54 protein-coding genes, 5 tRNA genes, 1 other RNA gene and 1 pseudogene (1 of these 61 only partly in view) are annotated in these 55,758 nt (G+C 61.3%); 25 read left to right on the top strand and 36 right to left on the bottom strand.

Annotated features, from left to right (window positions below; genetic code table 11):
• Nucleotides 1-1,940: the 5' portion of an isoleucine--tRNA ligase gene (ileS, locus tag ACIQH5_RS00305; RefSeq protein WP_400399301.1), read on the bottom strand. Its footprint begins 1,357 nt before the window's first position; the window shows 1,940 of its 3,297 coding nt (coding positions 1-1,940); its start codon is at nt 1,938-1,940; the stop codon falls past the left edge of the window.
• 327 nt (nt 1,941-2,267) lie between these two features.
• Here ileS and ACIQH5_RS00300 point away from each other — a divergent pair, with 327 nt between their 5' ends.
• Nucleotides 2,268-3,311: an endonuclease/exonuclease/phosphatase family protein gene (locus ACIQH5_RS00300; protein WP_400399299.1), complete on the top strand. Its 1,044-nt coding sequence runs from the start codon at nt 2,268-2,270 to the stop codon at nt 3,309-3,311.
• A gap of 61 nt (nt 3,312-3,372) precedes the next feature.
• On the opposite strand, the gene ACIQH5_RS00295 is transcribed toward ACIQH5_RS00300, so the two are convergent.
• Complete coding sequence (locus ACIQH5_RS00295; RefSeq protein WP_400399297.1) at nt 3,373-4,164, bottom strand: SDR family oxidoreductase; 792 nt, start codon at nt 4,162-4,164, stop codon at nt 3,373-3,375.
• A 72-nt stretch (nt 4,165-4,236) separates the two neighbouring features.
• Between ACIQH5_RS00295 and valS the strand changes: the two genes are divergently transcribed.
• Both valS and ACIQH5_RS00285 read left to right on the top strand, forming a co-directional pair.
• The gene (gene valS, locus ACIQH5_RS00290; RefSeq protein ID WP_400399295.1) at nt 4,237-6,858 is read left to right on the top strand and encodes a valine--tRNA ligase; all 2,622 of its coding nucleotides are present in this window, start codon (nt 4,237-4,239) and stop codon (nt 6,856-6,858) included.
• A gap of 358 nt (nt 6,859-7,216) precedes the next feature.
• Nucleotides 7,217-8,092, top strand: coding sequence for an Fpg/Nei family DNA glycosylase (locus tag ACIQH5_RS00285; RefSeq protein ID WP_400399293.1), 876 nt, complete (start codon nt 7,217-7,219; stop codon nt 8,090-8,092).
• 10 nt (nt 8,093-8,102) lie between these two features.
• On the opposite strand, the gene ACIQH5_RS00280 is transcribed toward ACIQH5_RS00285, so the two are convergent.
• The 6 genes from ACIQH5_RS00280 to ACIQH5_RS00255 form a co-directional block, all read right to left on the bottom strand.
• Nucleotides 8,103-8,765: a DsbA family protein gene (locus ACIQH5_RS00280; protein WP_400399291.1), complete on the bottom strand. Its 663-nt coding sequence runs from the start codon at nt 8,763-8,765 to the stop codon at nt 8,103-8,105.
• Nucleotides 8,766-8,811: 46 nt separating this feature from the next.
• Nucleotides 8,812-10,101 carry an ATP-dependent Clp protease ATP-binding subunit ClpX gene (gene clpX / locus ACIQH5_RS00275; protein ID WP_062069254.1) on the bottom strand — a complete coding sequence of 430 codons (1,290 nt, stop codon included), beginning with the start codon at nt 10,099-10,101 and terminating at the stop codon, nt 8,812-8,814.
• Between the two features lie 182 nt (nt 10,102-10,283).
• Nucleotides 10,284-10,943 carry an ATP-dependent Clp protease proteolytic subunit gene (locus ACIQH5_RS00270; protein WP_024816918.1) on the bottom strand — a complete coding sequence of 220 codons (660 nt, stop codon included), beginning with the start codon at nt 10,941-10,943 and terminating at the stop codon, nt 10,284-10,286.
• A 39-nt stretch (nt 10,944-10,982) separates the two neighbouring features.
• Nucleotides 10,983-11,594: an ATP-dependent Clp protease proteolytic subunit gene (locus ACIQH5_RS00265; RefSeq protein ID WP_017200592.1), complete on the bottom strand. Its 612-nt coding sequence runs from the start codon at nt 11,592-11,594 to the stop codon at nt 10,983-10,985.
• A 220-nt stretch (nt 11,595-11,814) separates the two neighbouring features.
• On the bottom strand, nt 11,815-13,197 hold the full coding sequence (tig, locus tag ACIQH5_RS00260) for a trigger factor (protein ID WP_400399288.1): 1,383 nt from the start codon (nt 13,195-13,197) through the stop codon (nt 11,815-11,817).
• A gap of 69 nt (nt 13,198-13,266) precedes the next feature.
• Nucleotides 13,267-13,341: transfer RNA gene (locus tag ACIQH5_RS00255), tRNA-Pro, on the bottom strand.
• Between the two features lie 129 nt (nt 13,342-13,470).
• Here ACIQH5_RS00255 and ACIQH5_RS00250 point away from each other — a divergent pair.
• Nucleotides 13,471-13,541: transfer RNA gene (locus tag ACIQH5_RS00250), tRNA-Gly, on the top strand.
• An 81-nt stretch (nt 13,542-13,622) separates the two neighbouring features.
• On the opposite strand, the gene ACIQH5_RS00245 is transcribed toward ACIQH5_RS00250, so the two are convergent.
• Genes ACIQH5_RS00245 through ACIQH5_RS00235 form a run of 3 tightly spaced genes read right to left on the bottom strand, consistent with a single transcriptional unit; the run spans nt 13,623 to nt 16,076 of the window.
• Nucleotides 13,623-14,510 (bottom strand): Fpg/Nei family DNA glycosylase, encoded by an 888-nt coding sequence (locus tag ACIQH5_RS00245; protein WP_400399286.1) that lies wholly within the window; start codon nt 14,508-14,510, stop codon nt 13,623-13,625.
• A complete protein-coding gene (locus ACIQH5_RS00240) occupies nt 14,510-15,028 on the bottom strand; it encodes a ribose-5-phosphate isomerase (RefSeq protein WP_400399284.1) in 519 nt (172 codons plus the stop codon). The genes ACIQH5_RS00245 and ACIQH5_RS00240 overlap by 1 nt, the downstream gene beginning before the upstream one ends.
• Before the next feature lie 43 nt (nt 15,029-15,071).
• Complete coding sequence (locus ACIQH5_RS00235) at nt 15,072-16,076, bottom strand: hypothetical protein (RefSeq protein WP_400399282.1); 1,005 nt, start codon at nt 16,074-16,076, stop codon at nt 15,072-15,074.
• A 93-nt stretch (nt 16,077-16,169) separates the two neighbouring features.
• Here ACIQH5_RS00235 and pepN point away from each other — a divergent pair, with 93 nt between their 5' ends.
• Both pepN and ACIQH5_RS00225 read left to right on the top strand, forming a co-directional pair.
• On the top strand, nt 16,170-18,770 hold the full coding sequence (pepN, locus tag ACIQH5_RS00230) for an aminopeptidase N (RefSeq protein ID WP_400400219.1): 2,601 nt from the start codon (nt 16,170-16,172) through the stop codon (nt 18,768-18,770).
• Between the two features lie 58 nt (nt 18,771-18,828).
• Nucleotides 18,829-19,308: an OsmC family protein gene (locus tag ACIQH5_RS00225; protein WP_400399280.1), complete on the top strand. Its 480-nt coding sequence runs from the start codon at nt 18,829-18,831 to the stop codon at nt 19,306-19,308.
• Here the strand turns inward: ACIQH5_RS00225 and ACIQH5_RS00220 are convergent.
• Nucleotides 19,305-20,303, bottom strand: a complete 999-nt coding sequence (locus ACIQH5_RS00220; RefSeq protein WP_400399278.1) for an NAD-dependent epimerase/dehydratase family protein — start codon at nt 20,301-20,303, stop codon at nt 19,305-19,307. The genes ACIQH5_RS00225 and ACIQH5_RS00220 overlap by 4 nt on opposite strands.
• 87 nt (nt 20,304-20,390) lie before the next feature.
• On the opposite strand from ACIQH5_RS00220, the gene ACIQH5_RS00215 reads away from it, so the two are divergent.
• Nucleotides 20,391-21,089, top strand: a complete 699-nt coding sequence (locus ACIQH5_RS00215; protein WP_400399276.1) for a mechanosensitive ion channel family protein — start codon at nt 20,391-20,393, stop codon at nt 21,087-21,089.
• Nucleotides 21,082-21,558 carry a globin gene (locus tag ACIQH5_RS00210; protein ID WP_062069209.1) on the top strand — a complete coding sequence of 159 codons (477 nt, stop codon included), beginning with the start codon at nt 21,082-21,084 and terminating at the stop codon, nt 21,556-21,558. The genes ACIQH5_RS00215 and ACIQH5_RS00210 overlap by 8 nt, the downstream gene beginning before the upstream one ends.
• A gap of 3 nt (nt 21,559-21,561) precedes the next feature.
• Here the strand turns inward: ACIQH5_RS00210 and ACIQH5_RS00205 are convergent, their stop codons facing one another.
• Nucleotides 21,562-22,233 carry a hypothetical protein gene (locus ACIQH5_RS00205; protein WP_400399274.1) on the bottom strand — a complete coding sequence of 224 codons (672 nt, stop codon included), beginning with the start codon at nt 22,231-22,233 and terminating at the stop codon, nt 21,562-21,564.
• A gap of 63 nt (nt 22,234-22,296) precedes the next feature.
• Between ACIQH5_RS00205 and ACIQH5_RS00200 the strand changes: the two genes are divergently transcribed.
• On the top strand, nt 22,297-23,202 hold the full coding sequence (locus ACIQH5_RS00200) for an acyl-CoA thioesterase (RefSeq protein WP_400399272.1): 906 nt from the start codon (nt 22,297-22,299) through the stop codon (nt 23,200-23,202).
• Between the two features lie 80 nt (nt 23,203-23,282).
• Here the strand turns inward: ACIQH5_RS00200 and ettA are convergent, their stop codons facing one another.
• A complete protein-coding gene (ettA, locus tag ACIQH5_RS00195) occupies nt 23,283-24,965 on the bottom strand; it encodes an energy-dependent translational throttle protein EttA (protein WP_105693031.1) in 1,683 nt (560 codons plus the stop codon).
• Between the two features lie 56 nt (nt 24,966-25,021).
• Nucleotides 25,022-25,531 (bottom strand): DUF6993 domain-containing protein, encoded by a 510-nt coding sequence (locus ACIQH5_RS00190; RefSeq protein WP_400399270.1) that lies wholly within the window; start codon nt 25,529-25,531, stop codon nt 25,022-25,024.
• Nucleotides 25,532-25,666: 135 nt separating this feature from the next.
• Here ACIQH5_RS00190 and ACIQH5_RS00185 point away from each other — a divergent pair, with 135 nt between their 5' ends.
• A complete protein-coding gene (locus ACIQH5_RS00185) occupies nt 25,667-26,122 on the top strand; it encodes an SRPBCC domain-containing protein (RefSeq protein WP_400399268.1) in 456 nt (151 codons plus the stop codon).
• Between the two features lie 44 nt (nt 26,123-26,166).
• On the opposite strand, the gene ACIQH5_RS00180 is transcribed toward ACIQH5_RS00185, so the two are convergent.
• A tRNA-Arg gene (locus ACIQH5_RS00180) sits at nt 26,167-26,239 on the bottom strand.
• A gap of 220 nt (nt 26,240-26,459) precedes the next feature.
• Between ACIQH5_RS00180 and ACIQH5_RS00175 the strand changes: the two genes are divergently transcribed.
• Nucleotides 26,460-27,014 carry a single-stranded DNA-binding protein gene (locus ACIQH5_RS00175; protein ID WP_400399266.1) on the top strand — a complete coding sequence of 185 codons (555 nt, stop codon included), beginning with the start codon at nt 26,460-26,462 and terminating at the stop codon, nt 27,012-27,014.
• Nucleotides 27,015-27,077: 63 nt separating this feature from the next.
• Nucleotides 27,078-27,674, top strand: a complete 597-nt coding sequence (locus ACIQH5_RS00170) for a GNAT family N-acetyltransferase (RefSeq protein ID WP_400399264.1) — start codon at nt 27,078-27,080, stop codon at nt 27,672-27,674.
• Nucleotides 27,675-27,691: 17 nt separating this feature from the next.
• On the opposite strand, the gene map is transcribed toward ACIQH5_RS00170, so the two are convergent.
• Nucleotides 27,692-28,459 (bottom strand): type I methionyl aminopeptidase, encoded by a 768-nt coding sequence (gene map / locus ACIQH5_RS00165; protein ID WP_400399262.1) that lies wholly within the window; start codon nt 28,457-28,459, stop codon nt 27,692-27,694.
• 99 nt (nt 28,460-28,558) lie between these two features.
• Here map and ACIQH5_RS00160 point away from each other — a divergent pair, with 99 nt between their 5' ends.
• Nucleotides 28,559-29,245, top strand: a complete 687-nt coding sequence (locus ACIQH5_RS00160) for a DNA alkylation repair protein (RefSeq protein WP_400399260.1) — start codon at nt 28,559-28,561, stop codon at nt 29,243-29,245.
• 31 nt (nt 29,246-29,276) lie between these two features.
• On the opposite strand, the gene mptB is transcribed toward ACIQH5_RS00160, so the two are convergent.
• Nucleotides 29,277-30,833 (bottom strand): polyprenol phosphomannose-dependent alpha 1,6 mannosyltransferase MptB, encoded by a 1,557-nt coding sequence (gene mptB / locus ACIQH5_RS00155; RefSeq protein WP_400400218.1) that lies wholly within the window; start codon nt 30,831-30,833, stop codon nt 29,277-29,279.
• A 147-nt stretch (nt 30,834-30,980) separates the two neighbouring features.
• On the opposite strand from mptB, the gene orn reads away from it, so the two are divergent.
• The 4 genes from orn to ACIQH5_RS00135 all read left to right on the top strand — a co-directional run bounded on the left by orn (nt 30,981) and on the right by ACIQH5_RS00135 (nt 33,365).
• Complete coding sequence (gene orn, locus ACIQH5_RS00150; RefSeq protein ID WP_400399258.1) at nt 30,981-31,616, top strand: oligoribonuclease; 636 nt, start codon at nt 30,981-30,983, stop codon at nt 31,614-31,616.
• A 132-nt stretch (nt 31,617-31,748) separates the two neighbouring features.
• Nucleotides 31,749-31,824, top strand: a tRNA-His gene (locus ACIQH5_RS00145).
• Between the two features lie 119 nt (nt 31,825-31,943).
• A complete protein-coding gene (def, locus tag ACIQH5_RS00140) occupies nt 31,944-32,516 on the top strand; it encodes a peptide deformylase (protein WP_024817041.1) in 573 nt (190 codons plus the stop codon).
• A gap of 3 nt (nt 32,517-32,519) precedes the next feature.
• The gene (locus ACIQH5_RS00135; RefSeq protein ID WP_400399256.1) at nt 32,520-33,365 is read left to right on the top strand and encodes an acyltransferase domain-containing protein; all 846 of its coding nucleotides are present in this window, start codon (nt 32,520-32,522) and stop codon (nt 33,363-33,365) included.
• On the opposite strand, the gene ACIQH5_RS00130 is transcribed toward ACIQH5_RS00135, so the two are convergent.
• The 4 genes from ACIQH5_RS00130 to rnpB form a co-directional block, all read right to left on the bottom strand.
• Nucleotides 33,350-34,150: an HNH endonuclease family protein gene (locus tag ACIQH5_RS00130; RefSeq protein ID WP_400399254.1), complete on the bottom strand. Its 801-nt coding sequence runs from the start codon at nt 34,148-34,150 to the stop codon at nt 33,350-33,352. The genes ACIQH5_RS00135 and ACIQH5_RS00130 overlap by 16 nt on opposite strands.
• Before the next feature lie 159 nt (nt 34,151-34,309).
• Nucleotides 34,310-34,519: a hypothetical protein gene (locus tag ACIQH5_RS00125; RefSeq protein WP_400399252.1), complete on the bottom strand. Its 210-nt coding sequence runs from the start codon at nt 34,517-34,519 to the stop codon at nt 34,310-34,312.
• A gap of 73 nt (nt 34,520-34,592) precedes the next feature.
• The gene (locus ACIQH5_RS00120) at nt 34,593-36,080 is read right to left on the bottom strand and encodes a glyceraldehyde-3-phosphate dehydrogenase (RefSeq protein ID WP_400399250.1); all 1,488 of its coding nucleotides are present in this window, start codon (nt 36,078-36,080) and stop codon (nt 34,593-34,595) included.
• A gap of 264 nt (nt 36,081-36,344) precedes the next feature.
• Nucleotides 36,345-36,737, bottom strand: an RNA gene (rnpB, locus tag ACIQH5_RS00115) — RNase P RNA component class A.
• Between the two features lie 58 nt (nt 36,738-36,795).
• Between rnpB and ACIQH5_RS00110 the strand changes: the two genes are divergently transcribed.
• Complete coding sequence (locus ACIQH5_RS00110; protein WP_400399248.1) at nt 36,796-37,560, top strand: YaaA family protein; 765 nt, start codon at nt 36,796-36,798, stop codon at nt 37,558-37,560.
• A 30-nt stretch (nt 37,561-37,590) separates the two neighbouring features.
• Here ACIQH5_RS00110 and ACIQH5_RS00105 read toward each other — a convergent pair whose 3' ends face one another.
• Together ACIQH5_RS00105 and ACIQH5_RS00100 are read right to left on the bottom strand one after the other, a co-directional pair.
• Nucleotides 37,591-38,328 (bottom strand): zinc ribbon domain-containing protein, encoded by a 738-nt coding sequence (locus ACIQH5_RS00105; protein ID WP_400399247.1) that lies wholly within the window; start codon nt 38,326-38,328, stop codon nt 37,591-37,593.
• 88 nt (nt 38,329-38,416) lie between these two features.
• Nucleotides 38,417-39,328 (bottom strand): Nif3-like dinuclear metal center hexameric protein, encoded by a 912-nt coding sequence (locus ACIQH5_RS00100; protein ID WP_105693044.1) that lies wholly within the window; start codon nt 39,326-39,328, stop codon nt 38,417-38,419.
• Between the two features lie 145 nt (nt 39,329-39,473).
• Here ACIQH5_RS00100 and msrA point away from each other — a divergent pair, with 145 nt between their 5' ends.
• The 3 genes from msrA to epsC all read left to right on the top strand — a co-directional run bounded on the left by msrA (nt 39,474) and on the right by epsC (nt 41,626).
• Complete coding sequence (gene msrA / locus ACIQH5_RS00095) at nt 39,474-39,998, top strand: peptide-methionine (S)-S-oxide reductase MsrA (RefSeq protein WP_400399244.1); 525 nt, start codon at nt 39,474-39,476, stop codon at nt 39,996-39,998.
• 66 nt (nt 39,999-40,064) lie between these two features.
• A complete protein-coding gene (gene cysK / locus ACIQH5_RS00090; protein WP_024817121.1) occupies nt 40,065-41,000 on the top strand; it encodes a cysteine synthase A in 936 nt (311 codons plus the stop codon).
• Nucleotides 41,001-41,041: 41 nt separating this feature from the next.
• Nucleotides 41,042-41,626, top strand: a complete 585-nt coding sequence (gene epsC, locus ACIQH5_RS00085) for a serine O-acetyltransferase EpsC (protein WP_062069163.1) — start codon at nt 41,042-41,044, stop codon at nt 41,624-41,626.
• Here the strand turns inward: epsC and ACIQH5_RS00080 are convergent.
• Both ACIQH5_RS00080 and gndA read right to left on the bottom strand, forming a co-directional pair.
• The gene (locus tag ACIQH5_RS00080) at nt 41,623-42,462 is read right to left on the bottom strand and encodes an oxidoreductase (RefSeq protein ID WP_400399241.1); all 840 of its coding nucleotides are present in this window, start codon (nt 42,460-42,462) and stop codon (nt 41,623-41,625) included. The genes epsC and ACIQH5_RS00080 overlap by 4 nt on opposite strands.
• A gap of 109 nt (nt 42,463-42,571) precedes the next feature.
• Nucleotides 42,572-44,008, bottom strand: coding sequence for an NADP-dependent phosphogluconate dehydrogenase (gene gndA / locus ACIQH5_RS00075; protein ID WP_062069158.1), 1,437 nt, complete (start codon nt 44,006-44,008; stop codon nt 42,572-42,574).
• A 233-nt stretch (nt 44,009-44,241) separates the two neighbouring features.
• On the opposite strand from gndA, the gene ACIQH5_RS00070 reads away from it, so the two are divergent.
• Nucleotides 44,242-44,970 (top strand): FadR/GntR family transcriptional regulator, encoded by a 729-nt coding sequence (locus ACIQH5_RS00070; protein ID WP_043471334.1) that lies wholly within the window; start codon nt 44,242-44,244, stop codon nt 44,968-44,970.
• A gap of 4 nt (nt 44,971-44,974) precedes the next feature.
• Here ACIQH5_RS00070 and ACIQH5_RS00065 read toward each other — a convergent pair whose 3' ends face one another.
• From ACIQH5_RS00065 to ACIQH5_RS00055, 3 genes are read right to left on the bottom strand one after another with little or no spacing between them, the layout of a single operon-like run.
• Nucleotides 44,975-46,024 (bottom strand): L-idonate 5-dehydrogenase, encoded by a 1,050-nt coding sequence (locus tag ACIQH5_RS00065; RefSeq protein ID WP_400399239.1) that lies wholly within the window; start codon nt 46,022-46,024, stop codon nt 44,975-44,977.
• Nucleotides 46,024-46,794 (bottom strand): SDR family oxidoreductase, encoded by a 771-nt coding sequence (locus ACIQH5_RS00060; RefSeq protein ID WP_400399237.1) that lies wholly within the window; start codon nt 46,792-46,794, stop codon nt 46,024-46,026. The genes ACIQH5_RS00065 and ACIQH5_RS00060 overlap by 1 nt, the downstream gene beginning before the upstream one ends.
• A gap of 35 nt (nt 46,795-46,829) precedes the next feature.
• Nucleotides 46,830-47,738 (bottom strand): NAD(P)-dependent oxidoreductase, encoded by a 909-nt coding sequence (locus tag ACIQH5_RS00055; protein ID WP_400399235.1) that lies wholly within the window; start codon nt 47,736-47,738, stop codon nt 46,830-46,832.
• Nucleotides 47,739-47,808: 70 nt separating this feature from the next.
• Here ACIQH5_RS00055 and ACIQH5_RS00050 point away from each other — a divergent pair, with 70 nt between their 5' ends.
• Together ACIQH5_RS00050 and ACIQH5_RS00045 are read left to right on the top strand one after the other, a co-directional pair.
• Nucleotides 47,809-48,876: a D-2-hydroxyacid dehydrogenase gene (locus ACIQH5_RS00050; protein WP_400399233.1), complete on the top strand. Its 1,068-nt coding sequence runs from the start codon at nt 47,809-47,811 to the stop codon at nt 48,874-48,876.
• Nucleotides 48,877-48,981: 105 nt separating this feature from the next.
• A complete protein-coding gene (locus tag ACIQH5_RS00045) occupies nt 48,982-49,485 on the top strand; it encodes a hypothetical protein (protein WP_400399232.1) in 504 nt (167 codons plus the stop codon).
• 95 nt (nt 49,486-49,580) lie between these two features.
• On the opposite strand, the gene ACIQH5_RS00040 is transcribed toward ACIQH5_RS00045, so the two are convergent.
• The 7 genes from ACIQH5_RS00040 to ACIQH5_RS00010 all read right to left on the bottom strand — a co-directional run bounded on the left by ACIQH5_RS00040 (nt 49,581) and on the right by ACIQH5_RS00010 (nt 54,530).
• A complete protein-coding gene (locus ACIQH5_RS00040) occupies nt 49,581-50,939 on the bottom strand; it encodes an MFS transporter (RefSeq protein WP_400399230.1) in 1,359 nt (452 codons plus the stop codon).
• A 140-nt stretch (nt 50,940-51,079) separates the two neighbouring features.
• On the bottom strand, nt 51,080-51,874 hold the full coding sequence (locus ACIQH5_RS00035; protein ID WP_400399228.1) for an IclR family transcriptional regulator: 795 nt from the start codon (nt 51,872-51,874) through the stop codon (nt 51,080-51,082).
• Between the two features lie 221 nt (nt 51,875-52,095).
• Nucleotides 52,096-52,386 carry a hypothetical protein gene (locus tag ACIQH5_RS00030; RefSeq protein WP_400399226.1) on the bottom strand — a complete coding sequence of 97 codons (291 nt, stop codon included), beginning with the start codon at nt 52,384-52,386 and terminating at the stop codon, nt 52,096-52,098.
• A 129-nt stretch (nt 52,387-52,515) separates the two neighbouring features.
• A tRNA-Val gene (locus ACIQH5_RS00025) sits at nt 52,516-52,591 on the bottom strand.
• Between the two features lie 66 nt (nt 52,592-52,657).
• Nucleotides 52,658-53,614 (bottom strand): NAD-dependent protein deacetylase, encoded by a 957-nt coding sequence (locus tag ACIQH5_RS00020; protein ID WP_400399224.1) that lies wholly within the window; start codon nt 53,612-53,614, stop codon nt 52,658-52,660.
• 2 nt (nt 53,615-53,616) lie between these two features.
• Complete coding sequence (locus ACIQH5_RS00015) at nt 53,617-54,114, bottom strand: peroxiredoxin (protein ID WP_400399222.1); 498 nt, start codon at nt 54,112-54,114, stop codon at nt 53,617-53,619.
• Nucleotides 54,111-54,530, bottom strand: a complete 420-nt coding sequence (locus ACIQH5_RS00010; protein WP_026005795.1) for a DUF3052 domain-containing protein — start codon at nt 54,528-54,530, stop codon at nt 54,111-54,113. The genes ACIQH5_RS00015 and ACIQH5_RS00010 overlap by 4 nt, the downstream gene beginning before the upstream one ends.
• Before the next feature lie 380 nt (nt 54,531-54,910).
• Between ACIQH5_RS00010 and ACIQH5_RS00005 the strand changes: the two are divergent.
• A pseudogene (locus ACIQH5_RS00005) lies at nt 54,911-55,758 on the top strand (pyruvate dehydrogenase (acetyl-transferring), homodimeric type); the annotation flags it as partial.

The following is a 55,758-nucleotide window of genomic DNA, read 5'->3' as shown; positions in this document are numbered from 1 at the left end:
ATCACGTTGCGGAACGCCGGCCTGTCGAACAATGCGGTGGACAGGATGTGGAGCATGTAGAACCAGCCACGGGTCTGGCCGATGTACTCCACGATGAAGTCCGCGGGGTTGTGGGTGTCGAACCACTCCTCGTTCTGGAACGGGTAGTGGACCTGTCCGTAGGGCATGGAACCGGAGTCGAACCAGACATCCAACACGTCTTCCACACGGCGCATGGTGGATTTGCCTGTGGGGTCGTCCGGGTTGGGACGCGTCAGCTCATCGATGAACGGGCGGTGCAGGTCCACCTGTCCTTCGTTGTTGACGGGCAGACGGCCGAAGTCGGCTTCCATCTCGGCCAGCGAACCGTAAACGTCCGTGCGCGGGTACTCGGGGTCGTCCGACTGCCACACCGGGATGGGCGAACCCCAGTAGCGGTTACGGCTGATGGACCAGTCGCGGGCGTTGTCCAGCCACTTGCCGAACTGGCCGTCCTTGACGTTGCCCGGGATCCAGTTGATCTCCTGGTTCAGCTCGGACATGCGGTCTTTGAACTTGGTGACCTCCACGTACCAAGAGGACACCGCACGGTAGATCAGAGGGTTCCGGCAGCGCCAGCAGTGCGGGTAGCTGTGCTCGTAGCTGGCCTGGCGGACCAAGCGGCCATCAGCGCGGAGCACCTGGGTGATGGGCTTGTTGGCGTCGAAGACCTGCAGGCCCACGATCGGGGCCAGTTCACCGTGGGCAAACAAGGGCAGGAACTTGGCGCCCTCATCCACGGAGAGGACCACGGGGATGCCGGCTTCTTCACAGACCTTCTGGTCATCCTCACCGTAAGCCGGAGCTTGGTGAACGATTCCGGTGCCGTCGGTGGTGGTGACGTAATCGGCCACCAGGAATCGCCAGGCATTTTCCGTGCCGTATTTCTCGGCATCGGCAAAGTCATTCCACAGCGGTTCGTACTCCAAGCCAGCCAGCTCGGCACCCGTGTGGGTGGACACCACAGCGGCAGCTGCGGCAGCGGCGTCGTCGTACCCCAAATCCTTGGCGTAAGACCCCACCAGGTCAGCTGCGAGCAGAAAGCTGCCCGTTACCGGCGCCTCAGCGGACGCAGCCTTGACGCCGTTGGGTCCTGCGGGCAGGACGGCATAGGAGATCTCAGGCCCGACGGCGAGCGCCAGGTTGGTGGGCAACGTCCACGGCGTGGTGGTCCAGGCGAGTGCCTGCACGCCTTCCAGCGTCGTAGAGAGTGCCGAGTTTCCCGCCTTGATGGGGAACGTAACCGTGACGGTCTGGTCCTGGCGGTTCTTGTAGACGTCGTCGTCCATGCGGAGTTCATGGTTGGACAGCGGCGTTTCGTCTTTCCAGCAATACGGAAGGACACGGTAGCCGTTGTAGGTCAGGCCCTTCTCATGCAGCTGCTTGAAGGCCCAGAGCACCGATTCCATGTACTCGACGTTGAGGGTCTTGTAGTCGTTCTCGAAGTCAACCCAGCGGGCCTGGCGGGTGACGTAGGCCTTCCACTCGTTGGCGTACTTCATCACGGATGCGCGGCAGGCGTCATTGAATTTGTCGATGCCCATGGCTTCGATCTGGGTCTTGTCCGTCATCCCCAGCTGCTTCATGGCTTCGAGTTCCGCCGGCAGTCCATGAGTGTCCCAGCCGAAGCGTCGCTCCACCCGCTTGCCGCGTTGGGTCTGGTAGCGGCCTACGAGGTCCTTGGCGTAGCCGGTCAACAGGTGGCCGTAGTGCGGGAGGCCGTTGGCGAAGGGAGGGCCATCGTAGAAGACGAACTCGTTGCTGCCGTCCTTGCCCGCATCGCGTTGGTCGATGCTGGCTTGGAAGGTGCCGTCTTCATCCCAGTATTTGAGGATGCGCTCTTCGATTTCCGGGAACTTCACGGAAGCGGACACGCCGTGCGTGCCGGAAGAAGACGCTGAGGCCTTGGGGTAGTGGGTCATCTCATATCCTGTGATAGCTGGTTGACTGTCAGGATGCGAGGACGGCTTCTGTGCTGCCTGTCGGCTGCGCAGGTACCGCGGTACCACCTCACTTACCGGGATACGGGATCCCAGCCTCTCATTACTGCTGTGACGGGCTTACCCGTCCGGTTCTAATGGGCGCCTGCCACCTTGCTGATGGTTGGTGCTGTTCTTCCGGAAGCTCACCGGTGATGGCCGGGTCAAAGCTGGTCCTACAAGTCTAGCGGCAGTGGGACTCCTGCTCTACCCGGACGTTCATCCCCTGGTGGGAGCCCGGCAACCTCAGCGGTGAATAGACTCGACCCCATGACGCACCACTCCGCCACTCTTTCGAGCACCAGCCCGGCTCGACGCCGCCCTTCCGTGGCATGGTCTGTGCTGGCTTTGCTGAGTGCGCTGCCTGTGGCGGGGGTATCAATGTTCCGGGGAATCCCCGTGGAATGGCCCCTCATGGTGGTGCAACTGTTGTCCTTCACACCTTGGCTGGTGGTGCCCGCGGCGTTGGCTTTGGTCCTTGCCGTGCTGGGGCGCCGCCTGTGGATCATCATCACGGCCGCTGCCTTGCTGGCCGTTCAACTGTTCTGGCTTTTTCCGCTGGACGCCGGAAAGGAGCAAGAGCTGCCTGCAGGGACTGCATCCGTCCCCGTGAAAGTGATGAGCCTGAACTCTGAATACGGGGAAGCGGACGCCGACGCGGTGGTGACGTTGGTCCGGGCACACGGAATTCAGCTCTTGACCATTCAGGAACATACACAGGGACTTGAGGATCGACTGGAGTCTGCGGGCATCGGTCAGTTGTTGCCCCACCGGCTCAGCGAGCCCAACGACGACGCGTCCGGTGGCGCCGTGTATTCGGTGTTCCCGCTGGAGGCCTTGGGACTTCTGCCTGACACCCCTTTCCGGATGGATGTGACGCGGGTACTCATCACGGATGCGGGGGCCGCTTCAACGGCCACCTTGAACCTCACCAATGTCCATGCCCTCCCGCCCGTTGATGAGCGGATCGGTCAGTGGCGCAGTGACTTGGACAAAGTGGCCCGCCAAGCATCCCGCCCAGGGAGTCAGTTGCTGATGGGCGACTACAACGCCACGTACGATCACTCCGAGTTCAGGGAAGTGCTGGATAAGGCCTTGGCAGGTCAGGAAGGCAGGAAGCTCGTGGACGTTGGGACTGCCTCCGGCGGAAGGTTCTCCCCCACATGGCCAATGGAGGGTCTGCCGCTGCCCGGGATCGTGATCGACCACATGGTGACATCACCACTGATCAGCAGCAGCGACTACTCGGTCCACCGGATCCCCGGCAGCGACCATGCGGCCATCATGGCCCGGCTGGTTGTTCCCGCCGGATAACGCGTCGGCAAGCCGCTAAACCGTGGCTGGCCCGTAACGGTTTAGCCGCTTGGCAACAGCTTTAGCCTTCTTTGCGGACCAGCTTGTGATTGGCGGCCTGCGCGACCGGGCGAACAACAATCTGGTCGAGGTTGACGTGATGCGGCAATGACACGGCGTACTTGACCACATCTGCCACGTCCCCGGCCGTCAGGGGCTTCTCAACACCGGCGTAGACCTTAGCGGCTGCCTCCTTGTCACCCAAGCGGTTCAGGGCGAATTCCTCGGTATAAACCAAGCCCGGAGCCACCTCGATGACCCGGACGTTGTTGCCCACCTCTTCCAGGCGCAGGGCATTGGTCATAGCGTGCTGGGCAAACTTTGCTGCGTTGTAGCCAGCACCTCCCTCGTAGGCAGACAGTCCGGCCGTCGACGTGAGGTTCAGGACGGTACCTTCGCCGTTCTCCCGGAGCATGGGCAGGAAGGCACGGGTGATCTTCATGGTGCCCAGGACGTTCACCTGGTACATCCAGTCCCAGTCTTCCGTGTCGGCGTTCGCGATGGTGTCTGCGCCCCGAGCACCGCCGGCGATGTTGATGAGGGTGTCAGCACCTCCGGCTTTGGTGACGGCCGCGAGCAAGGCGGCAACGTCGTCGTCGTTGGTGATGTCCGCGGGGAACGGCACAGCGCCGGTTTCGGCGCCCAGGGCCCCCAGCCTGTCAGCCCGGCGCGCTACGGCGAAGACTTTCCAACCGGTGGAGACCAAAGCCTTGACGGTGGCCTCGCCGATGCCCGTACTGGCCCCGGTAACAACGGCCGTCTTGTTCTGTCCTGAATTCTGTCCTGAAGGGGTGCTGTGCGCTGCCAAAGTCATGCCACCACCATATCCGGGGTGCCTGTTCCTACCGCGGCAGGCTGTAACCCCAGGCCATGAAACAATTGATCCATGGCTGAATCAACGCAGGGTACAGACACGCCCGCCACCGCCCCCATTAACGTTCCCGACAAGCCGGCCCTTGAAGGCCTTGAGGCTGCCTTGACGCGGCGCTGGCTTGAAGAAGGAACCTACAAGTTCAACCCGGACACCACCCGGGAGCAGGTCTACTCGATCGACACTCCCCCGCCCACGGCATCCGGCTCGCTCCACGTGGGCCACATGTTCTCCTTCACCCAGACGGACGTCCAGGCGCGCTACATGCGCATGACCGGCAAGAACGTCTTCTACCCCATGGGTTGGGACGACAACGGTCTGCCTACCGAGCGCCGCGTCCAGAACTACTACGGCGTCCGTTGCGATCCCGCCATCCCTTACAAGGCTGACTACACGCCCCCGGCACAGCCGGCCAAGAACCAACGCGATTTCGACGTCGTATCGCGCCAGAACTTCATCGAACTGTGCGAGGAACTCGCCGTTGAGGACGAGAAAGTCTTCGAGAACCTGTTCCAGACCCTCGGCCTTTCGGTGGACTGGGATCTGACGTACCGCACCATTGACGACACCTCCCGTGCCGTGTCCCAGCGCGCCTTCCTGGCCAACCTGTCCGCCGGTGACGCCTACATGGCCGAAGCCCCCACACTGTGGGATGTGACGTTCCGCACCGCGGTGGCACAGGCCGAGCTTGAGGACCGCGAAGTTGCAGGCGCTTACTACCGCTACCCGTTCTTCACCGAAGACGGCGAAAAGATCTTCATCGAAACCACCCGCCCGGAACTGCTCGCGGCGTGCGCGGCTCTGGTGGCAAACCCCGACGACGAGCGATACCAGCCGCTGTTCGGCAAGACCGTCACGTCTCCCCTGTTCGATGTGGAGCTCGAGGTCAAGGCCCACCCGCTCGCCAAGGCGGACAAGGGCTCGGGCATCGCCATGGTGTGTACGTTCGGTGACCTGACCGACGTCACGTGGTGGCGTGAACTCCAGCTGCCTACCCGCGCCATCATGGGCCGCGACGGCCGCATCATTGCCGAAGCCCCCGAGTGGATCACCACCGAGGCCGGCAAGGAAGCCTACGCAGCGATCGCCGGCAAGACTGCTTTCTCCGCCAAGGAAGCCGTGGTTGAACTGCTCAAGGCAGCCGAGCTGCTGGACGGCGAACCGAAGAAGATCACCCACCCGGTGAACTTCTTCGAAAAGGGCGACAAGCCCCTTGAGGTTGTCACGTCCCGTCAGTGGTACATCCGCAACGGTGGCCGCGACGAGGAACGCCGTGAACGCCTCATCGGCCGAGGCCAGGAAATCACTTTCCACCCGGCCTTCATGCGTTCCCGCTACGAAAACTGGATCGCGGGACTCAACGGTGACTGGCTCGTATCCCGCCAGCGCTTCTTCGGTGTGCCGATTCCCGTCTGGTATCCCTTGGATGCCCAGGGCAACCCGGACTACGACAACCCGATTCTTCCGTCGGACGAGATGCTGCCGGTGGACCCTGCCGCGGACGCTGCTCCCGGCTTTGAGGAGTCGCAGCGCGATCAGGCCAACGGCTTCACCGGCGACGCCGACGTGTTGGACACGTGGGCAACGTCCTCCCTGACCCCGCAGATTGTGGGTGGCTGGAGCCGCGACGAGGACCTGTTCTCCAAGGTTTACCCCTTCGATCTCCGCCCACAGGGTCACGACATCATCCGCACCTGGCTGTTCTCCTCGGCCGTGCGCGCGGATGCCCTGCAGAAGAGCGCCCCGTGGAAGCACGCGGCGATCTCCGGCTGGATCCTTGACCCGGACCGCAAGAAGATGTCCAAATCCAAGGGCAACGTTGTGGTGCCCACGGATGTGCTGAACGAGTACGGCTCCGACGCCGTCCGCTATTGGGCAGCTTCGGCCAAGCTCGGTGCCGACACGGCTTACGAAATCGCCCAGATGAAAATCGGCCGCCGCCTGGCCATCAAGCTGCTGAACGCTTCGAAGTTCGTACTGAACCTCGGCGCTACTGAGAACTCGGTGGTCTCCAGCGACCTCTCGGTGCTGACCAACCCGTTGGACCGTGCGCTGCTCGCACAACTGTCCGACGTCGTTGCCCAGTCCACCAAGGCATTCGAGAACTACGACTGCGCCCGTGCACTCCAGATCACCGAGTCCTTCTTCTGGCAGTTCACGGACGACTACGTGGAGCTCATCAAGGACCGTGCCTACGGTGCCGCCGGCGACACGGAGCAGGCATCCGTCCTGGCCGCCTTGGCCACGACGCTTGACTCCCTGCTGCGCCTGTTTGCACCGTTCCTGCCCTTCGCAACTGAAGAGGTCTGGGGCTGGTGGCGCTCAGGATCAGTTCACCGTGCAGAGTGGCCGGCAGCCTTGGAGATCACCGATGGCGATACCACCATGCTCGGCACTGTGGGTGTGGCCCTCAGCGGTATCCGCAAGGCCAAGTCCGAAGCCAAGGTCAAGCAACGGACCGAGGTTCTCTCAGCTGCAATCACAGCATCCGAGGTACTGGTAGCCCAGCTGAAGGCCGGCCTCGGTGACTTGAAGGCAGCCGCGAACGCGCAGGAAATCACGCTCCAATCCGGCGAGGGTGAATTGACTGTCAGCAACGTTGTCCTGGCTCCCGCCGAGGAAACGCCTGCGTCCTAGCACCTAGCCAAGGCCCGTTAGTTTATGGGCCGCCCGTTTTTGGGCAAAGGGGAAGCCCCATCAGCGTTTTGCCGTTGGTGGGGCTTCGACTTTTCGGCTGTCTGGTGATGTCTTGACAGTCTGGCGGAATCCTTGGAATTTCAGGTCTTCCTACCTCATCACTGGTAGGTTACTTCCAACTTTGCCGAAGGCTGCGTTGGTTGCAATCACTGAATCTTTGGTTTCCGTGTCCCTCTTCTTTCGAAGTGGGTAAGAACCATTGTTGTCCCGTTAACCACCATGCACAAGGCCTTCGAAAGAACTACAAACCTGTAGTTCTCCCTGCCGTTGATGAGCCAGCTGTGGCAGAGTATTGACCATGCCGGAACTCCCCGAAGTGCACGGCCTGTGCATGTACTTGGACACCCAACTCCATGGAGCCGTGCTGACCGAGGTCCGCATCAACTCCTTCTCTGCACTCAAGACGGCGGATCCACCCTTTACGAGCCTTGAAGGCCGGACCATCCTTGGTGCACAGCGCATCGGTAAGTTCGTGTGCCTCGACGCTGACGGCCTGTTCTTTGTGTTTCACCTGGCAAAGGCCGGCTGGGTCAGATACACCGAACACCCCTCCTCTGCCGGATTGCGCATGGGCAAAAGCAACATCTCGGCACGGCTCCTGCTCCACCGGCCCGCCGACGACGCCCACATCGGCGTGGACCTGACCGAAGCAGGAACCAAGAAGAGCCTCGCCATCTACGTGGTGAAGGATCCACAAGATGTTCCAGGAATAGCCACCCTCGGACCGGAGCCCCTCAGCCCCGATTTTGACGTTGATGCGCTGGCGGGCATTGTGGGGTCAAGCTCACAGCAGATCAAGGGTCTGCTCCGAAGCCAAAGCGTAATCGCCGGAATCGGCAACGCTTACAGCGATGAGATTCTCCACGCGGCCAAGATCTCCCCCTTTGCCACGGCCAAGTCATTGGACGAGGCAACAGTCGCCCGGCTCTATGAAGCCATGCAGGAGGTCCTGGTGGGTGCCGTCAACGCAGCAGCCGGCAAACCGTCAAGCGAACTCAAAGACACCAAGCGCAGCAACTTCAGGGTGCACGCCAGGACCGGTCAGCCCTGCCCGGTGTGTGGAGATACCGTCCGTGAGGTGTCCTTTGCGGACACCTCGCTTCAGTACTGCGCCACATGCCAGACCCACGGGAAGATCCTCGCCGACCGGCGTACTTCACGCTTCCTGAAATAGAGGTCAGCCTCTAGTTGAACTCGGGGCTCTCAGTACGGCTGCGCTTCAGCTCGAAGAAGTGGGGATAGCCAGCCAAAGTCACCGTGGCGTCCCAGATCTTCCCTGCCTCTTCACCCCGGGGAATACGCGTGAGGACCGGGCCGAAGAACGCCGTTCCGTTGACCGCTACCACGGGAGTTCCCACGTCCTGGCCCACCAATGAAATACCGGCCTCGTGGCTGGCCCGCAACTGAGCATCGTATTCGTCTGACTTTGCGAAGCGTGCCAGATCAGCGGGAAGGCCTGTCTCGGCCAGGGCCTTCTGAATCACCGAAGCGCGATCCTTGTTGCCCTCGTGGTGGATCTGCTCACCCATGGCGTCATACAGAGGCTTCACGTAGCTGCTGCCATGGAGTTCCTGTGCTGCAATAATCACTCGCACGGGTCCCCAGCTGTCATCCATCATGGCCCGGTAGTTCTCGGGGAGATCCCGGCCCTCATTGAGCACTGAGAGGCTCATGACGTGCCATGTGGTCTCAATGCCCCGAACCTGCTCCACTTCGCCGATCCACCGCGACGTGATCCATGCGAACGGGCAGACGGGGTCGAACCAGAAATCAGCCTTGTTGACGTTCTCTTCGGACACAATCTGTTCAGGCACAGGTAACTCCTCTGAAGGGTGTGAAAGCGACATGACAGTGGTCTCAGGGAGACCACGCCTTGTTTAGGCCAACAGGAGGCTAGGCCGACTTATTCCGACGCTTGGCCACAACGTCATGGGCGATCATGGTGGGCTGTGCCGTCTTGGCCACGACGTCAGCCGTGATTACCACGGTTGCGATGTCGTCCCTGCTGGGGAGATCAAACATGACTGGCAGCAACACATCTTCCATGATGGCCCTGAGGCCACGTGCACCGGTTCCACGCTCGAGGGCCTGGTCCGCTATGGCGTCCAAGGCGTCGTCTTCGAACTGCAGCTCCACGCCATCGAGCTGGAACATCTTCTGGTATTGCTTCACCAACGCGTTCTTTGGCGTTGAAAGGATCTGGATTAATGCCGGCCGGTCCAAGCTGGAGACTGTGGTGATCACCGGGAGCCGTCCAATGAATTCCGGAATGAGGCCAAACTTGAGCAGGTCCTCCGGCATGACTTCACCGTAAGTATCCACGTTGTCCCGCGCCTCATTGAGCGGCGCACCGAAACCGATACCTTTACGCCCGGATCGCGAACCGATGATGTCTTCCAGCCCGGCGAAGGCACCGGCCACAATGAACAGAACGTTGGTGGTGTCGATCTGGATGAATTCCTGATGCGGGTGCTTCCTGCCGCCCTGGGGTGGAACTGAGGCGACAGTGCCTTCAAGGATCTTCAGTAGAGCCTGCTGCACGCCTTCACCGGATACGTCGCGGGTGATGGACGGGTTCTCGCTCTTACGGGAGATTTTATCGATCTCGTCGATGTAGATGATGCCTTGCTCGGCCTTCTTGACATCATAATCAGCGGCCTGGATGAGCTTGAGCAGGATGTTCTCGACGTCCTCGCCAACATAACCGGCTTCCGTCAGAGCAGTGGCGTCGGCTACGGCGAACGGCACATTAAGCCTGCGGGCAAGGGTCTGGGCGAGGTAAGTCTTTCCACAGCCTGTAGGGCCGATCAGAAGGATGTTGGACTTGGCGATCTCCACATCCTCGTGATGCGATCCCTCACCGAGGCTGCCGGCCTTGGGTGCGTGACCGGCCTGAATGCGCTTGTAGTGGTTATAGACAGCTACCGCCAACGAACGTTTGGCCGGTTCCTGTCCGATCACGTATTCCTGCAGGAAGTCGAAGATCTCACGGGGCTTGGGCAGTTCAAAACTACCGAGATCGGAAACTTCAGCGAGTTCTTCCTCGATGATCTCGTTGCAAAGCTCGATGCACTCATCGCAGATGTAGACACCGGGCCCGGCAATCAGCTTCCGTACCTGCTTTTGGCTCTTTCCGCAGAAAGAACACTTCAGCAGATCCGTGCTCTCGCCAATCCGAGCCATGTGTGAATCCCTTCGTTGCATGCGGGTGATGCGGCTCCGCGCCGTACTCTAGTGTGCGGCTGCGCCGCGGATGGCACCACCGTGACAACATCCACTCTAGGTCACAATGGGCTGCTTGGGTGGAAACAGAACGCCGGTGCGGTCCATATTTCGTGAACCGCACCGGCGTTCAAATCCGTGCACTACCGGGTGATTGCCTGGGGCTTGATCTTCCGGGAATCCAGAACCTGGTCAATCAGACCGTAGCTCAGGGCATCCGCAGCGGTGAGAATCTTGTCTCGCTCGATGTCGTTGTTGACCTGCTCCGACGTACGGCCCGAGTGGTGCGCCAACGTGTCTTCAAGCCAGGTGCGCATACGCATGACTTCCGCCGCCTGAATTTCGAGGTCGGAAGCCTGTCCGCCCTGACCACCGGAAAGCGCCGGCTGGTGGATCAAAACACGGGCGTTGGGCAGAGCCAGCCGCTTACCGGGGGTACCGGCAGCAAGCAGGACCGCAGCCGCGCTGGCCGCCTGTCCCAGGCACACCGTCTGGATCTCCGGACGGATGTACTGCATGGTGTCGTAGATGGCCGTCATGGCAGTGAACGAGCCACCCGGCGAGTTGATGTACAGGGTGATGTCGCGGTCCGGATCAGTCGATTCAAGGACCAGCAGCTGGGCCATGATGTCGTCAGCGGAAGCATCGTCAACCTGGACGCCGAGGAAGATGATGCGGTCCTCGAACAGTTTGGTGTACGGGTCCTGGCGCTTGAAGCCGTAAGGCGTGCGCTCCTCGAACTGGGGCAGGACGTAACGGCTGGACGGGAGATTACCGGCAGACCATCCGAAGTTGTAGTTCATGTTCTTTACTCCTGGGGTTTCAGTGGTTCTTTGTGCCGGTTAGTTTTCGGAGTTCGACTGGTTGGCCGTTCCGCCGCCACCGGCAACAGAACCGGCGTGGGCCGAGATCTTGTCGAAGAAGCCGTACTCCAGGGCCTCAGCCGCCGTGAACCATTTGTCGCGATCGTTGTCCTTGAGGATGGTCTCAACGGACTGCCCGGTCTGCTCTGCAGTCAGTTCAGCCATGACCTTCTTCATGTGCAGGATCAGTTCAGCCTGGATCTTGATGTCCGAGGCCGTACCACCGATGCCGCCCGACGGCTGGTGCATCAGGATGCGCGCGTTGGGCGTGGCGTAGCGCTTACCCTTGGTGCCGGAGGACAGGAGGAACTGGCCCATGGACGCTGCCAGGCCGGTTGCCACGGTGACGACGTCGTTCGGGATGAACTGCATCGTGTCGTAGATGGCCATGCCGGCCGTCACCGAACCACCCGGGGAGTTGATGTAAAGGTAGATGTCCTTCTCCGGGTCTTCAGCCGAGAGGAGGAGGAGCTGAGAGCAGATGGCGTTGGCGTTCTCGTCACGGACTTCAGAGCCGAGCCAGATAATGCGCTCTTTCAGCAGGCGGTTGTAGATGTAGTTGTCCTGGGCTGCGGGATCGACAGTTGCCATCCGGGGAGCCTCTGATTGCTGTGACATAAGTACTTACCTCTCGCTGGTGCCAGTGACCTCACTGAACTTCACTACTTGGACACTAACCGTTTTCACGGGCGATTTGTTCGCCGAAATCGCACTGTTCGCTGACGGCGCACGTCTGCGTTCAGCACCTGTGTTCAGCCTTAAAGCAAACCGGCCCCGGATCATGTGATCCGGGGCCGGTTAGAGTCGTTGACTAGAACTTCACTGCTGCGGGGTCATCGCTGGCGGCAACCTCAGCTTCTTCGGTTGCTTCAACCGCTGCGGCTTCTTCAGCTGCTGCTTCGCCTGCGGGGCGAACGAAGTCGGTGAGGTCAACCTTGTTGCCTTCGGAGTCCACTACCTCGGCCTGGCCCAGCACAACTGCCAGGGCCTTGCGACGGCGAACCTCGGAAACCATCATGGGAACCTGGCCGCTCTGATCAATGATCTGGGCGAACTGGTTGGGGTCCATGCCGTACTGGCTTGCCGTGGTGACGATGTAGTCGATCAGCTCGTTCTGGCTGACGTCCACTTCTTCCTTGTCAGCAATGGCGTCGAGGATGACCTCGTTCTGGAAGGCACGCTCGGTGTTGGCCTTGACCTCGGCGCGGTGCTCCTCGGTGTCGTGGTCACCTTCACCGTGTGCGTTCTCCGGGTTGAAGTGAGCTTCAATCTGCTCTTCAACGACGGAGTCCGGAACGGGGACCTCAACGAGCTCAACGAGCTTGTCCAGGACCTTGTCGCGCGCTTCGACGCCCTGCTCCACTACCTTGGAGTCGGCAGCCTGCTTCGCGAGGTCCTCACGGAGTTCGGCAAGGGTGTCGAACTCGGAGGCGAGCTGAGCGAAGTCGTCATTTGCCTCGGGGAGCTCGCGCTCCTTGACGGCCTTGACAACAACCTTCACCTGAGCGGCTTCGCCGGCGTGGTCGCCGCCGACCAGCGTGGTCTCGAAGATTGCTTCCTCGTCGGCGGAGAGGCCGGTGACGGCTTCGTCGAGGCCTTCGAGCATGGTGCCGGCACCAACCTGGTAAGAAAGGCCGGAAGCGGAATCGATGTCTTCGCCGTCAATCGTGGCGGTGATGTCGATGGTCAGGAAGTCGTCGTTCTTGGCAGGACGCTCAACGGACTTCAGCGTGCCGAAGCGGCCGCGCAGTTCGTCCAGGGCCTTGTCGACGTCAGCTTCGGAGGACTCGGCAGCAGCTACCTCAACCTTGATGCCGGCGTAGTCCGGCAGCTCGATCTCGGGGCGGACATCGATCTCCACCTGGAACTTGAGCTCGCCATCGGTTGCGGACGGGTCCGGAACTTCGGTGATTTCAACTTCGGGACGGCTCAGGGGGCGAACGCCCGTTTCCTGAACAGCAGCCTGGTACCAGCCGTTGAGGCCATCATTGATGGCGGTCTCCAGAACGTAGCCACGGCCAACGCGCTGGTCGATCAGCTTGGAGGGAACTTTGCCCTTGCGGAATCCGGGAACCTGGATCTGCGAAGCAACGGTCTTGTACGCGGCATCGATGCTCGGCTTCAGTTCCTCAAAGGGAACCTCAACGTTGAGCTTGACCCGCGTTGCGGTGAGGTTCTCGACAGCGCTCTTCACAGTCTAAGTACTCCTGATTTTGTGGGTATGGGGTTCTGTCGTGTCCCAGAAGCGGACACAAACACAGAGTCGGGGTGACAGGATTTGAACCTGCGACTTCCTGCTCCCAAAGCAGGCGCTCTAGCCAAGCTGAGCTACACCCCGAACGCACAGGACAGTCTACGGGCAAGCGAGCCAGGAATGCACATTTGACACTGCCGCCGGAATTAGGTTTAGTTGTACCCGGCTTCAACAGCCACCGGGAAGATGTCCAGAACAGCGGATATCCATCCTGGGGACGTAGCTTAATGGTAAAGCCTCAGTCTTCCAAACTGATTACGCGGGTTCGATTCCCGTCGTCCCCTCTCAGAAAAAGAGCCCCGATCCTCTGATCGGGGCTCTTTTTGTTTGCCGGAACCGCGTTGGATTTGCTTGCCGGAACTGCGTTAGACCTGGCAGCCGGGACACCAATAGAGCTTGCGTGCACCTATTTCCGTCATCCCCACCAGCGTCCCGCAGGCCCGGCAGGGCATGCCGTCGCGCTTGTAGACAAAGTGGGCATCGGCGTCGGGCGCTGTTCTGCCGTCCCCTGTCCAAAGCGTCGGGGGCGTCGTAACAATCCGTCCGTCGCGAACGCCGTCGGACATGGTGTCCACCGTGTCATCCCACAGACGGGCGGCGGTCTCGGTGTCGATGCTGCTTCCGGGCGTCCATGGGTCTACTGCCTGCCGGAACAAGACTTCGGCTCGGTAGATGTTCCCCACGCCGGCCAACACCGACTGGTCCATCATCAGCAACGCTACCGCCGTCTTACGGCGGCGCAGGCGTCGAATGAATTCGTCCCGGTCGCCGGGCCGGTTATGCAGCGGATCCGGGCCGAGGCGTGCCAGCACGGCCGCAGCCTCAGCAGCGGTAATGGCTGCGCAGGTTGTGGCACCCCGGAGATCGGCCCAACCGTGGTCAGATACCAATCGGACGCGCACCGCGCCGATCGGCGGGGGCGGGCCAGCGTACTCGCCGTCCTCGGAAGCCGACCCGCTTTCCCGTTCGCCGATTCGACGCGGCGCACCGATGCTGGAGGCACCGGTGAAGGAACTGTCGCCGCCAAAGCTCCACGCTCCGTACAGGCCCAGGTGGACGTGGAGGAACAACTCGTGATCAAACCTGAGGAAGAACTGCTTCCCGTGGGCCATGGCATCCACCATGGTGTGCCCGGTCAGCAGCTCTGCGCCGGAAGCAAAGCGTCCCTGCGGGCTGGAGACGTCCAGGCGCCGGCCGCCAAAAACATCCTGGAATTGGCGGGCCAGCCTATGGACCGAATGCCCCTCCGGCACTACTCGACGATCTCGCCGGTGGTTTCGTACACGGCGATCTTCCCGATACGGCGAACGTGCCGCTCGTCGTTGCTGAACGGCTCCTGCAGGAAGGCTTCGATCAGCTCCGTGGCTTCCTCAACGCTGTGCTGACGGCCTCCTACAGCCACCACATTGGCGTCGTTGTGCTCCCGGGCCAGCTTGGCCGTGGAGAGGTTCCAAGCAAGCGCAGCCCGGACGCCTTTGACCTTGTTGGCGGCGATTTGCTCGCCATTGCCCGAGCCGCCCAGAACGATGCCGAGTGCGTGCACGCCGGCTTCCTGGTCTGCCACCACAGCAACGCCGGCGTTGATGCAGAAGGATGGGTAGTCGTCCAGGGCGTCGTACTCCTTGGGCCCGTGATCCACCACTTCGTAGCCTTTGGCAGTGAGGTGGCTGACCAAGTGGGCACTCAGTTCCATGCCGGCGTGATCCGTAGCGATGTGGACGCGGGGTGTAGTCACAGGAAGTCCGTTCTTTCTGGCGCGCGGGTGTGGCATGTGGCCTGACGCGGCGATGAGGGATGCGCTACCTAGGGTACCGCTACCCGGGTTGTTGGGCCTGCCCGTCGCCTTGGGCGCGATGCGCCGCCCGGTTGAGAACCCCGGCTAGTTTGTCGGCTGAAGACTGGGTGCCGGCGCTGAGCGCCACCCGGCCCCCATTAAGTTTCCTTACGACGACGGCCGGGCCACTTCCAACGAGCATCGCGGTGGCGTCATCGTGGTGCCGCCAGCCCCACCCGCCATAATCTGCGGCCTTCACAACCGCTGGAGCGGCAGCGGCGATGTCGACGGCGGGCACGGTCAGGACCCGCACAATGCCACCGGCGAATACTTGAAGCCCTCCCCTATCGGCCCGTACCCTCGCAAAGAGGAAACCTGCGCCAACCAACGCGGCCACTGCAACCAGTGCGCCGAGCCATGGGACAGCGATTGCAATCAGTGCGGCGGGGAACAGCGCCGAGACGACGATCATGATGAAAACGGAACTCCGGGCGTGCACCCAAAGCCGAAGCGTGTCGCGGGCGAGATCGGGATCTTCAAGAAGCCGCAGCTCTTCTTGGAGCGCCACGTCATCCTCCCTGGTCCAGCGCGGGTCCGGTTTGAAAGCGAACATCATCACAACGCCCAAAGCCAAGGCGGCGCCGCTGCCCATGGCCAGCACGATCCCGTCAACGTGGGACTCGCGCGCGTCCGCCAGGCCTGATTGGCCCACCAGTCCTGCCGCCACCACAGTGGTGATGAAGAGGCTCACCGTCAGGCCGAGGCCCATCATGACGCGTCGCATGATCACAGGCCTGGTGATGGACACCGCTTGGAGGAAAACGGCCCAGCCACAGAAGACGATCAGGGCAGCCCCGCCGCCCACATAGGCGCCGAAAGGCGCGAACGAGCTTCCGCCGTCGGCGTTCCACATCACGGCAACAGGGCTGGGGAGGTTGTTCCGCAGCATCTGGGCGCACACCACAAACCCGACGGCGAGCAGCAGCGGAAAGACCACCGCAAACCTCAGCGCGCGGAAATCGAGGGTTTCCCGGAAGGATGCCATGATCCAACGCTACTCCGTGGAGCGACACTGTGGTTCCAGCTCCTTGCCTTACCGGCGCGGAGTGAAAGAATGGCTTCACACCAGCGTCCGGCCATGACCGGCCGGCCCTTCAAAAATCTTCGGAGGCACCACTTGCCAGGCCTGAACCTCACGCGCGACGAAGCCTCGAAACGCGCCGAACTGCTCAACGTCGAGTCGTACAACGTCACTTTGGACCTGACCCAGGGTACGGAGACTTTCGGCTCCACCACCGTGGTCAGGTTTTCCGCGGAGCCGGCTTCCTCCACGTTCATCGATGCCATCACCGCAGCAGTCCACAGCGTGACGCTCAATGGCGTTGAACTGGACCCGGCGGAGGTCTCGGACGGTGTCCGCATTCAGCTACCTGATCTCGCAGCGGATAACGAGCTCGTGGTGGTGGCGGATGCTCCGTACATGAACACCGGCGAAGGGCTCCACCGCTTCGTTGACCCCGTTGACGGCGAGGTTTACCTCTACACTCAGTTCGAAGTTCCTGACTCCCGGCGCATGTTCGCCGTCTTTGAGCAGCCCGATCTGAAGGCAAGCTTCACGTTCACGGTCACGGCGCCGTCGCACTGGGACGTCATCTCCAACTCCCCCACCCCGGTTCCCGTTGAAGCCCCTGCTGCCGAGGATGGCACTGCGCGCTCCGTGTGGAACTTCGCCCCTACACCGCGCCTTTCCTCCTACGTCACAGCCTTGATTGCCGGACCGTACCAGTCAGTCCGCTCCGAGGTCACAAGCTCCGACGGCCGGGTCATTCCCCTGGGAGTCTTTGCCCGGAAATCACTCATGCAATACCTGGACGCCGACAACATCTTCGAATTGACCCGCCAAGGCTTCGAGTTTTTCGAGGCACAGTTCGGGTTCCCGTACCCCTTCGAGAAATACGATCAACTCTTCGTCCCCGAGTTCAACGCCGGAGCCATGGAAAACGCCGGTGCTGTGACCATCCTGGAAGGCTACGTCTTCCGAGGGAAGGTCACCGGCGCCCAAATCGAACGTCGCGCCATCACGGTCCTGCATGAACTGGCGCACATGTGGTTCGGGGACCTGGTGACCATGCGTTGGTGGAACGACCTCTGGCTCAACGAATCCTTCGCCGAATACATGTCGCACCTGGCCGCCGTGGAAAACACTGAATTCGACAAGGCTTGGACAACTTTCGCTTCGGTGGAAAAGTCCTGGGCCTACAAGCAGGACCAGCTGCCCACCACGCACCCGATCTTCGCCGAAATCAACAACCTCGAAGACGTGGAGGTGAACTTCGACGGCATCACCTACGCCAAAGGCGCCTCGGTGCTGCGGCAGTTGGTGGCCTGGGTGGGTCCGGAACAGTTCATGGCCGGCGTCCGCACGTACTTCGCCAAGCATGCCTGGAAGAACACCGAACTGGCCCACCTCATGGTGGAGCTCGAGGCCGCCAGTGGCCGGGACCTGGACGCATGGGGCAAACTGTGGCTCGAAACGGCCGGCGTGAACACCCTCGCTCCCGAGCTGACCGTTGACGCCGATGGCACCATCACCGGCTTCGCGATCCTCCAGACTGCCATCGAGGAACAGCCCACCCTCCGCCCGCACCGACTCGCCGTCGGCTTCTACTCACTCTCCGGCGACGGCAAGCTGGAGCGGACCCATCGCGAGGAACTCGACGTCGATGGCCCCCGCACCGAAGTACCCGCGTTGGTGGGCAAGGCCCGGCCGGACTTGATCCTTCTCAACGACGACGACCTCGCCTACGCCAAGGTCCGCCTGGACGAACACTCCCTCGCCACCGCCAAAGCCCATCTGAAAGACTTCGCAGCCAGCCTGCCGCGTACCTTGGTCTGGGGTTCGGCATGGGATGCAGCCCGCGACGGCGAAACTCCCGCCCGCGGCTACGTGGACCTGATCCTTGCGAACATCGCCTCTGAAACAGACTCCTCCGTCATCCTGGTCCAGCTACGTCAGCTCGCCACCACCCTGAGCTACTACGTGGCAGCTGAGCACAAGTTGGAAACGACCATCGCTGCCGCAGACAAGCTGTGGGACCTGGCATCCGCCGCTGTGGCGGGATCGGATGCCCAGCTGCAGTTCGCCAAGTCCTACGCCCAGCTGGCACGCAGCGGAGCGCAGTTCGACCGCCTTCAGGCCCTCCTGGACGGCGCGGAGACACTCGAAGGCCTCAGCATTGATCAGGACATGCGGTGGGAGTTGCTCACCGCACTGGTTGCCGGTGGACGACAGGACCAGGCCCGCATCGATGAGGAGCTTGCACTCGACAACACCTCCAACGGCCACAATGCGGCGGCACTGGCCAAAGCAGCCATTCCCACCCCTGAAGCCAAGGCAGCAGCCTGGGACTCAATCGTGGTCAAGGGAGAACTGTCCAACGCTCTGCAGGCCTCGGCAGTGGCAGGTTTCATGCGTGTCACTGACGCTGCCTTGTTGGAGCCTTTCTCGGAACTGTACTTCGCGGCCGTGCCCGGAATCGTCGAGGAACGCACGCATGCCCTGGCCCAGCAGATTGTGGTGGGTCTCTACCCGGCGCAGCTCACAACGCAGGCCACGGTGGACCGCACCGACACGTTCCTGGCTGGACTTCCCAAAGAAAGCGCAGCCCTGCGCCGCATGATGTTGGAAAACCGCGACGGCGTAGCCCGGGCACTGCGGGCAAGGGCTGCGGACGTCTAAAACCCGCCTCTTATGAGGCCCGTGCGGACAGCCGGCACTCCATGGCTAAACTGTCCGCATGGGCCTCCACGAACACCATTACGCGCTCACCGTCCGCTGGACCGGCAACCTCGGTGAAGGCACTGCCGGGTACCGGGCGTATTCCCGGGATCATGACATTGAGATCAGTGGCCTTCCCACACTCAAGGGTTCAGCAGATCCCACCTTCCATGGAGACCGGACCCGCTACAACCCGGAACAGCTGCTGCTCGCAGCCCTCTCGCAATGCCACATGCTGTCTTTCCTTCATGTGGCCGTCAAGCACGGTGTGGTGGTGACCGGCTATGAGGACAACGCTGAAGGGCTCATGAAGCTCAACCGGGACGGCAGCGGGCAGTTCGAAAGTGTCACGCTGAAGCCGCACGTCACCATTGCCGATCCCGCCCACGCGGAATTGGTCCCGCAGCTGCATCATGAGGCCAACAAAGTTTGCTTCATCGCCCGTAGCGTCAACTTCCCGGTCCTCCACGAACCAATGACGACGGCGGCCGAAGCCTAGCGCTGTTCGCGCCGCCACAGTGCCACGAGTTTTCGTTCGGTGTCCCGGCTCAGGCCGGCTTTGCGGTCTCTCTCCAGGCCTCGCTCACGTTCATCCTGGAGTGTGGCCGCCAAGGTCTCCTGCCAGGGACGCAGGGTCATACCGCGCTCACGTGCGGCCCGGTTGGTCCGCGCTTGAAAGCCGTCATGGCCCTTCGGCAGCCAGAGGGGCAGTGAATCCGGCCCTGCCCAATAGTCCACGCCGTGTTCCACCAACCATTCCTCAGTGGGCCGGATAACAACCGCTTCCGGATTACCCGCAGCCCTCTGCGACTCGGTGAGATAATCCTCGAACCGCACCACGTCTCCCAGGGCGTTGTAGGTCCCCGTCAGCCCGTGTTCGGCGGACTGCAGGGTCCATGCCGCGAGATCCCGGACATCAATGATCTGTGTCGGGTCGTCCGGGATATCCGGAACCAGGACAGGGTCAGTGTTCGCTGCAAACCGAGCCGGCCAATAGCCGTATCTGTCGGTACCGTCCCCCGGCCCGCCTATCAGTCCGGCACGGACGATGTGTGCCTTCTCCCCTACGGCGGCGAGCGTCATGTGCTCGATAGCCGACTTGGACTCTCCATAGGTTTCCGGGGTGCCTGCCTGGCCTGCCGGCAGGGGTTCGAGCAATGCAGCACTCTCATCGGCACCAGGAACCGAATGGTCGGCATACACCGAGCAGCTGGAAACGAACGTCCAATGCCCTGTTCCTGCACCCAACGCTTCGAGGGCCTCACGGGCCTGGACCGGATCGCGGGACACCTCTACCACCGAGTCCCAGTGTCCCTTGAGGTCCGCGAAGGCTGCGGCACCCAGGGCGCGGTCGCCCCTGACCCACGTGACGCCGTCGGGCGGGCTCGCTGCAGTACCCCGCGCCAAACAGGTGACATCATGTCCGGCAGCAACGGCCTGCCGTGCGATTTCTGCTGACAGGAAGGCAGTACCGCCCAGAACCAGGATGCGCATACCGTCACGCTACGGCGCTAGGGTTGTACGTGGACAGAGTGTTCCGCGCCCGGCGAACACGGGCCGACGACAAGGAGATATTCCACCTTGACCTCCATCCCCTTAGCGGAAACCATCAACATCGAACCCGAGAAAATCGACCTCATGTCAATCCTCATCACAGTGGGCGTGGGCCTGGCTGTGTGGGTCGTGGCACGCTTCATCATTCTTCGCATCACCCGACGAGTATCCGCAGGAAGCTCCTTCTTCAAAAAACCGCACTTCAAGTGGGTGCAACCTGCCATCCGCGCGCTGGATCACGAACGTCGCTCGCAGCGCGCCGAGACCATTGGCTCGTTGCTCACCAGCTTGGTGAGCGTCGTGGTGGTGGTCATCGTGATCATCTACGTGCTCAAGTACATGAACGTGGACGTCGCACCGCTGCTGACCAGCGTCGGAATCCTCGGTGTCGCCATTGGTTTCGGCGCCCAGCAATTGATCCGCGACTTCCTCGCAGGAATCTTCATCACCATCGAAGACCAGTACGGAATCGGTGACGTGATCGTCACCAGCGAAGTGATTGGTACCGTTGAGTCCGTGGGCCTGCGTATTACCCGGGTCCGCGCGGAAGATGGAGCCATCTGGTACCTGCGGAACGGCGAAATCCTCAGGGTCGGCAACCGCTCCCAAGGAGAATACGTGCCACTGGAAACGCCGGATGCCAGTGATCAACCCGGTGCTGCAGCCGCGCCGGTGACAGCAGGCGCACCGCGCGTCACCAAAGCCGAGGAGAAGTCCAATGAGTAGCACCACAGACGGGCAACCCCCGGCACCCCAATCGGGTCCCCGGCGCCAGCTGATGCAGAACGATCCGTTCAGCCAGCCCGCCTATACGGACAGCTTCTACGCAGCAGTCGGCGGACATGAGACGTTCGTCAAGCTCATCGACGTCTTCTACGACGGCGTGGCAACCGATCCGTTGCTGCGACCCATGTACCCCGAAGAGGACCTTGGACCGGCGAAGCGCCGCTTCCTCATGTTCCTTGAGCAGTACTGGGGCGGTCCCACCACGTACGGCGAGGAACGCGGGCACCCCCGCCTGCGCATGCGCCACATGCCGTTCCGGGTCACGCCCGAGGCCAAAGATCGCTGGCTGTTCCACATGCGGGCGGCCGTTGACTCGTTGGAGCTCTCGCCGCTGCATGAAGGCACCTTGTGGGACTACATGGAGCGGGCAGCCCTCACCATGATCAACAGTCCTTCAGCGGGCGCCTAACTTCTAGAAGCCGAGTCCCAGGCCTGCCCCGGTCCTGACCAGCACATGGCCGCGGGGTCCGCTCAGGCGGAACCAGCGGCCGTTGCGGAACACCCTCTGCTCGGCATCGCCCAGGAAACCCAAGGCAAAAGCAGCGAAGGCTGCGCCCGCCGGCAGCTCGTCCAGACCGGGAAGCTCCCGGCCCCACACTGCCGCCCTGGCGGTGTTCACCACTGGCGCGCCCGCCAGAGCCGGAACGGCGCCGGCCACCTCGGCAATGCCGGACTCCGCCGCCGACTTCAGGACTGAGTCCGGTACTGTTCCCTGGGTTTCCCACCCGTTCCGGGGCGCGCCCACGCCCGCCCAGGACTCAGAAACTGTCGACGGCGGGATGGGCAGTTCCACGTCCTCGGCCCCTGATCGGGCCAGCCGGTCCAGGACGGATGCAAGCGTCACAGTGACATCAGCTTGCGCAGGCTGGGCGAGGGCCATGGTCCTCAATCCGAGGATGGTGGGGGTCGATTCACCCAGGATGCGTGGCCTCAGGACGCATACGTATGCGGCCAGGACGTTGCCCGAGGCCTGGAGGCGGATGGCGCCGTCGTCGATGCTTTTTGCCCTCGTGACAAAGGTTCGCAGGTCTGCGAGGTCACGGGGATCGGCGAAGCGGAAGGACTGGGTCAGGACGTCTGTCACATCATCGACTCTACCGGCATGTCCCCGGTTGAGAGGGGTCGGGGCGGCGTCTAAAGTCGAACCATGACTGAGACGAACGCTGGCCTCGAGGTGGAAGCACCCGTAGAAGACCCCATGGAAGTGCTGATCGGCCTGCTGGACCTCGGTGACTTTGACGGCGCCCGAACCAACGAGGACATCTTCCTGGGCCCCTCCCAGAAGCAGCCCAGGCACCGGGTTTTCGGTGGACAGGTTCTAGCGCAATCCATGGTTGCAGGCATGAGGACCGTGGAACCGGACCGGGTGGCACACTCCATGCACGGGTACTTCCTGCGTCCGGGTGATGCCAACAAGCCCATCACCTTCGGGGTGGAGAGGCTTCGGGACGGCCGGTCTTTCTCCGCCCGCCGCGTTCACGCCTACCAGGACGGGGTGCCGATCCTCTCCATGATCGCTTCCTTCCAGGTGGAAGACAGCGGTGTGGACCATCAATCGCAGATGCCCGAAGGCATCCCGGATCCGGAATCCCTGCCCAGCACCGCTGAGTTGCTGTCCCATTTCGACCATCCCCTGGCGCGCCATATGTCCTCCGAGCGGCCCTTTGACGTCCGGCACATCGACCCCGCCCTGTACGTGTCCCCGCCCGCCGATCACGTAGCTACCAACGCTGTCTGGATGAAGACAATGGGCCCCCTCCCGGATGACCCCAACCTCCACCGGGCAGCGCTTGCGTATGCGAGCGACTACACCCTGCTGGAGTCCATTCTCCGTGCGCACGGCCTCGCGTGGATGACACCGGGAATGAGCGTCGCCAGCCTCGACCACGCCATGTGGTGGCATCGCCCCGTCCGGGTGGATGAGTGGATGCTCTACGTCCAGGAATCCCCCAGCGCCCAAGGCGCCCGCGGACTTGCCACGGGACGCATCTTCAATCGCGACGGCGTTCACGTCGCCACCGTGGCTCAGGAGGGCATGGTGCGGATTCCGTAGCGTTGCGCTGCCGTAGCCTTTTTTAGAGCCAAGAGGCCGGTCCCTGGTGGGACCGGCCTCTTGGTGTTTACGGCTTAGTGCTAGTCGCGGGTCAGGCGACGGTGGGTAACGCGGTGGGGCTTGGCGGCGTCGGGGCCGAGTCGCTCTACCTTGTTCTCCTCGTAGGAGTCGAAGTTACCCTCGAACCAGTACCACTTGGAGGGGTTTTCGTCGTCACCTTCGTAAGCGAGGATGTGGGTAGCCACCCGGTCCAGGAACCAACGGTCGTGCGATACCACTACAGCGCAGCCCGGGAATTCGAGAAGGGCGTTCTCAAGGCTGCCCAGGGTTTCGACGTCGAGGTCGTTGGTAGGTTCGTCAAGGAGGAGAAGGTTGCCACCCTGCTTGAGCGTCAGTGCCAGGTTGAGGCGGTTGCGCTCACCACCGGAGAGCACACCGGCTTTCTTCTGCTGGTCCGGGCCCTTGAAACCAAAAGCTGAAACGTAGGCTCGCGAAGGCATTTCAACGTGACCGACCTGAAGGAAATCATGGCCTTCGGAGACAACTTCCCAGAGGGACTTGTTGGGGTCGATGCCGCCACGGGACTGGTCCACATAGGAGATCTTCACGGACTCGCCGATCTTGAGCTCACCGTCGTCCAAAGGCTCCATGCCCACGATCGTCTTGAACAGCGTGGACTTACCCACACCGTTGGGGCCGATGACGCCCACAATGCCGTTGCGGGGAAGGGAGAAGGAGAGGCCATCGATCAGTACTCGATCGTCGAAGCCCTTCTTCAGGTTCTTGGCCTCGATGACCAAGGAGCCCAGGCGCGGTCCCGGCGGAATCTGGATCTCTTCGAAGTCCAGCTTGCGGGTGCGATCAGCCTCTGCAGCCATTTCTTCATAGCGGGCCAGACGAGCCTTTGACTTGGTCTGGCGGCCCTTGGCGTTGGAGCGCACCCACTCAAGTTCTTCGGTAAGGCGCTTGGAGAGCTTCGCGTCCTTCTTGCCCTGGACCTCCAGTCGGGCTTTCTTCTTCTCCAGGTAGGTGGAGTAGTTGCCCTCGTAAGGGTAGAGGTGCCCACGGTCGACTTCTGCAATCCACTCAGCCACGTGGTCCAGGAAGTAGCGATCGTGGGTCACTGCGAGAACTGCACCGGGGTACTGGGAGAGGTGCTGCTCCAGCCAAAGAACGCTCTCGGCGTCCAAGTGGTTGGTGGGCTCGTCAAGGAGCAGAAGGTCGGGCTTCTGCAGGAGAAGCTTGCAGAGCGCTACGCGGCGGCGTTCACCACCGGAGAGGACGGTGACATCAGAGTCAGCCGGCGGGCAGCGCAGCGCATCCATGGCCTGCTCAAGCTGGGAATCAATATCCCAGGCATCCGCGGCATCAATAGCTTCCTGAAGCTTGCCCATCTCATCCAGGAGCGTCTCGTAGTCGGCGTCCGGGTTGGCCATTTCTTCGGAAATCTCATTGAAGCGCTGGATCTTGCCATAGATCTCGCCAACACCTTCCTGGACGTTGCCCAGGACGGTCTTTTCCTCGTTCAGCGGCGGTTCCTGCAGGAGGATGCCCACGGTGTAGCCGGGGCTCAGGCGGGCCTCGCCGTTTGACGGGGTGTCCAGTCCGGCCATGATCTTCAGGATGGTGGACTTACCAGCACCGTTCGGGCCCACAACGCCAATCTTCGCGCCAGGGTAGAACGACATGCTGACATCGTCCAGAATAAGTTTGTCGCCAACGGCCTTGCGAGCCTTGGTCATTGTGTAAATGAATTCCGCCATGCCCTTAAATCTAATGGGTAGGCGTACATAACTCACATTCGAGCGCTGCAGTGGAACTAGCGGGCGTCTCCCACGAAGCACTTTCCGGTGGCCAACACGGGCAGCACAGTGACCACTACCCCGCCATCGCGGATTTGCCCCATGATGCAACTATCACCCGTCCGCGCCGCGGCTTCCATGGCGTCAACGTCGAGCCCGGTAGGTGTTCGGCTCACGGACACCTCAACATTGTCATTGGGGATTCCCGCCGAGACCAAGGCAGCCCTCAACGTCTCCCGGTCGGGCTTGGGGTTACCGGCAACCAAGGTTTTCAGCGTCGACTCCACTGCCGAAGTGGTTGCCACAACAGCGGGGTCAGCCGTGGCTGTGGCTTGCGGGCTGGCGGACGGGGAGGGGGAAACCGCTGGCTGGACAGCGGAAGACGCCGACTGTCCGGGGGAAGGCGCCGGCGCTGCCGTGCAAGCCGTCATGGTCAATGCCGCAGCAATCATCAGCATCATTCCGGCGACGCCGACTCTCGATGCATCTGCTGCCTTGCCGTTTGCCTGTTCGGTTCGCCTGCTCATCACCTAGCCATTCTGCCATTCACAGGCGAACGCGCCATTCACGTGGCGTGCAGACCGGCGTAGCGTTTCGCCTGCAGGGGTTTCCTGCTGTCCGGAGTGAAGTTCAGGAAGTCATGAGGAATGGGAGGGCCCACCATGAGCGGACAATCGCGTGATGCTGTCGCGTCGATCACCATTGCTGCCCCGCGGGAAAAGGTGTGGGAGGCGCTGACTGAACCGGCTCTCATTCAGCAGTATTTCCTGGGCACCAACGTCACTACCACGTGGCGGGTGGGTGACCCGATTACGTACTCGGGCGAGTACAACGGCAAGCCCTACCAGGACAGGGGCACCATCCTTGCCTTCGAACCTCCGACGTTACTGAGGACCACACACTACAGTCCAGCGTCGGGGCTTCCAGACGTTCCCGAGAACCGACATACCGTGGAATACCGCGTAACTGAGGACCCTGCCGAGACGGAGAAGCCCAAGCTGACGGCGGTGACCATCACGCAGGGCAACAATTCGAGCGAGAAGGAAGTGGAGCAGTCCACCGGGGTGTGGGAGTTGGTACTCCGGAATCTCAAAGAACTTCTTGAATCAAAGCCTTAAAGTGACATCCCCCTCGGACCTTGTTCCGAGGGGGATATTTTTTGTGCCCCAGGAGGGAATCGAACCCCCGACCGGCGGATTAGAAGGCCGCTGCTCTATCCCCTGAGCTACTGGGGCGCACTGACGCCATTGCCAACGTGGGCCGCTGGCGCCACAAAGAGTTTACAGTGCGATCGCACAACAGCTTGCCACCACCACGCGACCACGTTCTATTCCTCCACAACGGCTGTATCGCCAAGGTTATTCACATAGACGATTACGGACCTCCCCTCCCCGTCCTTCCTGGATGAAGCTGAAAGCGCCGGACAGGCACTCACTACACCGAGAAGGACCACTAATGAATGACATGATCAGCGTCCGGGGCTTCGTGGCCTCGGAGGTTAAGAGTTCCACCACTACGCGGGGCACTGCCACCGCATCATTCCGCCTTGGAACCACGGAGCGCCGCTACGATCGCGCCACCAGCACCTGGGTGGACGGAAACACCAACTGGTACACCGTTCAGTCATTCCGCTTCCTCGCCGGGCATGTTGGATGCAGCATCAAAAAGGGACAGCGGGTGCTCGTGGTGGGGAGGCTACGGCTGCGGCAATGGGAACATGAGGGCCGCGTCTACCATGTGGCCGAAATCGACGCCGAATCAGTAGGGCATGACCTCATGTGGGGCTCTGCCAACTTCACCAGAATGAATGGCACCTCAGCCCCTGCCGACTCGACGCCCGTTGTGGAAGCGCCTGGGACCCCGGACCGCAACGACGAGTGGGACTCCGAAGACCAGGAGAGCGTTCATCCCGAAGAAGAGTCCATCGCAAGCACCCTGGACAACCCCGACGGCACCGGCCCTCTCATGGTCAACACCACAACAGGAGAATTGGTGGGTGCCGGCGTTTGATCGGTGCGCCAAGACTCGAAGGCCTGCGGGACCAGCCCTGCGCGTCGGGCCTATTCTGGGTCCATGCCACACGACCATGCTCCTTCGATGATCGAATCGGCTCCTGCTACCTGGGCGGCCGTTGAAGAATTGTTCGGAACCAAGGGCGAACCATCCCGGTGCTGGTGCCGGTGGTTCGCCCTTACCGCCAAAGATTGGACCAGCTCATCGCCGGGTGACCGTAAGGAATTGTTGAGGTCAGCGTTCACATCAGGCCCGGCACCCGGCGTTCTGGCATTCCGGGATGGACACCCGGTCGGATGGTGTGCAGTTGAACCGCGGCAAGGTTACCCGCGGCTCAAGAGATCGCAGGTCCTCATGGGCGGGGCGAGTTCAGGCACCGAGGACCAAGCGGATCTATGGGCGGTGAGCTGCTTCGTCGTGGCACCCCGGCACAGGCGCACCGGGGTCTCCTCCGCGCTGCTGTCTGCGGCGGTTGACCACGCTTTCCATCACGGCGCTGACGCGATTGAGGCCTATCCGGTGGATACGGATCAACGAACCAAGGCGACAGCCTCGGACTTGTTCCACGGCACACTCTCGCTTTTCACGGCTGCCGGATTCCGCGCAGTGTCCGAATCAGTTCGGGGCCGGCCAGTTGTGCGGCTTGAGAAACACTAATGCGGTTCAGACGCCGCTTACGGCAGTGTCAAAATGACCGGGCCCTCAGCCGTGATAGCTACGGTGTGTTCGCTGTGGGCGGCTCGTCGGCCGTTTGCTGAACGAAGAGTCCATTCGTCCTCGTCATGGTAATAGTCGTCCTTGCCGCCCATTATCAACATGGGTTCAATGGCAATGACCAGGCCGTCTTCGAGCTTCATGCCCCGGCCAGGCCGGCCCAGGTTGGGAACGGGAGGTTCGGCATGCATTGTTCGGCCGATGCCATGCCCACCGTGATCAGCCAACAACCCAAAGCCCGCACGTTTCGCCTCACCGCCGATTGCATAGGCGAGGTCACCCATCTTGTTGCCGACGCGGGCTGCCTCGATCCCGCGCGCGAGTGCCGCCTCTGTGGCTTCCACCAAGTCCTGATCCTCCGGAGTTGCGGTTCCCACAACAAAGCTGACGGCCGCATCACCACACCAGCCCTCCAGGAAGGCGCCGCAATCGACACTCAGCAGATCGCCGTCCTCAAGTACGTATCCATTCGGGATCCCGTGGACCACGGCGTCGTTGACGCTGGTGCATATCACGCCCGGGAACGGCACTGCCGCCCACCGCGGGTGGTAGTCGAGGAAGGCGGGTTTGGCTCCGGCGTCGGAGATCACGGCCGCTGCAACGTCGTCGAGCTCCTTAAGCGAAATGCCCACAGCAGCGTGCTCCCGCACGGCGGATAATGCATTGGCCACAACGCGCCCGGCTTCACGCATCATCGCAATCTGGTCCGGTGATTTCAGCATTGACATCTCCCCACTCTACGGCGGCCCCTCAGCGGGGGCGAGGCCCGCTGGTCCCCTGGCCACCGCTGGAATCCTGGTGGCCCACAGCCACCCTAGAGTTGGGGCATGACCAACAATGTCCTCGTGCACTCGATCCGGTCTAGTCTCCGTTCAGCCGCCGACGCCACGCGGGGACTCGGAGCCCAGGCGTACATGAAATCCGATATGCCTTCTTTGGGTGTCCGCGTTCCAGAGGTACGCAAAATTGTGAAGGCGGCGGCGAAGCAGTTCCCGGTGAAGTCACCGGATGATCTGCGAAGCGCCGTGCTTGAGTTGTGGCGCCATGCTGAGGCCCGTGAAGAGCGGTATGCAGCCATCGACCTGACGGGCCTGCGAATAGTCAAGGAAGACCTTCACATGCTGCCCATTTACGAGGAGATTATCCGGACGGGCGCTTGGTGGGACCTCGTGGACGGAGTCGCGCACCGGATTTGTGGACTCCTGCTCGCCCACAGATCCACGATGACTCCGATCCTTCTTCAATGGTCCAAGGATGATGACATGTGGGTTCGTCGGGCGGCAATCACTGCACAACTGGGAGCCAAGTCAAAGACTGACGCCGGCCTCCTGGCAGAAGTTATCTCCCCGAATCTCTCCGACAACGAGTTCTTCATTCGTAAGGCGATCGGATGGGCGCTACGCGAGTACAGCAAAACGGACCCTGAGTGGGTCAGGGCATTCGCTTCCAGCAACGCAGGCGCCCTGAGTCCACTATCCACCCGCGAGGCACTGCGGCTGTTGCCGCACAGCTAACCGGAAAAGATGAGGGCCCGGCCAAAAGGCGCTAAATAATAGGACGCAAACCGGCTTCATCCCGCACACGGAACAAGCCCTTTGTCTTCGGGTCCACGAAGATCAGGTAAATGGCGAACAAGAGCGCAATGAGGGCTGCGCCGTAACGGGCCAAAATGAGGGCCAGTCCCAAGTCTTCGCTCTGAAGATAGGGGAAGACGTCCAGCTGGTCCGAGATCGCGTAAACCATAAAGAACGAAACGATGAAGTAGAGCGCTTTGACCTGCCAGTCGTTGCGGATTCCGGTCACAGCGAAAAGCGGTATCAACCACACCACATACCAGGACTGGATCATGGGGGCGAGAAGGACAATCACAGCAAAAGCCAGGGTAAGGCGGCGCATCAGGCGATCGTAGTCGCCCCGGAAAATCAGCCAGGCCACGGCTGCAACCATCAGCACCTTGCCGGCGTCGTAAACCCACTTCGCCAAAGCCCAGCCGTCCAAGCCAAAGGCATTGAAAATCAGGGCAACAACCATTCCGATGAGACCAACTGGCGCATACCAGATCCACACGCTGCCGGGAGCTGACAGGCCGTTGATCCAACCGAATCCGAAACCGTTGACCAGGCTCAAGGCGTAGAGAAGCCCGAAGCTCAGAGCCGCTGTGAGGGCCCAGTAGAGGAATTTGCGCGGCCATGAGGCATGCTTGCCTGCCCACAAGAGCCCTATGAAGGGAAGGAACACCACCGTTATCGGCTTAATCGAGATGGACAGCGTCACCAGGACCAGCCCCCACATGACACGGCGGGTTGCGCAGTAGTACAGCCCTGCCAGTGCCAGCCCGATCATCAGGGCGTCATTATGGACACTGGCAATGAAGTTGGTGAGAAAAAGCGGGTTGGCTGCTGTCAGCCACAGTGCCCTGTGCGGATTCACGCCGTGGAGCTCTGCCAGCTTGGGTACGTAGATGATGCAGAGGACCACACCCGCTGCAGCAACAAGCCTGAAAAGCATGATGCTTGCTTCGGGCTGCACGTTGGTCACCCACACCACAAACTGCTCAATCCACAGGAACAACTGGCCGTAGGGAACCGGCGCCTCGGTCCACATCTTGTCAGCGCCAAGCTGAAAGTAGTTGGGCAGGGCCGAAATCCCGTTCTCATAAGGATTGATGCCTTCCACCATCAACCGGCCTTGACCAATGTAGGCGTAGACGTCCCGGCTGAAGAGGGGAACAGTGAACATCATGGGCAAACCCCAGGCCGCCACGGCCTGCAACGTCGCCCTCCGGGCTTCCAATCCCCACACTCGGACGCGTTGCCCCAGCCGAAGCCAGGCACGGACAAGCAGCATGCCACCGATGGCCAGCAACACAATGGACAGCCCAACGCCCACGCCTTCGGTGCGCATCCAGATGAAAAGCGGCAGACGACGGAGTTCAGAGACCGGCGCGAGCCAGCCAACGCCCAACGAGCCGAACACCATGAACATCGAACCGATGAAGCCGGCGATCAATGGCGAACGTGCGTTATCTACCTCGCCGGTTACAGCGCCGGCTGACGGCGTTGCTGCCCCTGCCAACTGGGCGGCGGGTACTGGCACCGTCATGTGGTCGTCATCCAATCGTTCACCCGCTGTGTTCGGGTCAAAATTCTGCGTCATGGGGGCTTTCGGCAACAGGAATAAACGACACTGCCGCGCTCAAAAATCCTACCATCGGAGCACTTGGAAGCCACTGAGGGATAGGCTGGGCGCGTGCCTATTACTAATGAACGCATCGTCTGGATCGACTGCGAGATGACCGGCTTGGACCTCATAAACGACGCCTTGATTGAGGTTGCAGCGTTAGTGACGGATTCCGAGCTCAACATTCTGGGCGACGGCGTAGATGTCGTCATCAAGCCCGACGACGCCGCGCTGGAGCAAATGAACGACTTTGTGCGGGACATGCACACCCGCTCCAAGCTTCTGGACGAGCTCCCCCACGGAAAAACCATGGCCGAGGCCGAGGCACAGGTCCTCGAGTACATCGAAAAATGGGTCCCGGATCCCCGCAAGGCTCCCTTGGGCGGAAACTCCGTGGGAACGGACAGGATGTTCCTGGCCAGGGACATGCCCAACATCGTGGAACACCTCCACTACCGCGTCATCGACGTCAGCACCATCAAAGAGCTCTCACGCCGCTGGTTCCCGCGGGCTTACTTCCAGTCCCCGGCCAAGCACGGCGGCCACCGCGCCTTGGGCGACATCAAGGACTCCATTGACGAGCTCCGGTACTACCGCCAGGCAGTTTTTGTTCCGGCGCCGGGACCGGACACCGCCACGGCCCAGCGCATTTCCAAGGACATCATGGCCACCGCCGAGACCTTGGGATCCAGCGAAAGGGTGTGATCTGCACCATTTTTTGAGGTTTTTTCGCCAAAACCGGCAAAAGTGGACTTTGCACCCCAAAACAGCAGGTAAGCTATTTGTCGTTGCCTTGAAGGAAAGCCGGTCAAACGGTTCAGTCCAAAAAGGCACATGGTGGGCTTAGCTCAGTTGGCAGAGCGCCTGGTTGTGGTCCAGGAGGTCGCGGGTTCAACCCCCGTAGCTCACCCCACCGAGATTGGCTCCAGAGCCGGTTTCCACAAAGGCCGCACCGGTTATCCGGTGCGGCCTTTGCTTTTAACCCGGGCCGGGCGCACGGGACTACAGCGCTAGATGAAGGAATTTACTGAGATGACCGTCCTGCCAGTCACCATCTGGGGCGAACCTGTGTTGCACCGCCGGGCAAGCGAGGTGGAAGCTTTCGACGACGAGCTCCGCGGCCTGATCGCGGACATGTTCGAGACAAATGATGCCGCCAACGGGGTTGGGCTCGCCGCCCCGCAGATCGGCGTGGGCAAGCGGCTTTTCGTTTACAAGTACGCCAACGATGACGACGTTCCGGAGCAGGGAGTGGTGGTCAACCCAGTACTGACGCTTTCCAAGGTTTCCGGGGCGCTTCCTGACCCCGACGAACACGTTGAAGGATGCCTCTCCTTCCCGGGCGAATATTATCCGTTGCAGCGAGCTGAATGGACGCGGGTTCAGGGCTTCGACGGCGACGGCAATCCGCTGGATTTTGAGGCAACAGGATGGTTCGCCAGAATTCTGCAGCATGAGTTCGACCACCTGGACGGCAAACTGTACGTAAACCGCCTGGTGGACCGCTACTCGAAAAAAGCGCTCAAGCAGGCCAAGAGGAACGGTTGGGGCGTGCCCGGCCTGACCTGGATGCCTGGTGTCGATCCCGATCCTTTCGGACACTGAACCGTGGCCGCCAACCCTCATGCGGAGCTTTTCACGCTCCTGGATATCACCGGCGAAGACGCTGCTGACTGTGCTCATCTCCTCAACACGCCTCCGGAAGAGCCCGTCTTGCGCGCAATGACGGCCATGCAGGAGAGGCTCGGGACCTTTCCGGTAGACAGTATTCAGGCAGACCGCATTCAGGCTGACGGCGCCGGGCAGGATTCAAGCGCCGTGGAGAGTGTCTGGATCGAGGCACTCCTCCGGTTTGCCCCGTCAGTTCACGCATACCATCTGGATCTTGGAATCGACTCGGCGGTATCGGCGGCTTCCTTGGCAGATCTGGGTCTACAGCTCCGGATCAACAGACGGGTCCACGGTCAGTTTGGCTTGGATACCTGGGCCTGGCTGACGTTGCATATGGCCGGAAATCTGTTCCGGCTGGGCCGTCTGCAGTTCCATCTGGTGCCTGCCGAAGGCCAGGACTCGGACTGGGTTCTTGGCGTCCATATCCCCGAAGACGGTGGGCTCTCCCCTGACTTGGTGGATGCCAGCTTCGCGGAGGCCAGATCTTTCTTCCCACAGTATTTTCCCGACAAGCCTGCGCGCTCAGCCACCTGCGATTCATGGATGCTGGACCCGTATCTGGTACAGCGGCTACCTGAAAGCAACATCGCGTCTTTCGCCCGACGCTTCACGCTGGATCGCTGCACTGATGCTGCTACCGACGCCATCTACTTCACCTTCAGGCAGCGGGGATTCCAGGACCTGGATAAGCTCCCACGGGAAACCTCACTGCAGCGCGTGGTCCTGGAGCGGATCGACGACGGCGGCACCTGGCAGCTTGGGCACGGTCACCTGGCGCTGTAAATGGTTTGCTGTTCCGGGCAGGACGACAAAACCCTCTTCATGGCGTCCTTTTCGGCCTGCGTGACCCAGAGCTGATAGGCCTGTTTGACGGAGACCTGCCGGGCGACATAGTGACAGCGGAAATTCTTATTGGAGGGCAGCCAGGTGGCCGCGTCTCCTGCACCTTTCTTGACATTGGCGGGGCCGTCCGCCGCGATCAGGTTCAGGGGGTCGTTCGCGAACATTTGCCGCTGTTGGACAGTGAGCTGCTGGGCGCCCTTCTGCCAGGCGTCGGCGAGGGCCACCACGTGATCGATTTGAACGGCAGAACTGGTGTCCTGGCCTCTTTGGAAAGTTACCTGCGCCCCTGTGTAGGGTTCGTGAAAGCTACCGCCGGAGACCTTGCAGGATGAACCTTCCGTGAAGACGACCGCGGAAAGATCCCTGCGCAGAATGTCATTTCGGGTATCGCACCCATTGCGGTCAGCGTCTGCCCAGGCCTGGCCGAACGCGGCCCTGTCGTAGTCCGACTTCGCTGCCCGTCCCTTGACCGGGAGCCGCTCCAAAACGTCGCTTGCCTTCTCAGGGGCAACCGGTGCCGCCCCCCGCAGAGGTTTCATCCAGCCAGGATTGAAGACGGGGGCTTCGCTGGGGCCGGCCGCCCATGGTTCTGCGGCGTTGAACTGTCCGGTAGTGAAGTACCAGGAAAGCCCCGCGACGACCGTTGCAGCGGCCAATCCAAGAATGGCCCACGCTTGACGTGACCTTCTGCGGGCACGTTTGTAGGCAGACCAAGTGGTACTCAAGAGACTCCATCCAGAGGGAAAGCAATGTCCTACGAGCGTAGGACAAGGCCCCGACAGTCAGAGCCGATATCCACAGGGATGGGAACAAAGTCACAGTGTGGAGGACAAGTCACAGGGCGGGCATGGAGAATCTCAGTGGCAGCGGTGAGCTCCGCTGGCTTATTGCTCCCGCATCACACGCTGCAGGTCCTCCGTTGCCACCGTGAGGAGGCCGCGCAACTGTTCTACGCGCTGATCTGTGACGTCACCGGCCGCATTGGCAGCGATGGCGTGATCCAGGAGTTTCTGGGCTTGCTTGTGATTGGCCTTTGCTACGTCCAGGGCGTGTTCAAGCGTGGTTTCATGTTCCAACGTCGTTTCGTTTTCCATGACCCCATTTTGGTCAGGTTTCCCGGCTGATGCCAGTGACTCAGCCGGGAAACCTGCGGATACTTCGGAGTTTCTAGGCTCCAGCCGCCTCAAGCACGGCGATGGGAGCAACCACGTCACGTGCGGGGAACGACGGCGGGTTCACACCGGCCATTTCCTCCATCACACGAACAACCTGGCAGGAGTAGCCGAACTCGTTGTCGTACCAAACATAAAGAACGAGGTTCTTGTCGTTGGAAATCGTTGCGAGGCCATCAACAATGCCCGCGCGGCGAGAGCCGACGAAGTCGGTGGAGACAACATCCGGAGAGTCGATGTAATCGATCTGCTTGCGGAGGTCCGAGTGCAGGGACATTTCGCGGAGGAAGTCGTTGACTTCATCCCGAGTGGTGCCCTTCTCAAGGTTGAGGTTCAGGATGGCCATGGAGACATCCGGGGTGGGTACGCGGATGGCATTGCCCGTGAGCTTGCCCTGCAGTTCCGGGAGTGCCTTGGCTACGGCCTTTGCGGCACCGGTCTCCGTGATGACCATGTTCAGCGCTGCGGAACGTCCGCGGCGATCTCCCTTGTGGAAGTTGTCAATCAGGTTCTGGTCATTCGTGAACGAGTGGACCGTCTCCACGTGGCCGTGAATGATGCCGAATTTGTCGTTGATGGCCTTGAGCACCGGCGTAATCGCGTTGGTGGTGCAGGACGCCGCAGTGACGATCTTGTCGTCATCGGAGATGTCTCGGTGGTTGATGCCGTGAACAATGTTCTTGAGTTCGCCCTTGCCCGGCGCAGTGAGCAGCACGCGTGCTGCGCCCTTGCTCTGCAGGTGCTGGGAAAGCCCATCGGCGTCGCGCCAGCGGCCGGTGTTGTCCACTACCAAAGCATCCTTGATGCCATAAGCGGTGTAATCCACAGTGGCCGGGTTGTCCGAGTAGATGACCTGGATCTGTACGCCATTGGCGGTGATGGTGTTGGCTTCCTCATCCACCCGGATGGTTCCTTCAAAGGAGCCGTGCACGGAGTCACGGCGGAGCAGTGAGGCACGCTTTACGAGGTCATTGTCAGCGCCCTTGCGGACAACGATCGCGCGGAGGCGCAACCCGTGTCCGCCGCCGGCCTTCTCAATCAGGATGCGGGCCAAGAGGCGGCCGATGCGGCCGAAGCCGTACAGCACGACGTCGGTGCTGGTGCGATCGTCAGCGCCACGCTTACCCACGATCTCGGCGAGCTCGGCGCGCAGGTATTCATCCAGCGAGGCGCCGTTGCCTTCGGCCCGGAACTTCTCGGTCAAGCGTGCAATATCAATGGCGGCTGCGCCGAGTTCCAACTCAGAGAGCGCGTTCAGCAGCGGTGCGGTCTCTTCGAGCAGAAGTTCGTGGTTGCTCATCCGGCGCGCGAAACGGTGGGCCTTCAGGATGTTCATGGTGGACTTGTTGATCAGGCTCCGGCCGTGGATGCTCGTGACCACATTGTTTTCCCGGTACAACCGGCCGATTACCGGAATCATGGCCTCGGCGAGAGCCTCCCGGCCCATCCACTTATCAAGACAAGAATCTGACGTCTGGCTCACAGAACTACCTTCCTTGGGTCAACCACATACGTCCTCGTATGCAGATGGCAGCGGCCGCCCGGAGTAGTCCTGCGGCACATGCGCCAGCGGGCTTCGGTCCACCCACAGCGCCTTGAACGAGAGCAAAGAAAATCCGCCGGCTGCGAACGCAGTCCCGGCGGCAGAACATCTACGTTCAGTAACCATTCTAGGGCGGACTGAGGGCTTGCAGGCGGCCCCGGGGCGTGAAATCACTCACACACCCGGTTTTCAGGGAGTCATAAATGGATGGGTCGACCGATACGCCGGGTTCTGTCATCCCCTGCTGTTACCGGCAAGGGAGTGGCGGCCATCCATCTACGGACGCCGTTGCCGACGCCCTCCAGCAGCCTACCCGGACACTCGGGCGGGCAGCCCTCAAACGTGTCCTGTCTGGCCTTGCTCCGGGTGGGGTTTACCTAGCCTCCCCGGTCACCCAGGGAGCTGGTGGTCTCTTACACCACCGTTTCACCCTTACCTGCTGCCTTGCGATGCAAAACATCACAACGCGCAGGCGGTCTGTTCTCTGTGGCACTGGCCTGCGGGTCACCCCGAGTGGGCGTTACCCACCACCCTGCCCTGCGGAGCCCGGACGTTCCTCGAGCCACTTACGTGACGCGCGACCGCCTGGTCGACCCATCCACCGTCCAGTCTACCGGCGTCGGGACGTGCCAAAGTCCGGCGGTAATATCGACTGGTGCTGATTCTGCTGCCGCCTTCCGAAGGCAAGACCCCCGCTGCCAACGGCCCCTCCATCGACTGGGATGCGCTCAGCTTTCCTGAACTGAACCCCTACCGGGCCAAAGTGCTCGAAGCACTGGGGACGGTGAGCGCGCACGAGGACGCTCTCGCTTTGCTGGGGGTCGGCGCCTCCCTGAGGGACGACGTCGAACGCAATACGCGGCTGCATGCTGAGCCAGCGGCACCCGCGCACCAGGTGTATTCCGGGGTCCTTTACGACGCCTTGGGCTACAAGAGCATGACGTCGACGCAGCGCCGCAAGGCCAACGAGTCCATCCTGGTGGTTTCCGCGCTCTGGGGTGCCATCGGCTTTGGCGACCACGTCCCTGCCTATCGCTTGTCCATGGGAACCGCACTGCCCGACGTCGGCCGCCTCGCCTCGTACTGGAAGCCGCAGCTTAACGCTGCCCTCGCCAATCGCGCTGAGGGCGAGCTGTTGGTGGACTGCCGTTCCAGCACCTACGCCGCGGCTTGGGCTCCCCCGGCGTCGCAGACAGTCAATGTCAACGTCTTCAACGAGGCGAACGGCAAGCGCACGGTGGTCAGTCACTTCGCCAAGCACACCCGCGGCGAACTGGCGCGGCACTTGCTGACCCGGCGAGGGAAGGCGCCTGCAACCCCGGAGCAGCTGCTGAAAGCTGCGTGTGAAATCTGGAGGACGGAACTCGTTGAGGGTACGGCCCGCAAGCCGCACGCACTCAACATCATCCTGTCCAGCTGACCTACCAGCTGCAGGCGAAGCCGGACTGCGTCAGTTCCACTCCGCCGAACGAACCAGGATGACACCTGAATCCGGGCAAAAGACAATGTCGTCCTCCGCTGCGGCTTTGACTTCGGCGAGGTCGCCGGGACTGAGCATCATGCCGGAACCTTCGGACTTGCCGTGGAACAGGCGGGCTGCACCGACTCCGCGCTTGGCAATGGTCTTCTCGTAGATGGCAAGAATTCCCGCGTCCAGGGAATCAGCGAAGGCGGCACGCTGCCCCCGAACCACCGTTTCTTCTGCCGCAATCTCGGCAATAGCCTCATCCAGTTCGGCTCGGATGCTGCCAAAGGAACCTTGGATGTCATTAACGATCGACTGCTGGGCGGCCTGACGCTGGCGCAAAGTATCCAGGCGTTCAAGAATTTCGAGTTCAACATCTTCCAGGTCAGAGCGACGCTTGTTGAGGGAAGCAATGTCGCTCTGCAAGGCCACCAGATCCTTGGACAGGCCGGTGCCACTGTTGAGCCGGGTCTCGTCGCGTTCAATACGGGTGGCTACCTGCTCCACATCGGCTTCCGCCCGCCGGAGTTCGGTTTCTGCGTCATGGACGGCGACCTTGGCCGCGCCAAGCTCGCCGTTGGCCACGCTCAGCGCGTCCGTGAGGTCAGTGATGCGTGGATCCGTTTCCAGAACCTTCCGGCGGCCGGCAAGCGACCTGAGCTTGGCATCCAGTCCCTGCAGTTCAAGCAATTTCAATTGTTCTGCCGGTGCTGCTTTCGCCACGCTTACCTCCGCTATTAGCCACCGGCCTGGGGATCAGGTCCGGCCGAACCGCCGCTATCCGTCAGGGCTGTCCGTATCTTTCTAGACTCTAGTCCCCGCCGGGAGTGAGTATGAAGTCCCAGGGATCGCTGTTGGTTCCGCTGACACGGATCTCGACGTCGTAGCCTTGGTCCGCGAGCACATTGCCCAACGCTTCAGCGGCAGCAGGGAGCCATAGCCATTCACTGGCGAAATGCGAGACGTCAATCAAGTAGGGCCTGCCATTGGTGGCACCTTCGCGGGCTTCAGATGCAGGGTGGTGACGCATGTCTGCTGTGACGTACACATCAGCGTTACTGGCGCGGACGGCATCGAACAAGCTGTCCCCGGCTCCACCGCAAACGGCAACCCGCCGGACCAGGCCGTCCTTGTCTCCAGCTACCCGGACTCCCCCTGCGACGGCGGGCAGCATTTCAAAGACCCTGGCAGCGAAATCACCGAGCGTCTCAAGGTCTGGAAGGTCCCCTACCCTGCCAATACCCTCCTCCGGCAAGCCGTTGCTTGCCGGCGTCAAGGGTGTGACGTTCTCCAAGCCGAAAGCGTCGGCCAGGACATCCGAAACTCCGCCAACGGCTGAATCTCCATTGGTATGCACGGTCAACAACCCTGTCCCGGCCTCAATCAGCCGGTGCACGGCAAGGCCCTTCGCTGACGTGGCTGCCACGGAGTTCACCCCTTTGAGAAGCAGCGGGTGATGGGTGATCAGCAGGTCCGCTCCCCACTCCACGGCCTCATCGATCACGGCCAGTGTGGGATCCACGGCGAAAAGAACTTTGGTGACGGGGACATTGGGGCGGCCCACAACAAGACCCACCTCATCCCAGTCTTCAGCCAGTGACTCCGGCCATAATTCCTCGACGGCCAGCAACACCTGGCCGAGCGTGGGATCACCACTGGCGTCCGCTGTTTCGTCCTCTTCGACGGAATCCACATCAGAAATGTGGGTGTTTACTGCTTCCATGCTCTTATTCTTCCCTACTGAGCCGGATTTCTTCCCTACTGAGACCCCGTCAGCTATCTGCCGCTCCGTGGCACCTCCCCGGTGCCGTAATTCTCCCGTAAGGTGAAACGGGAATCATCAGACCCTCGGATCCATTGAAGAGAACATGAAAACTTTCGTACTTGGCGGCGGCTGCTTCTGGTGCCTTGATGCCGTTTACCAAAAGACCCGTGGCGTCAGCTCGGTGGTGTCCGGCTACACCGGCGGCCACGTCCGCAATCCTGATTACTACGCGGTATGTTCCGGAACCACTGGCCATGCGGAAGTTGTGGCGGTGACCTTCGACGAAACAGTAGTTCCGGAAGAGGTCATCCTGGACATGTTCTTCGCCCTCCACGACCCCACCACCTTGAATCGGCAGGGTTATGACGTGGGCACCCAGTACCGCTCATCAATGTTCTACACAACCACGGAAGAGAAGGTGTTGTTCGAAGAAGCAATCGAACGCGCCCAGTCCCTCTGGTCCGATCCGATTGTGACCGAGGTCAGCCGCCTTCCCGAGTTTCATGAGGCCGAGGAAGTCCACCAGAATTACTATGCAAAGTTCCCTTATCAGGGGTATTGCCAGGTGATCATCAACCCGAAGTTGGCCAAGGCCCGGAAATATTACTCTGCATGGCTTATTGCTTAGCGGTGTTTCGATCCCGCTGGTTAGGCTGACCTCAGCATTCCCTCTTCAGAGATAGGCGTAATTTTCATGGCAAGGATCTACGACGACGTCACGCAGCTGGTCGGCCGGACTCCGCTGGTTCGTTTGAACCGGCTCACCGAGGGCCTCGACGCCACCGTTGCAGTCAAACTCGAGTTCTACAACCCAGCCAACAGCGTCAAGGACCGCATTGGTGTGGCCATCATTGATGCTGCCGAGAAGTCCGGCGCCTTGAAGCCGGGTGGAACCATCGTTGAGGGTACCTCGGGTAACACCGGCATCGCCCTTGCCCTGGTGGGTGCAGCCCGCGGCTACAAGGTCATCCTGACCATGCCTGAGACCATGTCCACCGAGCGCCGCGTCATGTTGCGTGCTTACGGTGCCGAAATCGTCCTGACGCCCGGATCCGAAGGCATGCGTGGCGCCGTCGAGAAGGCACAGGAAATCGTCGCCAACACGGAGAACTCCATCTGGGCGCAGCAGTTCGCCAACGAGGCCAACCCTGCGATCCACCGCGCCACCACTGCCGAAGAAGTCTGGGAAGACACCGACGGTGAAGTAGACATCTTTGTGGCCGGCGTAGGCACCGGTGGCACCATCACAGGTGTTGGCCAGGTCCTCAAGGAGCGCAAGCCCGGCGTGCAGATTGTGGCCATCGAGCCCAAAGATTCGGCGATCCTCAACGGTGGAGCCCCTGGCCCGCACAAGATCCAGGGCATCGGCGCCAACTTTGTTCCGGAAATCCTGGACACCAACGTCTACGACGAAGTCCTTGACGCCACCCTGGAAGACTCGGTCCGCGTAGCCCGTGAACTGGGCGCACGTGAAGGTATCCTGGGCGGCATTTCCTCCGGTGCCATTGTGTGGGGTGCCCTTGAGTTGGCCAAGCGCCCTGAGAACGCGGGCAAGCTGATCGTTGCCGTTGTCTGTGACTTCGGAGAGCGTTACATCTCCACCGTGTTGTTCGACGACATCCGCGGCTAACACAACGCCGGCACGTCTTCATTTCCTGTAGAAAGGTCTTTGTGAGCTTCTTCGCAAGGCTTAAGGAAGACCTCGATGCCGCCCGGTCACACGACCCGGCGGCTCGAGGCTCTTTTGAGAACTTTTTCGCCTACTCCGGCCTGCACGCCATCTGGGCGCATCGGATAACCCATCGGCTGTGGCAGAATCCGGCGCTACGTTTTCCAGCCCGCCTGATTTCCCAGCTGGCAAGATTCCTGACCGGCATCGAAATCCATCCCGGTGCAACCATTGGCCGGCGCTTCTTCATTGATCACGGCATGGGAGTGGTGATTGGTGAGACCGCCGAGATCGGTGAGGACGTGATGATCTATCACGGAGTAACGCTCGGCGGCCGTTCGTTGGCCAAGGTCAAGCGTCACCCAACCATCGGTGACCGCGTCACGATCGGTGCTGGCGCAAAGGTCCTGGGTCCCATCACCATCGGCGCCGGCAGCGCGATCGGCGCCAATGCCGTGGTGGTCAAGGACGCACCACCGGAGTCCATCATCACCGGCATTCCTGCCACATGGCGGCACCGTGATGCCCGATCCGAAACCAAACCTGCCGTGGATCCGGCGGAGTACTACATCGAATACCGGATCTAGCCGGCGAGCCTTCGGTAGAAGTTCCAAAAGACACCATCGAAGGCGCGGTCCGGAAGAATTCTGCGCAATGCCAGGACGCTCCAGGCGCCCCTGCCCACCGGGTAGCGGGTCCTGGGGCGCTTTGCCGTTGCGGCGCGAGCAATGGTTCTTGCTACAACCCCCGCCGGCGTGGACAACACATGGCCGGTTCCGGAGGTGGATGCCAACGCGGCAGCCACAATGTGCGCTTGTTGCCGGTAGGGCCCGCTGCCCGAGGCCATTAACAGGCCCTCCCCCGCTATGGCGCCCCACTCACTGTCTGTTCCCGATGGTTCAATAATGACCACGTCGATTCCGTGTGGCTTCAACTCCAGCCGCAGCGAATCGCTCATTCCCTCCACCGCAAACTTGGTGCCGTGGTACCAGGCGCCCAACGGCTCATATATTTTGCCGCCTATTGAGGTGATGTTGATGATCCGGCCTGATCCCGCCCTGCGCATCCCGGGAATCACCAATTGGGTCATCCTTGCCAGGCCCATGACGTTGACGTCAAATTGTCGCCTACCCTCAGCCAGCGGAACTTCCTCCAGTGAGCCATAGGAACCGTAGCCTGCGTTGTTGACCAGCACGTCAATCCGTCCATGGGCAGCTTCGATCAGCGCCACCGCGGACGCCATCGATTCCTCCGACGTGACGTCCAAAGGCAGGACAGTGATGCCGTGTTGCTTCAACGGCTCCATCTTGCCCATACGACGTGCTCCCGCGTAGACGGTAAAGCCGGCCGCACTGAGGGCAATGGCAGTCTCAAATCCGATTCCGGTGGAGGCCCCGGTGACAAGCGCGATGCGGGCTGCCATGGCTGGTCTCCTTCAGTTACGTCTGGCGAAGTATGTCTACTCGGACACGGCAAAGGCCGGCCCACCCCAGCGTAACTGGGTGGAACCGGCCTTTGGTGGAACGTTGTTGCTAGTGGGTGTCGACTGCCGAAATTTCCGACTTGTCTTCGCCCCAGAGGGTGTGGAACGTACCCTCGGTGTCCACGCGACCGTAGGTGTGTGCACCGAAGAGGTCGCGCTGGCCCTGGATCAGGGCAGCGGCAACGCGCTTGCGGCGCAGACCGTCGTAGTACGCCAGGGAGGAGGAGAACACTGGTACCGGGATGCCCAGCTGGACTGCTGTGGCCACCACGCGGCGCCAAGCCGGGAGAGCCTCGGCGATTGCCTTGGTGAAGGCCGGAGCGAACAGCAGGTTGGCCGGCTTCTCCTCGGCGGCGTAGGCCTGGGTGATGTCCTTGAGCAGTTCTGCGCGGATGATGCAGCCTGCACGCCAGAGCGAAGCGATCTCGTCCAGCTTCAAGTCCCAGCCGTACTCCTTTGCAGCGGAGGTCAGCATGTCCAGGCCCTGGGCATAGGAGACCAGCTTGGAGGCGTACAGTGCCTGGCGGACGTCCTCAACGAACGTCTCGGGGATCTCCACCGCGGCTTCTTCACCGGCGAGCAGTTCCTGGCCGAGCTTGCGCTGCTCGGTCTGGGAAGACAGTGCGCGGGCGAAAACAGACTCGGCGATGCCCGAGACCGGGGAACCCAGTTCCAGCGCGGAGATGACCGTCCAGCGGCCCGTGCCCTTCTGGCCTGCGGCATCAACCACAACGTCCACGAACGGCTTGCCCGTCTTGGCGTCAACGTGGCCCAGGACCTCGGCGGAGATTTCGATCAGGAAGGAGGACAGATCGCCCTTGTTCCACTCAGCGAAGATCTTGGACTGCTCTGCGGGCTCAATGCCTGCACCGGAGCGGAGGAGGTCGAACGCTTCACCGATGACCTGCATGTCGGCATATTCAATGCCGTTGTGGACCATCTTGACGAAGTGACCGGCGCCGTCGGTGCCGATCCATGCGCAGCACGGTTCGCCGTCGACCTTCGCTGAAATCTTTTCCAGCAGCGGGCCGAGGGCGTCGTAGGACTCACGGGAGCCGCCGGGCATGATGGAGGGGCCGTTCAGGGCGCCCTCTTCGCCACCGGATACACCGACGCCGACGAAGTGCAGGTCCTTCTTCGCCAGAGCGGCTTCCCGGCGGCGGGTGTCCTCGTAGTGCGAGTTACCGGCATCGATGATGATGTCCCCGGCCTCAAGCAACGGCTCGAGCTGCTCGATCACGTTGTCAACGGGAGCGCCTGCCTTGACCATGATCAGGACACGGCGGGGCTTTTCGAGGGAGTCCACGAGTTCCTGCAGCGTTTCCGTGCGGATGAAGTCGCCGTCTGTGCCGTGCTTTTCGAGCAGGGCGTCAGTCTTTTCCACGGAGCGGTTGTGGAGAGCCACCGTGAAGCCGTTCCGGGCGAGGTTGCGGGCCAGGTTGGCGCCCATCACCGCAAGGCCGGTGACACCGATGTGTGCTGACATCAAAACTCCATTTCGTTCTTGTACAAGTTCGTGTACAAACAGTCGCCCGTTGCCCAATGGGGCACGCGGGAAGCGATTTCAAAACCAGGGGCTGTAATAAACCATACGTATTTAAGCCAGGTGCGGGAAAGCGGCGCCCACGTTTTGGAACGGTGCCGCGTCATAAACAGTCTATGATGCCGCCCCGGATTCCTCTGCGCGCTTGGGGTCGCCGCGCCACTATGCTTACGTCTATGTCAACCAGCCTCCACCACCGCGCCGTAGAGCACTTGGGCACCAGAATCGTCGGCGGTGCCCTTCCCACGGGCCATGTCATGCTGGCCGAGCATTTGGAAGACGAGCTCAAGGTCTCGCGCTCCGTGGTCCGTGAAGCTGTCCGTGTTCTGCAGTCGCTGGGGCTCGTGGAGACCATCAAGCGAGTAGGTATCCGGGTGTTGCCGGCACATCGCTGGAACCCGTTCGATCCTTTGGTGATTCGTTGGCGACTCGCCGGAGAGGGGCGGGGCGCCCAGTTGCGGTCCCTTGCTGAGCTGCGTTCCGCCGTGGAGCCTGTAGCGGCAGAACTGGCTGCAGGGAACGCACCGGAAAGTCTTCGGCAGGAGTTGGTGGGCATCTCACTTGCCATGAAGGAAGCCGGCGATGCCGGTGACATGGCCCGGTTCCTTGACCTCGACATCCGGTTCCATGCGCTGGTCCTCTCCGGCTCCGGCAACGAAATGTTCGCCAACCTGATTGGCCAGGTCACAGAAACCCTCACAGGCCGAACCGTCCACGGGCTGATGCCCGAACACCCCCAAAAGCAGGCGCTCCAGTGGCACATGGACGTCGCCCACGCGATAGATGCAGGAGACGGCTCCCTCGCGCGCGATGCCGCCGCCAAAATCATGCGGCAGACCATTGCGGAGCTGGCTCCCAGCTGGAATGACCAGCCCCGCGTGTTCGTCCCCGTCGCGAAGAACTAACTGGTTACTGCTGGAAGTTCAGCAACACCTTGCCGGATTCGGCTGAGTTCCTCGCAACGTCAAATGCTTCCAAGCCCTGGGAGAGGTGGAACTCGTGCGTGACCACGGGGTCCACAAACAACGAACCATCAGCCAAGGCAGCAATGACGTCGTCGATTTCGTCATTGAAGCGGAACGAGCCCAGCAGTTCCAACTCCCGGGTGATGGCCAGGGAGATGAAGACTGGCTGCGGTCCTGACGGCAGCAGCCCCACCATCACCACTTTGCCGCCGCGGGTGGCGCCCTTAATGGCCGAGGCAAGGCCAAAATGGCTTCCTGAGGATTCAATAACGACGTCGGCGTCCACTGCTGCAATGGCCTCGGCGTCGTCGCCCTTGAGGACCTCGTCGGCGCCAACAGCACGGGCAATTTCCAAGGGCTTGTCATGCATGTCGACGGCGACGATCCGGGCCGCTCCGGCGCGCTTGAGTACGGCGACGGCGAGTGCACCAATAGGGCCGCTGCCAATCACCAGGGCGGTTTTTCCTGCGACATCGCCCGCGCGGGCAACGGCATGCCATGCCACGCTGGCCGGCTCAACCAGTGCGGCCGTCCTCAGGTCCAGGTTCTCCGGCAGCGGGCGCAGCATCCTGGCCGGCAGGTTGGCATAGCGGCTGAACGCGCCATCCGTGTGGGGGTACCGTGCAGCACTACCCAGGTATGTGCAACCCGGAGAGAGGTTGGGCCGGTCCTCAGGGTATCGGACGTCTCCGGGGGCCGGCGTGGCAGGGTGGACGGCCACGGGCGTTCCCACTGCGGGGCCCTCACCATTGGCTGCTTGCTGAACCACCACGCCCACAATTTCGTGCCCCAGGACCATGGGCTCCTTGAGGATGGACTCCCCTGCTGCCCCATGCAGCCAGTAGTGAAGGTCAGATCCGCAGATCCCGCCGTAGGCAATCTCCACGATCGCCTCATCGGGGGCCGGAACGGTCAAGGGGATGTCTTCAATCCTGAGATCGCCCTTGCCATGGGCAACTACAGCGGGTCCGGAGGCCGGGAGAATGATGCTCATCAGACCACCACCGTCATTCCACCGTCAACGAAGATCGTCTGACCGTTGACGAAATTGGACGCTTGCGAGGCGAGCCACACGGCTGGCCCGGCTAGATCGGCCACTGTTCCCCAACGGTTGGCCGGGGTCCGGCCGAGGATCCAGGAGTTGAAATCGGGATCGTCCACCAGGTTCTGCGTCATTTCCGTGTGGATATACCCCGGTGCGATGCCGTTGATCTGCAATCCGCTGGCCGCCCACTCTGCGGTCATGGCGCGGGTCAGGTTACGGAGCCCGCCCTTCGCCGCCACGTAGGGAGCGATGGTGGGGCGGGCCAGGTCTGTCTGGACCGAACAGATATTGATGATCTTCCCCTGTCCCCGGGGGATCATGTGCCGCGCCACTTCCCGACCCACCAGGAAGGCGCTGGTCAAGTTTGTGGTGATGACACGGTCCCAGTCCTTCACGTCCAAATCCAGCATGGGCACACGGTGCTGGATTCCGGCGTTATTTACCAGGATGTCCAGCGGCCCCACGTTCTCCTCGATCCAGGCCACTCCCTCAGCGGCGGCCGTGGCATCAGTGACGTCGAACGCACGGCTGTGGACCCGCCCTTGCGGATAGTCAACCTCCATGGCGTGGTGGGCTGATTCGAGACGGTCCGGACTGATGCCGTTCAACACCACCGTGGCGCCTGCGTCTGCCAGCCCTCTAGCCAGGGCGTTACCTATCCCGCGGCTGGAACCGGTGACCAAGGCAACCCGCCCGGTCAGATCAAAAAGTCCACTCATAGTTTGTTTTTCATTCCTTCTTCGGTTGGGCCGGTTCAGTTGGTGCTGGCTGACGCGGCTGATGTGCGGCTAAGGTTTGCGATTGTTTGCCTGACGACGGCGAGGTCATGATCGCCCAGACCTTGGCGCTTGAGTTCGGCGTACAGGTCAATTGCCGCCGATGCCATGGGAACGGCGGAACCAACGGCTTCCGCGCTGGACACCACGAAGCCCAGGTCCTTGTGCATGAACTTGGCCGGACCGGTGGGGGCATAATCCTTGGCGGCCAGCCGGGGGCCCACATTGTCCAGCACCCTGCTTCCGGCCAGCCCTCCGGAGAGGACCTCGAAGAGGGCTTCCACCTCCATGCCGGAGCGTTCGGCGAGTTCGGCTGCTTCGGCGAGGGCCGCCGTCGTGGTTCCCACAATGAGCTGGTTGCAGGCTTTCGCGAGCGACCCCGATCCAAGCGGGCCCATGCGCCGTACGGTGGTTCCCATGGTTTCGAGAAGCGGCTTGAGCGCTTCGAACTGGCTTTCGCCCGAGCCCACCATGATGGCAAGGTTGCCGCTTTGTGCGCCCGCGGTGCCGCCGCTGACCGGTGCGTCCACAACTACGGCGTTGCCGCCGGTTGCCTGCTGAACAGCTTCGCCGAATTGCTGGACCGCGGTAGGAGAAACGCTGCTCATGATGACGACGGCGGTTCCCGGCCGGGGCGGATTGCTCCGCCAGGACTCAAGCAAGTCGGCCGAAGCTTCTTCGATAAAGGGAAGGTCGGGGAGCATAAAGATGATGGCGTCCTCGTCGCGCAGTTCGGCGACGCTGGCTGCACGCTGGACGGCCAATCCTTCAAAGGCGGCCCCAGAGCGGTTCCAGGCGGTGACGTTCCAACCGGCCTTTGCGATGTTTGAGGCCATGGGCGCTCCCATGAGACCGAGGCCAACAAAGCCGACGCGTGTGCTTGTCATGGCAGGTAATACCTCACTTCTTTGTGGTCATCTTCGCAAATTCTGTTCAATATCCTAGCCTCCATTCAGTATGATGAACACCATGACGACTGATGAACTTACCATCGCCATCGCTGTACCCCTCGAAGCCGAGCATGTAGAGCTGATCCGCGCCGTAGATCCCTCCGTAACAGTTCTCTACGAACCCGAGCTCCTTCCGCCGGAACGCTTCCCGGCCGATCACGCAGGCGATCCCGGATTCAACCGCACACCAGAGCAGGAAGAACGCTATTGGGACATGCTGAACCGGGCCCAGATCCTGTACGGCTTCCCCAACGAAAGCCCGGCCGGACTGGCGCGCATCGCAGGAAGCAACCCCCATCTGCAATGGATCCACGCCATGGCAGCAGGAGCCGGTGGCGCGGTGAAGGCCTCCGGGCTCGACACTGAAACCTTGCAGAAGTTCCACGTCACAACGTCCGCCGGAGTCCACGCACTGCCGCTTGCGGAGTTTTCGGCCTTCGGCATCCTCAACGGCTTCAAGCGCAGCGCGGAGATGGCACAGGATCAGGCCGCCAAGTTCTGGCCGGACTTGAGAACACCCACCAAGCTGGCCAACGGCTCCAAGGTTGTCATCGCCGGCCTCGGTGAAATCGGCATGGAAACGGCCAGGATCGCGCGTGCCCTGGGCATGAAAGTCAGCGGTACCAAGCGCAACGTCGAAGCCATTGAAGGGATCGACGAGGTCACCGACAACGGTGGCCTGCCTGGCCTGCTCGCTGATGCCGATGCCGTGGTCAACACGCTGCCCGGCACGCCTTACACAGAGAAGCTGTTCAACCAGGACATTTTCTCTGCCATGAAACCGGGCACCGTGTTCGTGAACGTGGGCCGCGGGACCGTCGTGGATGAAGACGCATTGCTGGAGGCGCTGGACAACGGCCAGGTTTCATACGCCTGCCTGGACGTTTTCGCGGTGGAACCGCTCCCCCAGGACAGCCCCTTGTGGAATCACCCCAAGGTCCTTGTGTCGCCGCACACCTCGGCATTGAGCGCTGCCGAAAACCGGCTCATCGCCGAACGCTTCTGCGGCAACCTGCGGACTTTCCTGGACGGTGGGGAACTTCCGCATCTGGTTGATCCGGTCCATTTCTACTAGGCGGCTGCCACTCAGCGGTGGCGTTCATCCGTTCCGTACAATGGGCACGGCCAAGGGCAACCCTGGCCGTGGCCATTGTCGTAAAGCGTGCAGTAGCATCGCCTCATGAAACCCCTGGAGAGCCCACAACCGAGCGTCGTGAGGCTGTTTCCGGACTACGGTGACACGGTGCTGTGGCTCGACCTTCCCATCGACTATGAACTCACAAGCCTCCCGGAAGACCTGGTGGACGAGCTTCGCGCGTGGGAACTGTCTTACTACGCGTCCTTGACCCCGGAAATCTCATGGAAGTCGGCGGCTCTGGCTACGCGCTTCACCGAGGAAGGCAACCGCCTGGCCCAGCGCGTTGCGGACGAACTCGGCCCGGGCTTCGAGATCGAGTTCAGGTCTTACCAAGAAGGCGTACCCACCCGCCGGTTCCGGGGTGTTGCAGCCGCCAATGCCACGGCGGTTGCCGCATTCACTGCACTGGTGACGGCATCACGGGACGAACAGTCAGGAATCTCCAACGCCCTTGCTTCGTCCGGACAGGGCGAAACCACGGGGTTGTACGCATATGCGCCGCGGTCAGGCAGTGTATTCAAGCCACCCCCGGCCGGGCAGAAATAGTAGCCAGCCTGCATCCTGCCCCGACCCACACAGCAACAGCGCGGCACTCTCCACATTGGAGAGTGCCGCGCTGTTGCCGGTTGTTCGTTAAGGAACTACTTTGCGTCTTCCGTGCTGACCAGGTCCCTGCCTACCGTCTCCGGAGTGAAGAACGTGGTCACGAAGGAGATGAGCGCCAGGACCAGTGAGTAGATGGCCAGGACCAGCCACGAGTGGTTGGTGGCGGCCAACATGAGCGCGCCCAGCAGCGGCGCGAGTCCACCGGCCAGGACGGCCGAGATCTCCCGGCTCATAGCAACCCCGGTGAAGCGGTACTGGGATCCGAAAAGCTCCGGCAGCAGCGGGCACTGAGGGCCGAGCATCGACTGGACGCCGATTGCGATGCCAACAGCCATGACAATCCACACGAGGGTGACGTTGCCGAGAGTTACCAGATAGAAGGCAGGAACGGCAATGATGGCCTGGAAGAGGGCTCCATAGCGGTACACGGGAACACGACCGTAGCGGTCGGACAAGGCACCGAATGTCACCACCATGACAGCCGCGAAGCCGGCAGCAATCAGGAGGCCAACCGGACCGATGGAGTTGTTTCCCGCAAAGACTCCCGCCGGCATGCTCATAAAGGACACCAGCAGCGCGGAATAGATCGAAGAGTTACCGTTCTCGCCCATGCGGAGGCCGATGCCAATAAGCACGTTCTTCTTGGAGTGCTTCCAGAGCGCACCAATCGGGTTCTTGACCACATTCTTGTGCTTCTCCAGCTCCTGGAAGGCCGGGGTTTCCTTGAGCTTGAGGCGAATAAAGATGGCCACTGCGATCAGGATGAAGCTGGCCAGGAAGGGTACGCGCCACAACCAGCCCTGAAGGACGGATTTGTCCGCCATGGTGATGAGCGCGAAAGTTCCGGCCCCGAGGAGCGTGCCCAGTTGGATGCCGACAAACGGCAGCGAGGCGAAGAAACCACGACGGCGTCGCGGAGCCACTTCCGAAATCAGAGTTGTTGCGCCGGCCTGCTCCGCCCCGGCGCCCAGCCCCTGGATGATTCTCAACGTCACCAGCAGAACAGCCCCGAGCATTCCGGCCTGTTCAAACGTGGGCAGCAGGCCAATGGCAAAGCTCGCTGTGCCCATCAAGGCGATGGTCAGGATCAGGACCATCTTCCTGCCGAACCTGTCCCCGATGTAGCCGAAGATCAAACCGCCGAACGGACGTGCAGCGAAGCCAACGCCGTAAGTGGCGAACGAAGCAATCAGGGCACCATCGGGGCCTAGTGGGGAAAAGAACAGCGGGCCGAAGATCAGCGCAGACGCAAGGCCGTAAATGTAGAAGTCGTAGTACTCCAGCGCGGAACCTACAGAGCTGGCCAGCGTAGCCCTGCGGAGCTGTTCCGGCTCAACTACAGCGTCGTCAGCCTCGGCTGCGAGCTTTTCATTTGCACGAGTTATCACAAGCACTCCCTCAAAATCACCCCGGGCCCCCGTTGGCCCAGCGAGATAGTGATGGCATCACCGCCAAGATCACTATGATGAACAGCGTACAGCTTGTTGAACGCGCTGCCAAGGTTGTAATCAGATTTATTAATCAGGCAGTCGATCTAGCCCATGGGGTTGCCCAGTGAGCGTGCCAACTCCTTCAGTTCCTTGACCATGAGCGCGCCCTGCTCTTCCGAATAGGTGGCCTTCAGCGCGGTCACAGACAGGCCGAGGCTTGGTCCGTGTGCCCCATGCGTGGGGACCGGAACAGCAAGGCACACCACACCCACCGTGGACTCTTCATCCTCGAAGGCATACCCCTGCTGACGGATAGCGGAGATCTGCGCCTTGAGTTCCTCAGCGGTCCTGAGGGAGTTGGCAGTCATGGTGGGGAGCTCCATGCCATCAGGGAACATGGAGTCGATATCGTGATCGTGCAGCTGCGCAATGAGCGCCTTACCTACACTGCACAGCGAGACGGGCATCTTGTCGCCGATATTGGACGTCAACCTGACCGCCGGATGACCCTCGTATCTCGCCAGGTAGATGACGTGATCGCCGTCGAGCATCGCGATCCTTACGGTCTCCCCGGAGAGCGTGGGCGCCTGCTCACAGTACTTATAGAACTCCTGGACCTCGTCGAGTCGGCTGAGATAAGCGGCGCCCAGCTCCACGAGCTTCCGGCCCAAGGCAAAATCCGCGCCCTGCCTGGTAATGAGTCGGGCTTCCTCGAGGGCCAACAACAAATTGGAGGTAGAAGACTTCGGGATGCCGAGTTCACGCGAGAGATCGCTCAGCGTCAAACGGCCCGAGGGCGACTCAGCAAGCGCCTCCAGCACCGCAGCGGCACGGGTAACGGCAGGCGCCGGCGATGAGGCGCCCAGCCCTTCGGAACGGGAGGAGCGGGAATCGGCCATGATTCTCCTTCAACATCGCAATTCGAGTGTTCAATCTGCTGAACATTACTCATCATAGTGGAATGTGGACGTCGGAGAAGGGCCTGCGCCAGCCACGCTCCCCGTTGCCGTGGGCCACACTTTTCAAACCCGAAAGTTCTCTGTATATTCATCTTCGAGCTCTCCACCGCGGCATCCCCCAATAGTCGTGGTGGAGAGCTCATCCATTTCCAGGACCAGCGCTATGCAGCAGCGAGTTCCTCGCCCCGGACGGACCAGCCCCCACCGGAACCGTCCCGCACCAATTCCCAAGTAGCGATGCCGGATCCCGGGGTGTTTCCCAAACGAACCTGGACCTGCCACACTTCAACATCCACCCGCCCCTGCCCTCGCGGCATCCGCCGGGATTCCTCCCACCAGGCAACCCGCTCAAACCAGCGGACAGGTTCCACCACCATGGGCCATTCGCGGCCTCCCCTCATGACTACTGCCGGGGCGCCTTGCTCAACCGTGGGGATATCTACGTGCTCCATGGAAAAGACCGTAGGGCGGTGCTCTGACATTAAAGGTTGCTCTGACATTAAAGATGGTGCAAAGGAAAAACCAGAGACACAAAAAACCCCGCCTTCCAAGTCTCACAACTTGAATGACGGGGTTTTGTTTGGTGGGTCCTACCGGGATCGAACCGATGACATCCACGGTGTAAACGTGGCGCTCTACCAGCTGAGCTAAAGACCCAAACTTCGGCTTCCACGCTTCGTAACTTCCTCAGCGCTTCAACCAACGAACAATGACTCTACATGATCAACCGCCGGAAACACCAATCGGCCCCGAAGCCCGTGGAAGATCCGGCAAAGAGCGTGCAAGGTAGTCCAAAGCGCCACTGACTCCCAGCTCCAGTTTCAGCTCAGCAAAGTCATCACCGCGGGTAGTTCCGCGGTTGATGATGACCACTGGTTTTCCCGTTTTTGCCGAGTGACGCACAAAGCGCAATCCACTTTGAACAGTCAACGAGGATCCGGCCACCAAGAGGGCATCGGCGTTATCCACCATCTCGTATGCCCGGGCAACACGATCTTTGGGGACGTTCTCGCCAAAGTAGACAAAGTCCGGCTTCAGCGTTCCGCCGCAAATGGGGCAGACAGCCATCACGAATGACGTGATGAGCTCAGAATCCTCCACCGTGGCATCAGCGTCCGGGGCCATTTCCACCACTCCGGACTCCACAGCGGTTTCGAGAAAGCCCGGATTGATTTCTTCAAGAATCGCCGCAATCAGACGCCTGCTGAAAATGTGCCCGTTACTGAGGCAAACAACTTGGTCGTAGCGGCCGTGCAGGTCCACCACGTTGACGCTTCCGGCGTCCTCATGCAGCCTGTCCACGTTTTGTGTGATGAGTCCTGTCAGCAAGCCGCGACGTTCCAAGAGAGCGACAGCCGCATGGCCGGCATTAGGATCGGCATGCCTGAGGTGGGACCAACCAATATGGTTCCGCGCCCAGTAGCGCCTGCGGTTTGCCTCACTCCCAATGAACTCCTGGTAGGTCATGGGGTTCCGAGGCGCAGAGCCTGGGCCACGGTAGTCAGGGATACCGGAATCGGTACTCAACCCGGCACCTGTGAGGACGGCCAGGCGCTTACCCCCAAGCAGGTCCGAGGCTCCCCTGAGTTCTTCGAGTTCCTTGGGGTTCAGCTCCGCCGCCGGCGCGGGTGCCATGCTGGCGAATCCAGTCATACCCACTCCGGGACTATGGCGGTTCATCGCTACTGACCTGCCAGGGACAACAACGCCTGACGGTATTCAGTCAGGTCCCTTGCCTGACCACGAGGATTGACAACCACGTAGCGGACAATGCCGGCGGCATCGATGATGAACGTTCCCCTCAACGCCATGCCACTGGCTTCGTCAAAGACACCGTAGTTTCTTGCTACCGCCCCGTGTGGCCAAAAATCCGCCAGCAGGTCAAAGCCGAAATGCTCGTGCTCTGCGTAGGCCCGCTGGGCGAACTTACTGTCTACGGATATGGCCAAGACTGTGGCATCCGAATCCTCGAAGGCAGCGATGTTGTCGCGAATCTCACAAAGCTCTCCAGTACAGATGCCGGAGAAGGCAAAGGGAAAAAACACGACAACAACGTTGCGGCCCCGGAAATCGGTCAAGCGAATAGGCTCGCCGTACTGATTCAGCAGTTCAAAATCCGGTGCGAGCTGCCCAACGTGGGGAACATGCACGGAGGCAGGTGCCTGCTGGACTTCGGTCACTTGTTCTTCTTGGGCACCAAACGCGTGGCGCTCCAGTCCTTTGAAACACCTGCCGAGGTGGTCAGGTGCAGCCCCGAGGTGGGCGCGGCATCCTGGATGTCTGCGGGAGATACGTAGTTGTCACGTCCTGATTTTGGCGTCAGCACCCAAACAACTCCGCCTTCCTTCAGGTTGGTAAGCGAATCCATGAGGGCATCAACAAGGTCACCGTCGCCGTCCCGCCACCAAAAAACAACAGCATCCACGACGTCATGATCATCTTCATCCAACAACTCGGAGCCTGTTACATCCTCGATGTCGTCACGCAAGTCGAAATCGACGTCGTCGTCGTAGCCGCGTTCCTGAATCAGATCCCCATCTTTGAAACCCATTCTTTCCGCCACATTTACCGATGTGGCGGCGTCGGCCTCGCTCACGTTTCCTCCTTTTGCAGTGACTTCCATTACTAACAGCCAACACCCTTTGGGCGTGTGCTTCAAGCCATTGTCCCAGCCAGCGGCCATATTCCGCATTCCATAAGGTGTTTCGAGGCCACGGGCATTGCGTGCTTTGCGTCACGGAGGCGGCGGGAGTGTGACATACAACGCCCGCGAGGGCCTGCGGCTACGCATCGTGACGCCGCGAAAGCTAGAGTGGCCATGAGCGCTACGGCTGCAGGGCGATCGCCCCGAGAAGTTCCACAGGCAGCCAAGCGCTCACAAGACCTGCCCGGCGCATCCGACCGGGCTGTTGAAACATAGTTGTCGCACACGACGCGTTCACGACGGGCAGATACCCTGCCGGACTTGAGGCGCCGATGCATGCGCCTAAAGGAAGGTTGGACGTGGCTGCAGGAGAAGAGACCTCACACATCCTCAGCGGGTTGACTGCCCAGCTGCCTGATCGTGATCCGGAAGAGACCGCGGAGTGGATTGAGTCCCTTGATGCGTTGATCGCGGAGCAGGGTACCGAGCGTGCCCAGTACATTATGCGTTCGTTGTTGCAGCGTGCTGGTGCCAGGTCGGTGGGTGTGCCGATGGTGACGACCACTGATTATGTGAACACGATCCCGGTGGACCAGGAGGCTGAGTTCCCGGGGAACGAGGAGTTCGAGCGCCGGTACCGGGCGTATATGCGGTGGAACGCTGCGGTGATGGTCCATCGTGCGCAGCGCTCCGATATTGGTGTGGGCGGGCATATTTCGACTTATGCCGGTGCTGCGACGTTGTATGAGGTGGGTTTCAATCACTTCTTCCGCGGCAAGGACCACCCCTCGGGCGGGGATCAGGTGTTCTTCCAGGGCCACGCCTCGCCGGGTATGTATGCCAGGGCGTTCATGGAAGGCCGGTTGACTGAGGAGGATTTGGACGGGTTCCGTCAGGAAAAGTCCAAAGAAGGCCACGCCCTGTCCTCGTACCCGCACCCCCGCCTGATGCCTGATTTCTGGGAATTCCCGACCGTGTCGATGGGTATCGGCCCGATGAACGCGATCTACCAGGCCCAGTCCAACCGGTACCTGCAAAACCGTGGCATCAAGGACACCAGTGACCAGCAGGTCTGGGCGTTCCTCGGGGACGGGGAAATGGACGAGCCCGAGTCCCGTGGTTTGTTGCAGCTCGCCGCGAACGAGAACCTGGACAACCTGAACTTCGTGATCAACTGCAA

The sequence above is a fragment of the Paenarthrobacter sp. NPDC091711 genome (assembly GCF_044756605.1).
Classification (GTDB): Bacteria; Actinomycetota; Actinomycetes; order Actinomycetales; family Micrococcaceae; genus Arthrobacter.
The sequence above is the reverse complement of the archived record's forward strand: the minus strand, read 5'-3'. Positions and strand labels throughout refer to the sequence as shown.

Bases quoted from the DNA above. Each gene is read 5' to 3' on its own strand.
- ACIQH5_RS00300 (WP_400399299.1), top strand. From the start codon at position 2,268: ATGACGCACCACTCCGCCACTCTTTCGAGCACCAGCCCGGCTCGACGC.
- ACIQH5_RS00295 (WP_400399297.1), bottom strand. From the start codon at position 4,164: ATGACTTTGGCAGCGCACAGCACCCCTTCAGGACAGAATTCAGGACAG.
- valS (WP_400399295.1), top strand. From the start codon at position 4,237: ATGGCTGAATCAACGCAGGGTACAGACACGCCCGCCACCGCCCCCATT.
- ACIQH5_RS00285 (WP_400399293.1), top strand. From the start codon at position 7,217: ATGCCGGAACTCCCCGAAGTGCACGGCCTGTGCATGTACTTGGACACC.
- ACIQH5_RS00280 (WP_400399291.1), bottom strand. From the start codon at position 8,765: ATGTCGCTTTCACACCCTTCAGAGGAGTTACCTGTGCCTGAACAGATT.
- clpX (WP_062069254.1), bottom strand. From the start codon at position 10,101: ATGGCTCGGATTGGCGAGAGCACGGATCTGCTGAAGTGTTCTTTCTGC.
- ACIQH5_RS00270 (WP_024816918.1), bottom strand. From the start codon at position 10,943: ATGAACTACAACTTCGGATGGTCTGCCGGTAATCTCCCGTCCAGCCGT.
- ACIQH5_RS00265 (WP_017200592.1), bottom strand. From the start codon at position 11,594: ATGGCAACTGTCGATCCCGCAGCCCAGGACAACTACATCTACAACCGC.
- ACIQH5_RS00240 (WP_400399284.1), bottom strand. From the start codon at position 15,028: ATGCCACACCCGCGCGCCAGAAAGAACGGACTTCCTGTGACTACACCC.
- ACIQH5_RS00235 (WP_400399282.1), bottom strand. From the start codon at position 16,076: ATGGCATCCTTCCGGGAAACCCTCGATTTCCGCGCGCTGAGGTTTGCG.
- pepN (WP_400400219.1), top strand. From the start codon at position 16,170: ATGACCGGCCGGCCCTTCAAAAATCTTCGGAGGCACCACTTGCCAGGC.
- ACIQH5_RS00225 (WP_400399280.1), top strand. From the start codon at position 18,829: ATGGGCCTCCACGAACACCATTACGCGCTCACCGTCCGCTGGACCGGC.
- ACIQH5_RS00220 (WP_400399278.1), bottom strand. From the start codon at position 20,303: ATGCGCATCCTGGTTCTGGGCGGTACTGCCTTCCTGTCAGCAGAAATC.
- ACIQH5_RS00210 (WP_062069209.1), top strand. From the start codon at position 21,082: ATGAGTAGCACCACAGACGGGCAACCCCCGGCACCCCAATCGGGTCCC.
- ACIQH5_RS00200 (WP_400399272.1), top strand. From the start codon at position 22,297: ATGACTGAGACGAACGCTGGCCTCGAGGTGGAAGCACCCGTAGAAGAC.
- ettA (WP_105693031.1), bottom strand. From the start codon at position 24,965: ATGGCGGAATTCATTTACACAATGACCAAGGCTCGCAAGGCCGTTGGC.
- ACIQH5_RS00190 (WP_400399270.1), bottom strand. From the start codon at position 25,531: ATGAGCAGGCGAACCGAACAGGCAAACGGCAAGGCAGCAGATGCATCG.
- ACIQH5_RS00185 (WP_400399268.1), top strand. From the start codon at position 25,667: ATGAGCGGACAATCGCGTGATGCTGTCGCGTCGATCACCATTGCTGCC.
- ACIQH5_RS00175 (WP_400399266.1), top strand. From the start codon at position 26,460: ATGAATGACATGATCAGCGTCCGGGGCTTCGTGGCCTCGGAGGTTAAG.
- ACIQH5_RS00170 (WP_400399264.1), top strand. From the start codon at position 27,078: ATGCCACACGACCATGCTCCTTCGATGATCGAATCGGCTCCTGCTACC.
- map (WP_400399262.1), bottom strand. From the start codon at position 28,459: ATGTCAATGCTGAAATCACCGGACCAGATTGCGATGATGCGTGAAGCC.
- ACIQH5_RS00160 (WP_400399260.1), top strand. From the start codon at position 28,559: ATGACCAACAATGTCCTCGTGCACTCGATCCGGTCTAGTCTCCGTTCA.
- mptB (WP_400400218.1), bottom strand. From the start codon at position 30,833: ATGACGGTGCCAGTACCCGCCGCCCAGTTGGCAGGGGCAGCAACGCCG.
- def (WP_024817041.1), top strand. From the start codon at position 31,944: ATGACCGTCCTGCCAGTCACCATCTGGGGCGAACCTGTGTTGCACCGC.
- ACIQH5_RS00125 (WP_400399252.1), bottom strand. From the start codon at position 34,519: ATGGAAAACGAAACGACGTTGGAACATGAAACCACGCTTGAACACGCC.
- ACIQH5_RS00100 (WP_105693044.1), bottom strand. From the start codon at position 39,328: ATGGAAGCAGTAAACACCCACATTTCTGATGTGGATTCCGTCGAAGAG.
- msrA (WP_400399244.1), top strand. From the start codon at position 39,474: ATGAAAACTTTCGTACTTGGCGGCGGCTGCTTCTGGTGCCTTGATGCC.
- cysK (WP_024817121.1), top strand. From the start codon at position 40,065: ATGGCAAGGATCTACGACGACGTCACGCAGCTGGTCGGCCGGACTCCG.
- ACIQH5_RS00080 (WP_400399241.1), bottom strand. From the start codon at position 42,462: ATGGCAGCCCGCATCGCGCTTGTCACCGGGGCCTCCACCGGAATCGGA.
- gndA (WP_062069158.1), bottom strand. From the start codon at position 44,008: ATGTCAGCACACATCGGTGTCACCGGCCTTGCGGTGATGGGCGCCAAC.
- ACIQH5_RS00070 (WP_043471334.1), top strand. From the start codon at position 44,242: ATGTCAACCAGCCTCCACCACCGCGCCGTAGAGCACTTGGGCACCAGA.
- ACIQH5_RS00065 (WP_400399239.1), bottom strand. From the start codon at position 46,024: ATGAGCATCATTCTCCCGGCCTCCGGACCCGCTGTAGTTGCCCATGGC.
- ACIQH5_RS00060 (WP_400399237.1), bottom strand. From the start codon at position 46,794: ATGAGTGGACTTTTTGATCTGACCGGGCGGGTTGCCTTGGTCACCGGT.
- ACIQH5_RS00055 (WP_400399235.1), bottom strand. From the start codon at position 47,738: ATGACAAGCACACGCGTCGGCTTTGTTGGCCTCGGTCTCATGGGAGCG.
- ACIQH5_RS00050 (WP_400399233.1), top strand. From the start codon at position 47,809: ATGATGAACACCATGACGACTGATGAACTTACCATCGCCATCGCTGTA.
- ACIQH5_RS00045 (WP_400399232.1), top strand. From the start codon at position 48,982: ATGAAACCCCTGGAGAGCCCACAACCGAGCGTCGTGAGGCTGTTTCCG.
- ACIQH5_RS00035 (WP_400399228.1), bottom strand. From the start codon at position 51,874: ATGGCCGATTCCCGCTCCTCCCGTTCCGAAGGGCTGGGCGCCTCATCG.
- ACIQH5_RS00030 (WP_400399226.1), bottom strand. From the start codon at position 52,386: ATGGAGCACGTAGATATCCCCACGGTTGAGCAAGGCGCCCCGGCAGTA.
- ACIQH5_RS00020 (WP_400399224.1), bottom strand. From the start codon at position 53,614: ATGAACCGCCATAGTCCCGGAGTGGGTATGACTGGATTCGCCAGCATG.